The following is a 53489-nucleotide window of genomic DNA, read 5'->3' on the forward strand; positions in this document are numbered from 1 at the left end:
ATCAGCTTTTACAGCCCTACTCAACTGTGCGGAGGTGGGACGACGAAATCGAATTCTAACGAATTACCGATTTCTGTTTCACTCTCTTATCTTCTGTACATTTAATCTTTGGTCAAACTTCCATCTTTTGTTTGAGTCCGTGCATAAGCAATCAAGAGAAGAGAACCTGCAACAGCTACTGTTAATGCATTAAATGAACCCGCAACAACACCTTGTAGGAAGACTTTATTGGCACTTTCCTTGTAGATCAAGACATCTCCAACCGGAGCAATCAAGCCCCAGATCACAAGGTTGGATACGATTTGAACAACGTTAAAGACAATTAATTCTTTCTTTGTCACTTCCCCTTTGAATTCACCGATTTGTTTGCGGAAGAAACCAACAAAGAGTCCAAACAAACCACTTGAAATGATCCAAGTCCACCAAAGACCACCTGACATAGCGTCCTTAATGGCATGACCAATCAAGCCGATTAAGAAGCCGACAATTGGGCCAAAGACTACACTAAAGAGAGCTTGAAGGGCATATTGCAACTGAATGCTCGTATTCGGTGCAGGTGCAGGGATTTGCAACATAGCAATCACGACAAAGAGGGCTGCTCCAACCCCAATAGCTACAACATCTTTAATTGAAAATAATGATTTCTGTTTCATTATGATATCTCCTATTAATTTTCCATTTTTCTAATCTCGATATGCCAAGAAGCCCCAACTCCTACATTATAGGCCTTGGCAAAGGATCCCTGGTTGATGGCAAGACCAACACGGTAAAGGGAATTGATATAAAGGATTGGCTGTCCAATCCGCACGTCGGCGAAAGACTTGCCGTAGGTTACTTGGTTTTGATAAACCAGCATGTCATTGTTATAGATGGTTACTTCAAAACGTTCCCCAAATTCAGGTGACAAATGATTGAACTCTTCCCGAGTAATGGAAGTCCAAAGAGAACCAAAGCGCACATCTAAAATGTCAACCGCACCTTTAACAAGATTGTCCTCAAGAACTGTCTCAACCACTGGGATTTCCACAATATGTTCGACACTGAGTTCTGGTCCGACGTCTTCAAAACTAATATGGCCACTGGCCAACTTAGCCCCAGTATAGGCGTATACATCACGCCCATGGAAGGTATAAGAAAACTCTGTATTGGCCCTGCGGTTCTTCACCTCTGAAATCTCACGGATAGCAACAATCCCTACATGTTTCTTGATAAAAGAGAGAGTGCCATTATCCGGAGTGACAATGTATTGATTTTTCACCGTTTTAGCTACCACACTCTTTCGTTTGGAACCGACCCCCGGATCGACCACCGAAACAAAGGTCGTCCCTTCTGGCCAGTAATCTACTGTCTGAAAGAGACGGTAACTCCCTTCAAAGATATTGTAGGGGGTAATATCATGAGTTAAGTGGTGAATTTTAAGGGTTGGTGATTCTTCTAAAGCAACCCCAATCATAGCGGATACTGCTCCATCCACCAAACCAAAGTCTGACTGAAGAACTAGTAAATTATTGTGCATCTTTATCTCCTTTTTTGACCAATAATGGAAGAAGGAAGTTCGATAGTCCCCATCCTAATCCAGCACCCAGTATGACCGTGAGGACAAACCAAGTGATGGTCGCTAGATCTGGTGATACCATCACCCGATTGACATAGTCTATCGATTTACCACGATCCAGTAACGACATGCGGTAACTGGCTGGATAGAACCACATCATAAGAATGGGCCCTGTTGTCGCAAAGGCAAAAATGACAAAAGACAAGGCATTTCGTAAATTCGAGCGAAAACGACCACTTGAGGCGACCATCTCCGCAAAACTTCCGGCGATCAAGGCTGGAATAAAGGCACCTGCGCTGTGACGTGAAAAGAGAAAGAAGGATCCGATCACGCAGCCAACTATAAAGATAGATCCAACTCCTTTTATTTTTTCTAGATAATAGCGGTAGATCGTCCCGCCAAACAAGGCTGAAAAGGCAGGAGCATAAAACATATTTCCTTGATGATCGACCAGATTTCCAACTAAGACCCCCAGTCCAATCGCAAGAAAATAGAGGAAAGTGAAGGCTCCAACTTGTTTTATTTGATTCACATTTATTCTATTCATTGGATACTGATCCTAACGGTGGCTAATTTTCTTCGAAAGGAAGTCCCCGATAAATTGGACCAGAACGATCAGAATCAGGATCAATAAGGTCGCCACAAAGATGACATCATTGTTAAACATGTTTTTCCCGTAGTTGATGGCCAAGGTTCCTAATCCTCCAGCACCAACGGCACCCGCCATGGCGGTTTCTCCAATCAAGGAAATGATGGTCACTGTTGTTACACGGATCAAATCAGGAAGCCCTTCACGCAGGTAGACTCCGACAATATCCCAGAAGGTTGCCCCACTGGCTTGTGCTGCTTCAATCACCCCTCCATCCAACTCGGACAAGACCACTTGGACTTGGCGGGCAAAGAATGGAAAGACAGCCAAAGATAGCGGAACAAGGGCCGCTGTAGGACCGATGGTATTTTTCAAGAGCAAGTAGGTCAAGGGATTAATAAAGGCCAACAAGATAATAAAAGGAATAGCGCGGAACAAGGAAGTAATCTTATCCAAAATTTGGAAAACGATTCTATTTTCGATGACACCACCTGGACGGGTCAAGACTAACAAAAGCCCTGTCACCAAACCTAGAAATCCACCAATAATGAAGGAAATAACGGTCATGTAAAGAGTCAAGTAAATAGCGGTGCCCCATCCATACTGGCCAGACCACCCTAATTTATAGACATTTGGTAAATATGTTTGAATTAACTGGATCATGCTTTTCTCTCATCTTTCACAATAGTCACGGAAACTCCTGCATTTTCTAACTCAGCTTTGGCCGTTTCCAGATTTTGATTTTCACCTGATAAGATGACCACCAATTCTCCAACAGGCGTGTTATCAAGGATCTCGATGTTCCCAAATAAAATGTTGGCAGATACTTGGTACTGCTTGTAAATATCATTGATGATGGCTGTATCTGTCACAGAACCTGCATACTTGAGATGCGCCAAAATCGAATCATCAGGCAAGTTCTTCACAATCGCTTGTTGATTGATTTTCACCATGGCTTCATCAATTCCTGTTGCAACGGTAATGAAGTCTTGCGTCAAAGCATTTTTCGGATTCGAGAAGATATCTAACACAGACCCTTCTTCAATCAGTTCGCCATTTTGCATGACAGCTACCCGGTTGGCAATATCTTTGACAATTTGCATCTCATGGGTGATCAAGACAATGGTTAAGCCAAGTTTTTTGTTTAACTCTTGCAACAAAGCTAGAATTTGTTTGGTCGTCTTTGGATCCAAGGCTGAAGTTGACTCATCTGAGATCAAAATTTTTGGATCGTTGGCAAGGGCACGCGCAATCGCTACCCGCTGCTTTTGACCACCAGACAATTGTGCTGGGTAATTCTCTGCACGGTCAGCTAGACCGACTAGTTCCAACAATTTCGCCACTTTCTCATTCTTTTGTTCTTTGTTTAATTTAGAATGTTTAAGAGCAAAGGCTACATTTTCTGCGACAGTCATTTGAGCCATCAAGTTGAAGTGTTGGAAAATCATTCCGATATCCCGACGTTTCTCCCGAAGGGCAGCCGGTTTTAGGGTCACCTGATCTTGATAAATCACATCTCCATCCACAGTGATGGTTCCGGCGCTAGGCACTTGCAAGAGATTGATCACCCGAACCAAGGTCGATTTCCCGGCTCCAGAATACCCTACAATCCCATAGATATCGCCTTCATTAATATGAATGGTCACATCTTTGACGGCTTGTATCTGACGTTTCTTTTGCTGGAAGGTCACATCAATGTGGTCCAGCTGAATCATTGCTTTACTCATAACTTGCTATTAACTCCTTTATCAATTCAATATGGGTGTAATAATCGGCGATTTTCACATTTTCGTCGCCCCCATGATCACGGCTATTGGCATTGCCAATTCCAAAGGCTGCCATCGGCACCTGCAAAGCCTCAAATACCGTATGCATTGGCCCTGTCCCCGCTGTTGTTGGAAGAACAGAAACTCCTTCTCTATAGAAGTCTTTGGCCAGCCGAATGACATTTAAAATCGATGGGGCACTCATATCACTTCGGTAACTCATTTCACCGAGAGTATAGACCAATTCGACCTGATCATAGCCATTTTTCTTCAATTGCTGCTTGATCTTTTCTAAGAAATCCTTGGGATCCAGTCCAGGAACCAAGCGCACTTCCATCTTGGCACGTGCCTCTGCCGGAAGAATCGTTTTAACACCTTGGCCTTGGTAACCAGAGCCAAAACCTTCAATATTCAGGGCTGGTTCAAAATAGAAACGGCGCAGGAATTCTTTTCGGTCTTCCTTCAAGATTGGAAGGGTTAGACCATAGGTTTCTGCTACATCTTCTGGTCCTTTGTTGGCATATTGGTCGATCAAAGCTAGCTCGCGTTCATTGGGTTCTTGGATCTGATCGTAAATCCCATCCACCAAGATTCGGCCTTCTTTGTCACGAAGACTGGCGATGGCATTTAACAAATACCAAGAAGCAGAGTCCACCACGCCACCATAGCTGGAATGGATATCCACTTCTGCACTCTCCACCACCATATCAAAGGTGACGATCCCTTTGCTACCACCGGAAATTTCCAACTGACCCTGATTATTTCGGGTACCTTGTTCCCAAACTAAGAGGTCTGCCCCACGCAAGTGTTTCTTGTGTTTGGCCAAGTATTTATCCAAGTCCGTCGATGCAGACTCCTCTGCCCCTTCGATGATAAAGGTGATATTGACTGGCAAATCACCACTTTCACGAATGTATTTTCGAAGAGCTGTAAGACGAGCTGTGATATGCCCCTTGTCATCATCAACCCCTCGACCATACATGGTCCCATAATGAACTGATAAGGTAAAAGGGTCTCCCGTCCAAGGTTGGTCTCCATCAGCTGGTACCGTATCATAGTGGTTATAAAAAATGATGGTTTTGGCTTCAGGATTTGGCGAGAAAAATTTGGCAATCACAAAAGGGGCTGTATAGCTATCATCCACTTCGACTTTGGCTCCTGCAGCTGTAAAAATTTCCCCCAAATAGTTGGCTACTTCCTTGAGACCAACTTGTTGGGCAAAGATAGATTTTTTTGAAATCAAGGTTCGCAACACTTCAAAATAATGTTGTGCGACCTCATCATTTTCAAATTTACGGATTTGTTCCGCTTCTGTTGCAAAAGGCATGCATTCCTCCTAATACACGATAAGAGGTAGAGAATTGCTTCTCCACCTCCTTCATACACTTGAGATCAAATCTTAGAAGACTGGTTGGTCCATTCCTTCTGAAGATTCTTCGATCACTTTCTTCACATTGTCTTTGTGATAGGCTTTGATGATTTCTTTGATTGCTTTTGCTTTATCAGATTTTTCCCAATCTTTCTTAGCAGCGATCACGTTGTACCATTGTTTTGAGTTGTTGTCTTTCTTTTCAACATAGATAGCTTTTTTGAAATCAACGCCTGCTTCACGAACGAAGGTATTGTTGATGACTGCAGCATCTACTGATGGAAGAGCAGATGGTGTTTGTGAAGCATCCAATTCAGAAATCTTCAAATCTTTTGAATTTTCTTTGATGTTTGACACGTTTGCCAATTGTCCATCCTTAGTATCCAATTTAATCAAACCTGCTGATTGCAAGACATACAAGGCACGGCTTTCATTTGTTGGGTCATTTGGTACAGCGATTGTTCCACCTTTAGGAATTTCTTTAATTGAAGTGTATTTGTTTTTACCGTTTTCTGTACCAGAGTAAAGACGGATTGGAGCGATGTACGTATCTGCTACTGCAACAAGGGCCTTGTCGTTTTTAGAGTTCCAGTTATCAAGGAAGTTGTAGTGTTGGAAAGCATTGATATCCACGCTACCATCTTTTACAGCCACGTTTGGTTGTGAGTAGTCTGTAAATTGAGTGAATTCCAATTTGATCCCTGTTTTAGCGTCATCCAAGTTCTTTTGAACTTGATCCCAACGAGCTTTTTCAGTGTCGCTCAAAGTCATAACACCCACTTTTACAGTTGTTTCACCATCTTTGCTAGATGATTTTGAAGAACCACATGCTGCAAGAGCAAATGTTGCAATAGCTGCAAGAGCTGTTAAACCAAGAATTTTTTTCAATTTCATTTTGAAGTCTCCTTTAATTATATATTATTCTTTAATATCTTTTGCTTCTGGTAGATAAACTCCACCAAAGTATTTTTTAGACAGTTTTTCAAGGGTTCCATTGTCATAGAGTTCCTTGATACGTTTGTTGACAAATTTTTGAAGGTCTTTATCTTCTTTTGCAATAATTGGATACACATAAGGTTGTTGGTCGCTTGGAAGCTCGATAACCTTCAAGTTGTCATAGCCTTGATCACGAATGATAGTATCTACTGAGATCCGTTCGAAGATCTTGTAATCTGTACGACCATCCGCTAAATTAGCCATGATGGTTTGAATGGTTCCATCTGTGTATTGCAAGTTAGTTGGATTATCTGAATGTTTTTTATTGTAATCTTCTAATTGTTTAGCAGTAGATGTTCCTTGAACAACTTCTGTTTTCTTGCCACCAATGTCATCCAACGATTTAATAGAAGAATCTTTTGGTACGACCAACACTAATGGATTACGAGCATATGGATTTGGATAGAGGTATTTTTCTTCCCGCTCTTTTGAGTAACTAATGTTGTTGGCACCGATTTGGAAACGGTCACTATCTAAGCCAGCAAAGACTGAAGACCACTCTGTTTTGTTAAAGTTTACTTCATATTTGTCTGAACCTTTGAAGATTTCACGCAAAACTTCGATTTCATAACCGGTTAGCTTGCCGTCTTTTTCTTCGTAAGAGAATGGTTTGGTTGTTCCAACAGTCCCAACTTCAATGGTTTTCTTACCACTGGCTGATTTACCAGATGAACATGCTACTAAAGCACTGGTTGCAAGGACTGCAACTAATCCTAAAGCAGAATACTTAATCACTTTTTTTAGATTCATAGGATCTCCTTATTCGTTTCAGGCACATAAAACGCCATTTTAAAAGTATTTTTTAATTTTATCAAAAAAGCATTTACTTGCCTAATATATATTTTTTATGGAGGTGATAGTTTTTCTTTATCACACTTCTTTGGCCTTAAAATATCGCAATAAAGCTTGCGCATTTTCAACATAATAGGGAACCGATACCTCAAAGGCTGCATCATCGATGGTCATGTGATCATGATGGAGGTCTGGCGCATCCGGCTCTCCATTCGAACCGATAAAGGCAAAGACTCCAGGAATTCGCTCTTGGTAAAAGGCGAAGTCTTCTCCAGCAGTAGAAGGATTTGCTGGAATCACTTCAGCCAAACCTTGTGAAGCTTCCCAAACCACCTGCGTCAATTCCTCATCATTAAAGGTAACGGGCGGGGTCACACCCCACTCAAAAGCCACATCTACTTCCAGACTTTCTGCAATGTGTCGAATGATAGAAATAAAATGTGCCTTCAAGTCTCTTTGCACACTCGGATTAAAGGAACGAATGGTTCCTTCAAAATAGCCTGATTTTGGGAGCACATTCCAGGTTGAGCCCACATCCAGGTGCGTAATGGACAAAACAGCTGTTTCAAAAGGAGAAACGGTCCGTGAAATTAATAATTGTAAGTTCTGAACCATGGTTGTGACAGCCGTTACAGTGTCAACTCCCAAATCCGGTCTCGCAGCATGGCTACTAACCCCTGTCACGGTAACCTTGAATTTCTCAACCCCTGCCATCATAGCTCCAGCATTCAAGGCAAGTTGCCCTGCTTTTAGCTGGGGAATGTTGTGAAAACCAATAATTCCTTGAACATCCTCCAACAGTCCTGTTGCCAAAACATCAGAAGCACCTTCTGAGATTTCTTCTGCTGGTTGAAAGATCAAGCGTATGGTTCCTTCAAGCTGATCTTCTTTTTCCTTGAGAAGAGCTGCTGCTCCTAGAAGACTGGTTTGATGAAAATCATGACCACAGGCATGCATGACGCCTGGATTCTGACTTTGGTAGGGCAGATTCGTTTGTTCCAAAATTGGAAGGGCATCGATATCTGCTCGAAGTGCCACTACCGGTTGGCCGGAGCCAATTTCTGCAATCAGACCAGTTTTTAATCCACTCTCTAAAATACGAATCCCCAACTCTTCTAAACGCTCTTTTAGAAAGGCGGTTGTCTGGTATTCTTGACCAGACAATTCTGGGTGTTGGTGGATATAGTGGCGAATCTCTGCTAACTCTTCATAAGAAAAAGACACAAGCCTTCATCTCCTTTCAAACTTAAAATTATTTTATCACTAATAGGTGTTTCCGTCTAATTCTTGTTTCTTGGGTTTTGATATAGTTTCAAACTATAGACAAAAACACTCCTAGATTCCTATCCTAGGAGTGCCAACTTCAGCATTAAGAAAGATTTCCCTCGAATTTTTCCATAAAGCTATCACTATTGTAGGCTTTTTCTACTTCCCATTTGCCATCTTTCTTAACAAAGGTCAACTGGTAGTCGTACCGATCCGGCGTCGTCAAGGGACGATCTGCAAGAGAAGCCATCATTTCCTCTCTATAGGCTTTATTTTGAGCCTGATTCGCCTCGATGATACCTGGATAGTCTTTTCGATGTTCTTGATAGAAGGTCTGCATGTGGTTTAAAATCGTCTTTTCCATGCTGACTGTCTCAGGATTCAAGCTAATAACTACCTTGTCTGGGAAGTATTGTTTGACCTTATAGGTTAATTTCGCGCGCTTAGCATTTTCCTTTTCATAAGCATCGATAAACTGGTTCACTTCTTCTTCAGAGAATTGGTAATCATGTAGTTTACGAGTAAAGTCAGCCGCAAATTTCGCACGAAAATCACTGGCTTCCTTTTTCAAATCAGTTCCCAAAACAAAAGCGTCATCCTTTTTGACCTTTCGTTGGCCACTGAAGTAAACTTGATTGATGTATTCATCTGCTAGAATAGTGGAAGCTTCCACCTTGTCCTCATACTGAGAAGAATCCACCGCAAATTTTAAAGGCTTGGATTTTTTATCAGAGCTATAGGTTTTTCGTTCATACTGCACTTCGTACTTCTTGCCTTTTTCGACTGGGAAGACAATATAGCCGGTTAATTTTTTATCCTGGGCCAACTGATCACTCTTGAGCAATTGGAAGGCTTCCGTTTGGTCATAAATTCCTGACTGCAATTTGACCTTGTTATTCTCCGCATCGTAAATGGTGATATCTGAATCTGACACGTTAATAGATTCTTTAGCAACATTCTTAAATTCTAATTGAAGGGCCAAATAAGTGCCGTTTTCTGAGTCATTGAGGACAGGCGGTTTGATGTATTGCCCTCCTTTTAGGCTCAGCTCTACTTGACCGTCAGATGCAGAGCTTTTCGCTGCTTTTTCTGTCTTTGCTTGCTGCGAATTTGTCTTTTGAGCACTGATTCCACAAGCCGCTAAACTCAAGGTCGCTACAGCAAATAGGGTCCATTTAAAAATCTTTTTCATCCTCATCTCCTTAAAAAAGTTTTGTTCTATTTTAACATCTTTTTCTAGCGATGTATACGCTATATAGTGATAACTCTCCCTCAGAGGGCGAGGATTACAAAAAGGCCAAGACCTTCGTCTCAACCTTTTAACTAAAATATGATTGGTTTTGGTTTTACAAGATTCCTTTTTCTTTTTGAATCATGAGATCCTTGAGGGAAATCAAGAGGACCGCAAGGAGGATCATAGCCATTCCGATAAAATCAATGGCAAAGAAATGTTCATTCATAATGATAAAAGAAAAGAAAACTGCTGAAATAGGTTCCATAGCTGCAAGAAGACTTCCTTTAACTGCACCGATCAGACTCGTTCCTTTCAAAAAGACAGTATAGGCAAATATGGTCCCAATCACCACCAAGCCAACTAAGCCCATCAGATTGTCCATGCTATATTGGCCATGAAAGAGTCTTCTTCCTGTGAAGGGAATCATCACAAGTCCTGGAATGAGCATACCGATACCAATCACCAACATACTTCCCCATTTTTGAATTAATTGAATCGGCAGAATAATGTAGAGGGCATAGGCAAAGGCAGAAACCAGTCCCCAAACTAGTCCTTTAGGAGTGATGGCTAATTGATTTAGTTGACCATGGGTTGCAATGAGAAAGGTCCCTGCGATCGCTAAGACCATGGAAATGACCTCAGATACTGTCGGAGCTACTCGGTCCTTAACACAAGAATAGGCCAAAACTACAATGGGACAGAGATATTGAAAAACAGTTGCCGTACCTGCATTAGTCGCATCAATCGCTTCTAGATAAGTCAATTGGGTCATTAACAACCCTAAAAAAGCAAATAAGAGCAAGGGAAGGTAGGACGAGCGGTCTCTTAGAAAGGCCTTTACTTTTTCCTGGTCTGCTAGATAAGCAAGAAGCAGCAGCACAGCCCCTGAAAACACTAAACGAATCGTTGTCAAACCAATTGCTGTAAATCCATGAGCCAGTAGGTACTGGCCACAGGCTCCTGACAAGCCCCAAGCGATCCCAGCGATCAAGGTCATGAGTGTTCCTTTCATCGTCTTTGACATAGTCCCCTCCTAAATCTGTTCCTTACTTTTATTGTATCATAAAAGGCCGAAACGAAACGTTTCAGCCTCATATTTCATATAAATTTATTCGCTTATTCAGGTTGAACCAAAATCTTGATTTGAGATTTATCTTGTGTTAATTCAATAAATCCTTCTTCAACGATATTTTCCAATTTAATTTTCTTGGTAACCAATTTTTCAGCAGAGAAGTAGCCTTGTTCCATCAATTCCAACACTTTAGGGAAGATATGACGGTAGGCAATAATTCCTTTGAGAGATTTTTCTTGGATAGCGAATTCATTTGGATTGATGCTAGCTTCACGTTCCCAGATAGATACGACCATACATTCCCCAGCTTTATGAACAGCTGCCAAGGCTTGACCTAAAACAACTGGAACCCCAGTCACTTCATAAGAAACATCTGCTCCACCACCTGTTAAACGATGGATGGCTTCGACGATTGTTTCTCCTTCTTCTGGGCGAACAACGATTGCTCCCAATTCTTCCGCTTTCGCTTGGCGTTCAGGAGATAATTCAACCGCATAGATTTTTGATGCTCCTGCTGCACGAAGGGCTTCAACAATCAAAAGACCGATTGGACCCAAGCCAAAGATAACGGCTGTATCCCCAGTTTTCAATGCAGATTGACGAACGGCATAAACAGCCACAGCTGCAGGTTCTGTAAGCGCAGCTTGTTCATAGCTCAAGCTATCTGGAATCACGTGAACCAAATCCCCATCCAGTACACAGTATTTAGCAAATCCACCATCTGCTGCTAAACCAACAAAGTTCAAGTTTGGATCGAGGTTGTAGTCACCGATTAAGTTATGTTTTGCCAAAATTGGTTCAATCGTCACACGATCCCCAACTTTGACACGAGTCACATCACTTCCGACTTCTACAATTTCACCAGAGAATTCATGTCCCAAAGTAACCGGTGCTTTTTGACCAGAATACACATGTTCTTCAGTTGGGATGAAGATCGGTCCATCCAAATATTCATGCAAGTCCGTCCCACAGATCCCTGTGAACTTAACTGCCACTTTTACTTGATGTGGTTGTACTTCAGGTACTTCCACTTCTTCGATACGAACGTCTTTTGCTGCATGCCAGCGAGCTGCTTTCATAGTAGCCATATGATGATCTCCTTGTTTTCACCTTTTTTGTTTTCTTTTCAGGAAACTTTATATTTAAAATTGTAAACGTTTTCCTTTTGTTTGTCAAGGAAAAACTGAAGATGAAAAAGAGCAGCCCTTTGACTGCTCCTTCTTATTTCTTCTTGATCCGAGAAGATTCCAATCTCCACCCAACAATCCAACCAAGGACTAGGAGATAATTTTCAAGCGCACCGATCCCATTGACCGGCAGATGATAGTGAAAATAACTGAAGAGATGATTAGTACCGATCCCAAGCCCACCTAGGATCAAAGCCAATAGAACCGTTCGAAGATAAAACCAATCGTATTTGAGATTGACAGCAATCAGGATCACAAGGACCGCCACATTCCAAATCCCAATCTCCCGTTGCCAACCGACAGAAACACCATATCCCGAATGACTTCCCATATAGGATGGAAAGAATAGCTGGAAGATAATCGCTCCAGTCATGGCGATGATAAGTAAAATAAATAAGAATCTCAATAGCCGATTCATCATCTTCCTCCTTTAAGAAAAAACTGATTAATCTCTTGATACTTGTTTTCTGTTAAAACAGGAACACCGCTACTATTTAAATAAAATGCAATATAGTCTAATTTTTGTGAGAATGAGATCATTTCTTCACCTGATATAGTTGGATCAAGCCACACATCAATTAATAGAGATAGTGTTGTAGCTGTCTCTAAAGGATATTTACAAGAAAACTCGCCCTTCTCATTTCCTTGATGAATGATTATTCCTACATATTTGGAAAGAACATTTACCGTATTTTTTAAAGAAAACAACAAGCCGAACGGTATCTTTTGTGCCCAGTCAATGCCCGTAAGTTGTTTCATATTCTCATTGCCTATTAAATAATCAACTAATTGTAATAGGCGGTCTGTTGATGAAACTCCTTCGTTCTTTGACAATTCTTCTAGAAAAGTTGAGAGGGAAATCGTTTCTTTTTCCATTAAGAGTTGTAGAATCTCTTCTTTACTTTTGAAGTGATGGTAAACAGCCCCTTTTGACAATCCTGTCACTGTTACTAAATCAGCCATCGTTGTTTCTTTATAGCCTTTATTTGAAAACAAGGACAAGGCTGCTTGAATAATTTGATCTTTACTTCTTTTTGATTTTATTTCTTGTTTCAAGTAACTCCCCCTTCTTTAAAAACAGACCGTCGGTCTGTTTTTAATTTTATTAAATTAAGAAGACTTTGTCAATTAAATTCCATTTTTCATTCCCTCTCAAAAAGTAAAAACAGACACTAAAAGGTGCCTGTTAGAATGTAAATATATACTGAAACTTTCCGCTGTGAGAAAAGTACCTGAAACGTAATTGTTTCAGGTACTCGGAATTATTGAGACCCTAGGCTCAATAATTAGTCATGGAACTTCTTCGAAGTTCGCTGACGTCCGCACTCACTTAAGGAAAGTTTCCAAGATGTCTTTGCCCTTAATCTGACAGACACCATTCGGTACCTGTTCCTTTTATTTATCTTCTTTCAACTTCGCCAATTCTTGGGCAAGTAACTTGAGGGCTACTTGTGGGTTGGCTTGACCTTTGGTTGCTTTCATGAGGAAGCCTGTAAAGGCCTTGTCCGCATTCCGTTTCCCTGACTTGAAGTCAGCTACGGCTGCTTCATTGTCTGCAAAGACTTGGTGGATGATTGGTATCAAGACTTCAGGATCTGAAATCTGTACCAGACCAGCTTTTTCGACGTATTCACGCGCGCCGCCACCGTTTTTCGCCAAGTGAACGAAGACTTTCTTGGCAATCTTAGATGAAATGGTTCCATCTTCGATAATGGCAATCATTTCAACCAAGTTTTCTGGTGTCAATTGGATTTCTTCCAGCGTTTTGCCTTCTGCGTTCAAGAATTGTGCGACTTCCCCTTGGAGCCAGTTAGACACTTGTTTGGCATCGCCACCAAGGGCTACAGCTGCTTCAAAGAAGTCAGAAGTAACTTTCGTCGCTGTCAATTGGTTGGCATCATAGTCAGACAAGCCAAGCTCTGCCACGTAGCGAGCACGACGGTCTTTTGGAAACTCTGGCAACTCCGTACGCATTTCCTCAATCCACTCATCTGAGATTTCAAAGAGTGGTAGGTCTGGTTCTGGGAAGTAACGATAGTCCGCTGCCCCTTCTTTAACACGCATAAGAATGGTACTCTTATTAGCTTCATCATAACGGCGTGTTTCTTGACGAATGACCCCACCTGAACGCAAGATTTTCGCTTGGCGCTCCACTTCGTATTCAAGACCTTTACGGACGTTTGAGAAGGAGTTCAAGTTTTTCAACTCCGTCTTGGTACCAAATTCCTCTTGGCCGTATGGGCGAAGGGAAATGTTGGCATCCACCCGCATCGATCCTTCTTCCATCTTGACGTCTGAAATACCAGTGTATTGGATAACTTCTTTGAGGGCTGTCAAATAGGCGTAGGCTTCTTCAGGAGAACGCATATCTGCTTCAGAAACGATTTCGATCAACGGCACTCCCTGACGGTTGAGGTCTACATAAGAGAAACCGTCTGTTCCGTGGGTGTTCTTACCAGCATCTTCTTCCAAGTGGGCCCGTTCAATCCCAATTTTCTTAGTTGAGCCGTCTTCCAATTGCACTTCAATCCAACCGTTGTAACCGATTGGCTCGTCAAATTGCGAAATTTGGTAGGCCTTTGGATTATCAGGGTAGAAATAGTTCTTCCGGTCAAAGTGCATGTGCTGATGGATATCCATATTCAGCGCCAAAGCAGCCTTGATACCAGCATCCACAACACCCTTGTTCAAGACAGGAAGCACCCCTGGGAAAGACCAGTCAATCACATTGGTATTGGCATTTTGCTCGTTCCCAAAGTGAGCAGAGGTTGGTGAGAAAATTTTTGAGTTTGTATTCAATTCAACGTGGACTTCAAGTCCGATGACTGTTTCAAAGTTCATTAATTGTCACCTCCGAAAATAAGGGGTTGTTGCTTGTGGTAATCCGTCGTAGCTTCAAAGGCAGCTGCAGCTTGGTAGATGGTTTCTTCAGAATACTTAGGACCAATCAACTGCAAACCAACTGGAAGACCTTGCGCAAAACCTGCAGGAATCGAAATCCCTGGAAGGCCTGCCAAGTTGACTGGAATGGTCAAGAGGTCAGCCAAGTACATGGCTACCGGATCATGGTTGAGCGAATCCAAATCAAAGGCTACGCTAGGAGCTGTTGGACCAAGGATAAGGTCGTAATCCGCAAAGACTTTTTCGAAGTCTTGGATAATAAGGGTACGGACTTGACCAGCTTTCTTGTAGTAAGCATCGTAGTAACCAGATGACAAACTAAAGGTACCAAGCATGATACGGCGTTTGACCTCATCACCAAAGCCTTGGCTACGAGTGTTCACGTAGATATCATCCAAGTTTTTAGCATCTTCTGCACGGAAACCATAGCGAATCCCATCGAAACGTTGCAAGTTTGAAGAAGCTTCAGATGAAGCGATGATGTAGTATACGGCAACTCCGTATTTAGAATGAGGCAAGCTGACTTCTTCGACAGTTGCTCCCAATTTTTCAAAGTGTTTGGCCGCTTTAAGGATAGTTTCTTTGACTTCTGGGTCAATCCCTTCCCCAAGGTATTCCTTCGGAAGGGCAATCTTCATGCCTTTAATGTCTTGACCAATCTTAGAAGTATAGTCTGCTACGCGCACTGGCGCTGAAGTTGAATCTTTATCATCTTCACTGGCAATAACATTAAGCAAGAGCGCATTTTCCTTAACCGTTGGTGCAAACGGCCCAATTTGGTCGAGTGAGCTACCAAAAGCAATGAGACCAAAACGGGAAACTGTTCCATAAGTTGGTTTGAGACCAACAATCCCATTAAAAGCAGCCGGTTGACGGATAGAACCACCTGTATCTGAACCAAGGGACAAACGGACTTGACCTGAAGCGACAGAAGCTGCTGAACCACTAGAAGATCCACCAGGCACCTTGCTGTGGTCCCATGCATTCTTGGTTGGTCCATAGTAAGAAGTTTCACCAGATCCACCCATGGCAAATTCATCCATGTTGGTCTTTCCGATGACAATCATATCTTTGGCTTTGGCATTGGCAACCGCTGTCGCATCAAAGATTGGCTCGTAGTTATAGAGCATTTTTGAAGCCGCAGTTGTCAAGATACCATCTGTTGAGATATTGTCTTTGACAGCGAGTGGAATCCCTGACAGGAGGTTGTCTGCATCGATTCCTTTTTCATCAATGGCCTTGGCTTGTGCAAGAGCTGCTTCTTCGGCCACCGTTACAAAGGCATTAACCGCTTCTTCACGCGCCTTGATATCTTCAAGCGTAGCTTGTGTCAATTCGGTTGCCGAAATTTCCTTAGAGACAAGGAGGTCGTGCAACTCTTCAATGGTTTTATGGTTGAATGACATTAGGCATCTCCTCCATCTTCTAGGATAGCTGGTACCTTGATGTAGTAGTTATCTTTTTCAGGTACATTTTTAAACAAGCGGTCTCGGTCAGTCCCTTTTTCAGCAACATCCGGACGCAATACAGTCTTACGATCCGCCATGGTCGTTGTTGGAGCAACGCCTGTTGTGTCCACTTCTTCCAACAATTCCACCATGTCGACAATTTTAGACAAGGTTGTCGCAAACTCAGCTGTCTCTTCTGGAGAGAATTTCAATTTTGAAAGATTGGCAACGTGGGTTACCTCTTCTTGCGTTATTTTCATCTTGCTTCCTTTCGTGAAATGATGATTTTTCAATACCCTCTATTTTACCATAATTTAGCCCAATTTGCTTGCCTTAGAAAAAATCTGTAGGACTTTTTTGTCGCTACAGATTCTTCATTTTATATTTCTTTTCCGCCTAATTGCCCCATCTCCATTAGAGTCTCTTTCCAGACTTCCTGGACCTTAGAAGCGAGGTAAGAAGAGGCCAACTCATAAGAAGCCTGATGAAATGGGGCGAGGTCGCTTTCAAAGAGCTGGACCAGCTTGTCCGCCAACTCTTTCACCAGCTCTTCTTCTGGCACTGTCTCGCTATAAGGTACCAAAAAGCCATTTTCACCCTCTTTTATAAAAGTCGGATTGCCATAACGGGCATCAAAGCCCAGCAAGGCCAAACCTGCTCCAGCCGCCTCCATCAAAGTCAAACCAAAGGTCTCCCACTGAGAAGTGGTGAGGTAGGCTTGGTAGCAAGGATAGATCTGCTGAAGATCCGCATGACCGCGTAGGTGAATATAATCTTGTGCTGCAAGCTCCTGAATCAGGTGGCGCAAGTTGTCCGCTTCTCCACCCTTCCCATAAATATCAAACTGAAGGGCTGGGAGTTGTTCATGAGCTTTGGCCACTACTCGAATGGCCAAATCGATGCGTTTTCTTGGATCCAAACGGGAAGCTGTGAGCACACTAAAGTGAGGCCGATCTCCTTGTGGTTCCGTCAATGTTTCCAAATGCCCTACTGGAATGCTATAGATTGGAATTCCTTGGCATCCTTGTTTAGCAAGTGTCTGCTCCAAGACTTCTTTTTGAAGATCCGTTGCCGTGATAAAATAATCGAAGCGTTTGGCATACTTGAACACATAATAATATTCATAATTGAGATGGCCATTTTCAAATTCATGCTCCGAATGAAACACCATAGCGAGCTTTGAAGGAGCAGCTTTCTCCAACAAAGGACGGGCAAAATCCATGCGCGAAGCCCGATCAAGCAAAATCAGATCTTCTTCTTTTAACGACAGCTGCGACAAAAAACGTCTCATCACTTCTGTATGGTTGGTTAAAATCTCAGGCCCCAGTTTATAGAGCCAGCTTCCACCGAACCTCGATTCTTCAAAAGCGATAGTCCCATCTTGATGGTGATAGGTCCGTCTGACAACACTACCATACTGAAAATACTCTGTGACAAGTTTACAAGCTCCATAATACTCTCGCTTGATCCTATTTCCAGCCAAAAGATAGTCTACATAGCGGACACAGTTTGGATGATAGGGATCCAGATGAAAGGTCAGGGCGTTTCCATCCGCAAATTGGTAGCGAATGACTCTTTCCGTTTTTTCAACAACATCCAGACGCGTCAGTTGAAACTCCATTTGCAAGGCCCCTACCGACTTTTGAGGGACCGTAGTCTGTTGATCCGTAAAAGCTAAATGGGCAAAAAGCAGTTCCTCATCCCGGTGCCCCAATGAGAGGTAATAGGCCAATTTTTCTGGAGTGGGCCAAGTGGTAAAGACAAACTTCGCTGCCACTCCCAGACCCCGGAGCATCTTTGCCCGAGAGGCCTGTGCAACATCGACCCCATTGGGTTCAAATCCCACTAATAGATTAAAGGTATAAATGGTCATGCGGTCCCTCCCTCTAATCGCTTAAACAGCTCTTCCAAAGCTTCTTTTTCAGGTAATTTCAAGATTCGTGCTTGCTCTCTTACCAATTCTTTATAGGTTTCTGGCTGCTGGAGCAAGGTATCTAGTTGCTGTTCCATTTCTTCGACTGTATCTGTGATCGTGCTCAAGTCTTTATAGGCTTCCTGATGCACCGTGCTCTTCAAACCAAATAAGACTTGCCCATTTTCAAGAGCATGAAGACTACTACTCCACACTTCTTCTCCTTGATTACAATCTAGATAAATAGAGCATCTAGCTAATAAACTCTCATAATTTCCCAGCGAAATACCTGGATAGAGGCGTACATTTGGTCGAGCCGCTAAGTCTGTTAATTTCGGACCCATGGCTGTCAAAGCAGCAATGTGAAAGGTCACTTGTGGGAATTGGTGGACCAGGCTAGATAAGCCTTCAACTTCCTGAGAAGCCGTCATGACCAGGGCTTCTGGTTGAAAACTTTCCTGCTCCACATCTACCAGCCCTGACAAGACTGTGATTCCGTCTATTTTCTCACTCAACAGACCATCTTCTACCAACAAAATCTGACTGACTTGTTCTTTGATCTCGTCTAGATCATGCGCGTCACTGGCACAGTAGGCGAGTCTTTCCTTTGGTTTCTCTTTCACAACATCTAGCAATGCCTTGTCCATCAAAAGAACGGCTTCATCTTCTGGCAAGACTTGTTCTAGGACAGCTCTTTGCAGCTCTTTCTTATTGGCATACAGGCGATCCCGTCCCTTAGGAGTTTGATGCAAAAAGACTCCTTGTGAGACAAAGTGAAGCAAGACTTCTTCTTGCTGAGGGTTCAAATAAATGTCTAAATATGGTTGACCGGTTTCCGTCAGGAGACTCTGTTTGCTTCTCCAGCCATAGCGGTTGTAGACATCAATGGATACGATCTCTTCTCCCTGACCAAACCACTCCACTCTGTCAACCGTTCGGGACAAGATGTCCCCTCGCAAAACCACATTTGCACGACGTTCCTCCCCATCAAAAAGATAGGTCGTGATCCCCAAGGTCCAACATTCCCATAATTCTGGAACTTCCAGATCATTGAAAAATAAAGGTTTTCCAATTTTTGATACTGGGTCTTTTTGGGTAAAAAAGGTCGCAAGACTCTCTGTCTGTTGGTCCAAATCTGTTTCCAAATTGGTCACAAATACTCGGTAGGGCTGGCCAAGTTTGTCCAAGTATTTTTGCAAACGATCCAGCTCTCTTGTCTGCTCTGGTGCAATAATGAACATGCTGATCCTTTCTCATCAATAAGGGGTTAGTCCATCGTTTCAATAAAACGGAGGTTGGTCACCACGCGCTCATAGGTTTCTGACCCTTGCAGGCCTGCTTCCTCTAATTTTTCAAGGGTTCGTTTCAAGCGCGTTTTGTAGATATAGCGATGCCAGGTCAAATCATAGCCCAACATCCCCAGTAGAGCCAACTTCTCGTGCTTAGCTTCCATCTCATCGACGACTCTCTTTTCTGTCCAAACCTGGGACAGAGTATCTGCACGCCCCACGCGATACCAATAAATACATTTCTCCGTATGAACTACCCGATGGGCTTTTAAGAATAACTTGTACATCAGGAAGTTGTCTTCGACATTTTTTCCGACTGGAAAACGAAGCCCTTCAAATAAGTTACGCTTATAGAGCTTCATCATGGCACAAGCCCAGGCCATATCTCTGGTCTCCTGGATGGCATCGTGGTCCATGATCTCTCTCCCCTCATAAAGGGTCTCTGAATAATCGTCGTCCGTTACCTTGATCAAGTATTTGCTACTACTGTCATCATAGAGGTTATAGTTGGCTACGGAAACATCCGCATCATACTTTTGAAGTTGGCGATAGAGCACTTCTACATAGTCCTCCGTCACCCAGTCATCTGGATCAATAAAGGTAATGTAATCACCAGTCGCTAGCTCAATCCCTGTATTCCGAGCAGCAGATAAGCCCCCATTTTCTTGGCGAACGTAGCGGATGCGCGCATCCTTCCTAAAAAATTCTTTACAGATCTCTTCTGATTGGTCTGGCGAACCATCATTGACCAGGATAATTTCCAAATGAGGATAAGTCTGATGGACAACCGTTTCCAAACATTGTCTCAAATAAGCTTCTACATTATAGATGGGAATGATGATACTCACTACTTCATTTGTTTCCATGCTTCTTCTCATTTCTCTTTAAATAATCGCGAATCGCTGCCAGCATCGCCTGCACCTGATCATCCGCAAACACTTGATTCTCTCCATTCTCTACATGATTGGTTCCTTCAAAAGAGAAAATCGGAAGGCCTTGTTGACTGAGTGTTTGCGTGATTTGATCGACCTCATCATAGGGATTGATATCCAGATAGAAATCCAATTTTTCTAGGACCTTTCGACTGGTCAAGGGATCAAAAGAGGGATAAAGAAAGAGGTTGGGGTAGCGTTCCAATTGCACCAAGTTAAAACCAAAATGACTATGGGCAAGAACATGAATCGCGACATCTGGCAACTCTTTTAACAACGTCTCCAACTCGTGGATATCTGCTGTATGAGTATAAATAGCCGCATGATAAGGAAAAGTTCCCACTAGATCTTGATAAGTTTGCTTCAAAATCGGTTTTCGAAGCAAAATTTCCTCCCAAGATAGGGCATAATAAAACCACCATAATTCACGAAAACGATTGAAGCGTTTGGAGGTCCATGGTTTATTATGAGAGGTGTAATGAATGACCGCAGGAATCCCTTGGAAGGCCTCATACCAATCCAAGTCCCCATAGAGGTACTGATCCTTATCAGACCCCACTTGTAAATTATAGGTCCAAGGTAATGGAAACCACGCATTTTTGAAATACAGATTCAAAATTCCCTGATCTCCATAGACCTGTTGATGATACTTACGAGTAAGATCAAAAAGTGCCTCTGTCACTTGGTGCTCTTGCCACCAAGTCTTATCAATCACCAAAAGTCCCGCATTAAAGCCATCTGTCGTCGTTGGCTTATCGACCACTGCACCCAGTCCATAATCTTTTAGATCAACCTCAAACAAAGGCGATAAATCCTGTGTAAAGATCATGTCACAATCCAGATAGAGGATCCGCTCTTCCTCCACCATCTCTGGAATAGCGTAACGGAAATAGGTCGCATAGTGAATATGGTCACTTGGAAGCGAGAAGGATTGGAATTGCTCGGGAGACATCCGACAATTAATCACTTCTGAATCCAACTGGCGCAAGCGCTGATTCATGATAGCAAACCACTCCGTTGGTAGATCTTCATTTAAGACATAAATTTTCAACTGGTCTTGATGGGCACACAGTGACTTCATAGCGGTTTCCAATTTTTCCATATAAGATAGATTGGCTGAAAACACGACAGCTTTTTTACTCATAACTCCCCCTTATTTTCTTCCATTAGAATACCATTTTCAAGAGAGGAAGACAATTTCTAGGCCCCAAAAAAGAGGCCTAAACAAATGTCTATGACCTCTTTTACAATGTTTTCTTATTTAGTTTCTAATACAGCTAGTGCGTCGTCTACCAAGCTTGCCCCTAAGACATGCTTAAAATGATTCAAGGCAAACTGGTGATTTTCAGGAGTGAGCGACGCCACTGCAGGTTCTACGACTTCGATCTGGTAGCCGAGATTGTAGGCATCAACCGCTGTATGAAGGACACAGATATCAGTCAAGACACCTGTCAAAATAACGGTATCTACATGGCGTTCCCGCAGGCGGATATCTAGGTCCGTTCCTGAAAAAGCAGAATAATGACGTTTATCCATCCAAAAGACGCGTGGATCCGCTTTATGCTCCTGATAAAAATCTGCCAAAGGGCCGTACAAATCACGTCCACTGGTCCCAATGATATTATGAGGTGGGAAGAGCTTGCTTTCAGGATGAAATGGATCCTCTACGTCATGCGCATCAATGGCAAAAAAGACATAGGCTCCTTGGTCAAAGGCCAATTGGGTCACCTGAGCAATGGTCTCAGAAATGGCTTGTGCAGGAGCACCTGCCGTAAGCTTACCATCATCTGCTACGAAATCGACAGTGTAGTCAATTGAAATCAAGGCTTTAGTCATTAGTAATCTCTTTTCTTAATTTCCTCAAAGATATCTGGAATCAACACCTTGAGATAGGTTCCCTTCATTCCAAGAGAACGGCTTTCAATAATACCAGCTGACTCCAATTTCCGGAGTGCATTGACAATCACAGAGCGAGTAATGCCAATCCGATCCGCGATGATAGAAGCAGTCAACTGTCCCTCATTTCCTTTCAATTCACTAAGGATGGCAGAAACAGCCCGCAACTCCGAGTAAGACAAGGTATTGACAGCCATATTCACCGCTGTCCGACGACGAATATTCTTCTCGTCTTCCTCGCGTTGGTAGTTCAACATTTGAATTCCTACCACGGTACTCGCAATCTCAACCAAGATCAAATCATCATCCGCAAACTGTTTATCATTGCGCCAAATGATCAAGGAACCCAACCGAATCCCAGAAACATGAATAGGCGCAATGGTGGTCAAGCCATCAGGAAATTCAGACTTGGTTTCGACCGGAAAGATACTCAAATCATGGTCCACATCTAAATTAGCTTCTGTATCGTAGACTAAACTAGCTGCCTTGGCATAATCTTCTGGTAATTTTTTATTTTGAAAGAAAGCTTCTACCCGGTCATTGTTGGTCTTGTAACGCATGAAATAACCAAGAAGGGTTCCCTTGCTATTAATGATACAGGCATTACAGTGGATAATATCCGCTAATTGCTGGGCAATATCATTATAAGGCATCTCGAACTGCAACTGTTCATCAGTCCGTTTCAAGATGGATGTAATTTTACGTGTCTTTTCTAATAAGTTTGCCATAATAAACCTCGCATATAGTCAGCTCAAGTATATCATATAAGTGTGGGAATTTCAAACAAATTATCTGAAAATTATTTATTTTTTCTACAATTATGCGCAATTCAGAAAAATGTCGTTTCGATGACATGGATTTTATAAAATGAATCAAAAAAAAGATTGAAGACTTTCCTCTTCAATCCTTTATCTAATTAACGTTTGTATTGCTTCAAGAAACGAGTCATTTTTTCTTGAATTTGAGCTAACTCATCGACACGTGGAAGGTAAACGATCCGGAAGTGATCTGGATCTTTCCAGTTAAAGCCACGGCCATGAACCAAGAGAATTTTTTCTTGCTTCAAGAACTCTAAAACAAATTGCTCGTCATCATCCACGCGGTACATGTCCCGATCAATCTTAGGGAAGATATAGAGACCAGCCTTTGGCTTAACAGCTGAGAGGCCTGGAATATCATTGATGGCTTTGTAGATAAAGTTCCGTTGTTCATAAATTCGACCACCTGGAAGTAAAAGTTCATCCACGGATTGGTAGCCTCCAAGAGAGGTTTGCACAACATGTTGAGACAAGACATTTGAACAAAGACGCATATTGGACAACATGTTCAAGCCTTCGATATAGCCCTTCACGTGATGCTTTGGTCCGGACAGAACCATCCAACCAACACGGAAACCGGCAATCCGGTGAGATTTTGACAAGCCATTCATACTCACACAGAAGAGATCAGGCGCTAAACTTGCGATAGCCGTGTGTTTTTCACCATCCATGACCAAGCGATCGTAAATTTCATCCGCAAAGATGATCAAGTTATTTTGACGAGCGATCTCTACAATCTCAAGCAGGATCTCATCTGGATAGAGGGCACCTGTTGGGTTATTCGGGTTGATGACAACGATAGCCTTAGTGTTTGAGGTGATTTTCGACTTGATATCTTCAATATCTGGATACCAGTTTGCTTCTTCATCACAAAGATAGTGAACCGCATTCCCACCAGCTAGGCTGACGGCTGCTGTCCAAAGAGGATAGTCCGGCATGGGAACCAAGACTTCATCCCCATTGTCGAGCAGTCCTTGCATGGACATGACGATCAGCTCACTCACTCCATTCCCAAGGTAAATATCATCAATATCCACATTTGGAATTTTTTTCAACTGGCAGTACTGCATGATAGCCTTGCGGGCTGAAAAGATTCCTTTTGAGTCTGAATAGCCTTCACTATCACGCGCATTCATGATCAAATCATGGATAACTTCATCTGGAGCTGTAAAGCCAAATTCAGCAGGATTCCCTGTATTCAAACGGAGAATTTTTTCTCCATTTGCTCGCATGCGCATGGCTTCTTCCAAGACTGGACCACGAATATCATAAGCGACATGTTCGAGTTTGCTTGATTTATTATATTCCTTCATATTCTGCCTCGATTCACGAAATTATCTCTATTATACCACTAGTTGAAATAGAGTACAAACCGAGGACTTTAAAAATTCAGCAAAAATATACTAGAAAAAGCGAGACTTTACCTTTACATTCTAGCCTAAAAGGGATAAAATATAAGTGTATAAGGAATAGAGTTACCTTCTATTCTATCCATGTTTTCAAGCTATAAGGAGGTAGGATTATGTCTCAAAAATATGAAAACATCATGGTCGCTGTCGACGGTTCCCATGAAGCAGAATTAGCCTTTGAAAAAGGGGTTAATGTATCTCTTCGCAACGGCTCTAAATTGACTATTGCCCACGTCATCGATACCCGTGCCCTTCAAAGCGTCTCAACTTTTGATGCTGAGGTCTACGAAGAATTGCAAGAAGAAGCCAACGAATTGCTCAAGGGCTACAAGGAACGTGCTGAAAAAGTCGGCGTTCAAAATGTTGTGACTGTTGTAGAAATGGGAAATCCAAAAGTCCTCTTAGCCAATGATATCCCAAGTAAGGAAGGGGTTGACCTTATTATGGTCGGGGCTACCGGACTCAATGCCTTCGAACGTTTAATGGTCGGATCCTCCTCAGAATATATCCTTCGCCACGCCAAAGTAGACTTACTAGTAGTACGTGATAAGGATAAAACCATGTAAGAAAGAAAAAGTTATATTGAAAACTTTCCTTAGGTGAGTACGGACGTCAGCGAACTTCTTCGAAGTTCCATGACTAAGTTTTGAGCCTAAGGTCTCAAAACTCCCGAGTGCTAGAAACAATAGTGTTTCTAGCACTTGTCTCACGGTGGAAAGTTTTTCAATATTTTTTATAAATTTTAAAAATAAGAACATATTTCGACTTCTTTGTAGAGCACTTTACTTATCTTAGTAAAAAATAGTTTGTCTACATTCTAAAAAAGGTTTGGAACCTTTGTTCCAAACCTTTTTTAGTTGTCTTTTTTTGCTTCTTTTTGTTTTGCATGTTTTTCGTAGGCCTTGAGCTGGCGATCGAGTTCTTTTTTGATGGCTGGTTCTGGGGCGTATTTTTCTTCCCAATCATCTGGCTTCAGAATTTTGTGGGTTACTGGATCAAAGTGCGCCTTTCCATCTGGGAAAATCTTGCCCATATTGGCCCGGTGAACAATCTCAAAGACCTCTTCAGGATCAACTCCCATTAGTACAAAGCTACCATAAGTCAGATAGAGGGTATCAATTAAGGCATCAACCTGCCCTACCATGGAGATCTCAGCTGGATGCTTGCTCCGAACCTTATCTGCAGCCTTATCCAAGGCTTCGTGAAGAGCTGCTACCGAGCGGTCAAATTCTTCCTCACTTGTGCTAGCTGCTCGGACAAATTCAACCAACTCCTCTTGCTTGAACATGGTTCGATAAAGGGCGTCTTGAGGCTGCCAAACAACTGGTTTCTCCTGGGTTTCCCCATCCATCACACCATGGAAGGTTTTGACCTTATTGAAGTGATCATCCTTAGAAAGAAAGAGTTCTTTCTCTGAGAGAATACCAAAGTGTTGCAGGGCCTTTTGAATGCCATCCTTGCCATTACTGGTCGTGGTATGCTTGGCAATTGCCTTGACACTGGTCGTCCCATTTCCCATCGCAATAGACAAGCCAACACCTGACAGCATCTCTAAGTCATTATCAGAATCTCCAAAAGCCATCACTTCATCGATGTCAAAGCCAAATTCCTGACCAACGATGCGGATCCCTTCTAACTTGGAAATGCCTGGGTTGAGGACATCTGCTGCAAATGGACTAGACCGTGTGAATTTCAGATCCGGAAACTCTTTTTCAATTTTTGCAGTCTCTTCTGGACTCGATAAGATCAACACTTGGTAGATCGGTTCTTGCGCTAGTGCATAGAGGGTGTCCTGATCTTGTGGGACGACCTTGCTGACCACTTTGTTAAATCCTCGACTGACTGTACGGGCCATTTTACGGGGCACAAAGCGACTGGACCAGGTTGAAATAGGACTCATCCCAAAACTCATGATCCGAGAACCAAATACCCCATCCTTGGTACCGAGAGCAATTTCCTTACGGTGTTCTCGAGCATAGTCAATTAGTTGGTGCAGACTCTTTTTATCGATTGGGCTAGTAAACAGCACGCGGTCCTTGGTCAAAATATACTGACCATTATAGGTCACTGCAAAATCAAAACCATAGCGTTCCATAAACGGTTTGACAAAGGCCGGTCCCCGACCTGTCGCAAGACCTACATAGATCCCTTCTTCCTTTAAAGACTGAATGGCTTTTTCTGTTGATTTTAGGACCGCTCGACTATCATTGACCAAGGTTCCATCGATATCAAAAAAGACTGCTTTTATTTCCATGTCTACTGTTTCTTTCTTTTTATGATAAAATAAATTATATCACATATTCCAAGGAGCTTCACATGTTTAAGAAAATTTTAGCACTACATACCGGAGGGACCATTTCGATGGCGGCAGATGACTCTGGGGCAGTGATTACCAATGAAGTCAATCCCATGACCCAAGTTACTTCACCAATTGAAGGGATTGCAGTCACCTCAGAGGACTTCTTCAACCTTCCCAGCCCTCAAATGACCCCCCGTCACATGTTAGCTCTATATCAAAAAATCAAAGAGGAAGCCCACAACTACGACGGCATCGTCATCACTCATGGGACAGATACGCTGGAAGAAACGGCTTATTTCTTGGATACCATGGAGTTACCAGAGATTGCTGTGGTCATTACAGGAGCTATGCGAAGCTCCAATGAGCTCGGAAGCGATGGTGTCTATAATTTTCTGACAGCCCTTCGAGTAGCTGCCGATCCAAAAGCACGCGATAAAGGGGTCTTAGTCGTCATGAACGATGAAATTCATGCGGCTAAGTACGTCACCAAAACTCATACCACCAATGTCAGTACCTTTCAGACACCAACCCACGGTCCACTAGGTTTGGTCATGAAAAAGGAAATCCTCTTCTTTAAAACAGCCGAGCCAAGGGTGCGCTTTGATCTCGATACCATCGATGGTTTCGTTCCGATCATTGCTACCTACGCAGGGATGAAATCCGATCTGCTGGACATGCTGGATCTTTCAAAGCTGGATGGTCTCATTATCGAAGCCTTTGGAGCTGGAAACATCCCTAAAGAAACGGCACATAAACTCCAAGAGCTTATAGATGCAGGCCTTCCAATCGCTTTAGTATCCCGTTGCTTCAATGGAATCGCTGAACCCGTCTACGCATATGAAGGAGGAGGCGTCCAACTCCATCAAGCAGGTGTCTTTTTCATCAAAGAATTAAATGCACCCAAAGCGCGCATCAAACTCCTCATCGCCCTCAATGCCGGCCTAAAAGGACAAGAACTCAAAGACTATATCGAAGGGTAAAATAAGATACAAAGGGCGTAGCGGATACAGTCAAAATAGGGAATACGACGAAGAATCCAAAAGATTCTAGGAGGATTCATCTTTTTGACACAATCCGCAGCCCGTGTTCAATTAATAAGATACAAAGCCCGTAAAATGCCATCTTAAAGGGAGTAGAGTGGAATCCAAAGAATTTCCACTCTACTCCCTTTTTATACTCTAGTCTAAATGTTCTTTCTTTTCTAAATAAAGCGAGAGCAGATGCCAATCTGGGTGTTCGCGCCAATCTGGCGTGGCTACAATCTGGCTGGCGACTTTCCGCGCTTCTTCCAGAATGGGATAATCTTCTACCAAATCAGCCACTTGAAATTCTGGAATCCCAGATTGACGGGTTCCAAAGATTTCACCTGAACCCCGCATTTTCAAATCTTCTTCCGCTAGAACAAACCCATTGGTCGTCTCTGTCATGATTTTCATGCGCTGCTTGCCACTATCTGTCTTAGGATTGGCTACTAGAATAGCATAGGATTGCTTGCTTCCCCGACCAACCCGGCCTCGAAGCTGGTGAAGTTGGCTAAGACCAAACCGATCTGCATCCATAATGACCATAACGGTCGCATTGGGCACGTTGACTCCTACTTCAATAACGGTCGTAGACACCAAAACATCGACTTGGTGCTCTTTAAAGGACTGCATGATAGCATCTTTTTCTTCACTTTTCATCTTCCCATGAAGAAGAGAAACGCGTGCTCGCTGTCCAAAGAAGGTCTCTAGCTCTTCTTTGAGGGCAAGGGCGTTTTTCAAATCTAGCGCCTCTGACTCCTCAATCAATGGAGAAATAAAGTAGGCTTGAGAACCTTTGCCAAGTTCTTTGACTAACCAGTCGAGGACCACTTCTAACTGCTCATGCTTGACCCAACGTGTGATGATTTCCTTGCGTCCCGCAGGCATCTGATCAATGATGGACACATCCATATCTCCAAAGGCTGTAATAGCCAAGGTCCGGGGAATAGGGGTAGCCGTCATCATCAGGACGTCTGGATTTTGTCCCTTTTCTCGAAGAATACGACGTTGGGAAACCCCAAAGCGATGCTGTTCATCAATAATGACCAAGCCTAGATCTTGGTAGTGAACTCCCTCTTGAATCAAGGCATGTGTCCCCACAATCAATTGGGCTTTTCCTGAGGCGATCTCTTCTAAGACTTCTCGTTTCTCAGCCGCCTTTAATCCTCCTGTTAGAAGGGCAATTGGCAAATCTGGAAAAAGATTTTGCAAGCTTTCCTTGTGTTGCTCTGCCAAAATCTCCGTTGGAACCATCAAGGCAGCTTGCTTCCCAGCGCTTAAGGCTGCATACATAGCAAGACCGACCACGACTGTCTTCCCGCTTCCCACATCCCCTTGTAAGAGGCGGTTCATATGATAAGGAGAGGCCATATCTGTCAAGATTTCATTCAGGCTGTTTTCTTGAGCTTGCGTTAGCTCAAAAGGAAGCTGTTTTTTTCGTTCTGCTAATTTTTCTGGATTCCAGGCCAAGGAAATCCCTTGGCTGGCATCGTGATTTTCTTCTTTTAGCACTTGGAGTTGCAGCTGGAAAAAGAGGAGCTCTTCAAATTTTACCCGGCGAAGAGCTTGCTTGTACTCTGCCAGATCCTTAGGAAAATGCATAGCTTGCACTGCTTGGGAACGAGACATGAGTTGATAACGCTCTCGTAAGATTTGGGGCACATTCTCTTCTAAAAGCTGGTCCAAGCCCTGGTCGAACGCTATTTTGATCAATTTCACCAGGCTGTTTTGGCTGACTCCTTGCGTCACTCGATAGACCGGCTGCAAATCATCTTCCACTTGAGCCAGGAGTTTCATCCCTGTCAAACTGCCTTTAGCCTTGTCCCATTTCCCAAAAATCGCCACTGTCTGCTGGACCTCAATTTTGTCTGCTAGATAGGGTTGGTTGAAAAAATTAACCGCAATGACCTGGTCTCCCTGTTTGATGGAAAAACGCAAGCGATTTCGTTTGTAGCCATAATATTGGACATTGGCTGGTGTTGCTACCAGCCCAGAGATGACAGCTTTTTCACCATCTTCCAACTCTAAAACATTGCGCGTTTTGAAGTCTTCATAGCGAAAGGGAAAATACAAGAGCAGATCTTCTAAGGTTTCAATCCCTAACTTTTTAAATTTTTCCGCCGATTTTGGACCGACTCCAGGCAGTACAGATAAGGGTTGGTGTAGATTCATTTCTCCTCCTTTCTTTTATAAAAAAGCAGGTCCATCCGGGAAAATCCCACCTGCTTCTTCTTATTCTTCACCTGTATAGTCACGAGGAATCCGATCACTCAAGAGACAGACCACTTCATAATTAATGGTACCACGGTAATCTGCAACCTCTGTTGCTGTGATTTCTTTCTCGCCCTCACGTCCAATCAGGGTAACCTTGGTCCCCAGAGGCAATTCTTCAGGAAGGCGAACCGTGATCTGGTCCATCGAAACGCGACCAACAATGGGACAAAACTCACCCTTGATCAGCACATGGAAATTTTGCATCTCTCGGATCCAACCATCCGCATAGCCGATAGGAATCGTCCCAATCCATTGGGATTCTTCTGTCGTATAAGTTGCTCCGTAGCCAATATCTTGACCAGCTTCTAACTGTTTCACATGAACTAACTCACTCACCAAACTCAAGGCTGGCTTGATTTCATAAGGCAAGGCTAACACAGAACCACTGGGATTCAAGCCATACATGACATCTCCCAAGCGCACAGCCGTGAAAATCGTATCCGCATGCCACAAAGAGGTGGCAGAATTACTAGCATGGACAATGGGAGGAAGGGTTTCAAGAGCAGCCAATACTTCTTTGAAAAACTGGTATTGCGCTTGGAATTTTCGATCATCTGCTTCATCTGCTGTCGCAAAATGAGTAAAGATTCCTTCAATTTCAGCTCCAGCTGCTAAGAGAAGTCGTTCAGCCACTTTGATGTCTTCGATCCTTCGGAATCCGATCCGCCCCATTCCTGAATCCACCTTGATATGGACCTTCAATCCTGAAAGATCTGCTTCTTGTCCAAGCAATTGGTCCAACCAAGCAAGACTAGCCACCGTTAAACGGATGCCATGCTCTTTGGCCAGATTCACTGTTTCACTTGGCACAACTCCCAAAATCAAAATAGGGTGTTGCAAGCCTTCTTCACGGATTTCGAGGGCTTCATCCATATTGGATACACAAAAGCCATCAACCTGAGGTGCCAATTTTTTGGTTACTGCAGCGACCCCATGACCATAGGCGTTGGCCTTGACGACTGCATATTTCAAGGCTTGACTCGGAATATGCTCACTGACTTGTTGCACATTAAAGGCAATGGCATCCAAATCGACTCTTGCAACAGTTGGTCTATGTTTACTTGCTTTCATTTTCTTCCTCCAAAATGACACTGGTCGACACTAGGTCTCCCTTGTGACTGATCGAAATCCATACCTTCCCAGAAAAAGGAGACTTGGAAAAATAGGGAGCTCCGTGGGCATCATTTAAAATTTCTAACTCTTGAAAACCAACTGGTCCAATCCCTGTTCCCATTGCCTTTGAAAAGGCTTCTTTGGCGGACCATCGGCCCGTTAAATATTCCATTTTCCGTTTTCCAGACAATTCCTCAAAGCGCTCTCGCTCAGCCCCGGTTAAGACTTTTTCAGCGAATCGAGTATTCTTCTGATAGGCTTTTTCAATCGCAGCGATCGATTCGATATCGATGCCATGTCCTTTGATCATCTTGTTTTATCCTTATTTATCGTTTCAGTATCGTTTTACTGACAAAAGAGAAGGGGCTAAAGAATCACTCCTTCCGCCCCTGCCTTTTACTTATTCATCGTTGCAATTTCTTTGACCAAGGCCTGTGTTTTTTCCCAACCTAGGCAAGGGTCTGTGATGGATTGACCATAAACCACTGGTTCATTTTGACGGCCATCTTCTAGATAGGATTCAATCATGAAACCACGAACTAAAGTTGCCAAATCCTTGTTCCAAGCACGGTTCATCATGGTTTCTCTCACGATGCGTACTTGCTCTTCGAATTGTTTGCCAGAGTTATCATGGTTGGTATCCACCAGGATGAAGGGATGTTGCAAGCCCATTTCGCTATAGCGTTTTGCTGCCGCTAGCAAATCTTCATAATGGTAGTTTGGAATATTCTTACCACTTGCATCCAAGCCTCCACGAAGGATCGCATGAGCTAAAGGATTTCCTGATGTTTCCACTGCTTGGGCATTGAACAAAAAGTTTTGGGGATGTTGGGCTGCATAAATCGCATTAAACATGACAGAAAGATTTCCAGAGGTTGGATTCTTCATGCCTGTCGGAGCAGAGATCCCACTAGATACAAAGCGGTGCTCCTGGTCTTCAACCGAACGCGCTCCAATGGCATGATAAGAAATCAAATCCTCAACATACGGAAGACTTGCTGGATAAAGCAACTCATCCGCAGTTGTCAAACCAGTTTCTGTAATCACACGGTAGTGGAGATGCCGGACCGCTTTCAAACCATCCACAAAGCTTGGTGCTGCATGTGTATCTGGTTGGTGCATCAAGCCTTTATAGCCATCCCCGTTGGTCCGAGGCTTAGCCGTATAGACCCGCATCACAATGAAAATCTGATCTTTCACTTGCTCTTGCAAGTCTGCCAAACGACGGGCATAGTCCATCACAGCTTCTTCATTATCAGAAGAGCAAGGCCCGATCACAAGAAGGATCCGTTGGTCTTCTCCTTTGATAATAGCTTCCAATTCTCGATCACGCGCTTCTTTGCGCTCCAAGGCTGGACCTTCCAAGCGGTAAAGCGAAGTGATCTCTTGCTCATCAATCTTATTGCTCTTCGTAATGAATACCATACAGCCTCCTTATGCTAGCTAGACCCATCCTCTTTCTATTTCAGAGGAACTCTTAAAATTTACGTCCGTGACAGTTTTTAAATTTCTTGCCTGAACCACAAGGGCACAAATCGTTGCGTTTCACTTGTGACAAGTCAATATCTGCTGGAATATCTTGTTGTTGCGCTGCAATGTTGCGAGTCGCAGTTGTTGAAATACTGTGTTCCGTACGTGGACGTTCTTGTTCGTGAATTTGGGCTTTCATCATGAGACGAGTCACATCAAATTCAATCGATCCGATCATATCGTTAAACATACGGAAACTTTCTGATTGGTATTCTACCACTGGGTTATTTTGCGCATACCCACGGAGTCCAACCGCATTTCGCAATTGATCCAAAGCATCGATATGGTCCGTCCACTTGCTGTCCACCACGCGAAGGATCAAGACTTTTTGGAATTCTTGCACAGACTCTTCGTCACGCAATTTCGCTACTTGGCTAGCATAGATTTCTTCTGCACGTGCATACAAGTAATCGATGACTTCCTTGTCAGATTTTCCTTCAATATCGCTTGCAGAAATCGTATCTTCCGGAACCAAATTGTATTTGGCAAAGTTCAGAATCGCTTCAACGCGTTCTTCCTTACTTGAGTGGCTGGCTCCTTCAACAATCCGTTTGATGGTCCGTTTGATCATGGCCTTTATTTCAGGCGCCAAATCACGGTTAGCTGTGATGACATCATAGCGTTCAGCGTAGATAATTTCCCGTTGTTCCCGCATCACGTCATCGTATTGAAGGACTTGTTTACGGGTATCGTAGTTGTTTCCTTCAACCCGTTTTTGTGCACCCTCTACTTGACGGGTGAACATGTTTGAACGGATCACTGATTCTTCTTCGCTCAACTTGAAGCGATCAAGCACTGCTTTGATCCGTTCAGAACCGAAACGGCGCATCAATTCATCTTCAAGAGACAAGTAGAATTGAGATTCACCTGGATCCCCTTGACGTCCTGAACGTCCACGAAGCTGGTTATCGATCCGACGACTTTCGTGACGTTCTGTCCCGATAACACATAGTCCACCGAGTTCGCGAACACCTTCACCAAGCTTGATATCGGTACCACGTCCGGCCATGTTAGTCGCGATAGTAACAGCACCACGTTGACCAGCGTTCATGATGATTTGCGCTTCTTTGTAGTGGTTTTTCGCATTCAAAACTTCGTGAGGGACACCTGCTTGAACCAACAATTGAGAAAGGTAATCACTGGTTTCAACGGCAACGGTACCAACTAGGACTGGTTGACCTTTTTCATGACGAGACTTGACATCTTCCACAACAGCCTTGAATTTTGATTTCAAGCTTGGGTAGAGAAGGTCTGGATGGTCAATACGGGCAATCGGACGGTTGGTTGGAATTGGAATCACGCGAATGTTATAAATTTCACGGAATTCTTCTTCTTCAGTTTTCCCTGTCCCTGTCATCCCTGACAACTTCTTGTACATACGGAAGAGGTTTTGGTAAGTAATCGACGCAGATGTTTTGGTTTCTTCTTGAACTGGAACACCTTCTTTGGCTTCGATCGCTTGGTGAAGACCATCCGAATAACGACGTCCTTCCATGGTCCGACCAGTAAATTGGTCGACGATCAAGATTTCTTGATCTTCGCTGACCACATAGTCGATATCCAAAATCATGATGTAGTTGGCACGAAGGGCGTTGTCGATAAAGTGAGTCAAAGCTACGTTTTCAATATCGTACAAGTTTTCAAGATTAAAGTAGCTTTCTGCTTTATCGATTCCTGAATCAGACAAACCGATGGTTTTAGATGGGACATCGATAATGTAATCGTCCTCTGTCAAAGTCTTCACATAAGCATCCGCCATGTGGTAGAGCTGGCTCGTATCAGAAGCTGTCTGACCTGAAACGATCAATGGAGTACGCGCTTCGTCAATCAAGATGGAGTCTACCTCATCGACCAAGGCATAGTTCAATGGACGTTGAACCATGTTTTCTGCACGCACAACCATGTTGTCACGCAAGTAGTCAAAACCAATCTCTGAGTTGGTTGAGTAAGTGATATCACAGAGGTAAGCTTCTTTTTTCTCAGCTGGAGATTTTGCTGCAAGGTTGATCCCTACTGAAAGGCCAAGCCATGAGTAAAGTTCTCCCATCTCTGTTGCATCCCGCTCTGTCAAGTATTCATTGACGGTAACAACGTGCACCCCTTTGCCAGACAAGGCATTCAAGTACACCGGCATGGTGGCTGTCAGGGTTTTTCCTTCCCCTGTACGCATCTCTGGAACGTCACCATGGTGAAGGACGATTCCCCCCATGACCTGAACCTTGTATGGGAACAAACCAAGAACCCGTTTTGCAGCTTCACGAACAACTGCAAAAGCCTCGTACAAGAGATCATCCAAAGACTCACCATCTTGGTAGCGTTGCTTAAACTCAACTGTTTTCGCTTTTAATTCGTCATCCGTCAAAGCTGCCATTTGGTCTTCATAAGAAAAGACCTTATCAGCCATTTTTTCAAGGCGTTTGATTTCGCCTCGATCATTTTCAATAATTGTTTTTAATAAATTTGCCATTTTTTTCCTTACTTTGAATTTTTCAAAATCTAAAATGTTCTTTTTATTCTAGCATTTTTTAAACATTTTTTCAAGATCAAGGCTGTATCTTACAAGACTTTCGAGTGGTTTTTTTCGTGTGAGAAAATCCAAAAAGATGCCTGCTCAAGCAGACATCTTTTCTATATACGGTGTTTATTCAGACAAATGGTAAGAATAGCTTGCCACAACTACTTCTTCATGCCAACGAAGTGCATACTTCAATTTCAAACTCATTTGGTTGTGGAGAATATTTTGCCAGTGTTTTTTAGGGATAAATTGAGGGACTAAGACTGTAACGGTGTTGCCTTTTTCCTTGGCCTCCTCAGCTACTTTTGAGACAAATTCAACTGTTGGCTGGATAATATCCCGGTAACTGGTCATGACATTTTCAAAGCGAATATGAGGGAAATAACGCTTAAATTCTTCTGCTACCTCAGCGTCCTTGACCTTGGTTTCTTCCGTTGAGACGTGCATCGCTATAACATCGTTTCCTAGGCTATTTGCATAACTCATAGCTCCCACACTTACCTGAGTGACATTCCCAACAAGGACAATCACGGTATTGCCCGCATAACTTGTCTTTTCGATCTGACCTCCCAAGCGCAATTGGGCCGCAACTTTATCATAGTGATTACGGATGCTCAAGAACATCCAAAGCAAGAGACCAATAATAGGGAAGAAGGGCCAGATCTCACCCAAACGGAATAATAAGAGGATCAAGACAATCCCATAACAGATGGCTGCCCCCAGGATATTGGCAAGGGAATACTTAAGAAATCCTTTTTGATATTGGCGTTTCCAGTGGATCACCATCCCTGTTTGAGAAAGGGCAAAAGGAATGAAGACCCCAATGGTATACAGCGGAATCAAGCTTTCTGTTTGCCCATCAAAGATCAAGAGCAAGACGATGGCACCAATCGCCAAGGTCAAAATCCCATTAGAATAGCCCAGACGATCCCCTTTTTCCATATACATGTGTGGCATGTATTTATTTTTAGCCATGTTAAAGGCCAACATTGGAAAGGCTGAGAAACCGGTATTAGCTGCAACTGCCAAGATCAAGGCTGTTGATAATTGGAAGACGTAAAAGAAGGCTTGACCGACTGGGGAATTCCCTAAGATGGCTTGGGCCATTTGGGCTAGAGTTGTTACCCCTTTAGCCGGAACGACACCCACCCAGTAATTGAGGAAGGTAATCCCTGCAAACATGATCCCCAAAATCAAAGCCATAATGGTCAAGGTAGAGGCTGCATTCTTTGCTTTTGGTTTCTTAAAGAAAGGAACCGAATTGGAGATGGCTTCAACCCCTGTTAGGGAAGCGGATCCACTCGTAAAGGCCCGCAATAAGAGAATGACACTAACCCCTGAAATGGTTTGACCCACATGAGCAGTTGCATTATAGGCCAAGTGACCCGTCAAAATTTGGATCACACCATAGCCGATCAAGGCAATGGTACTGACAATGAAAAGGTAGACCGGAATCATCAAGGATGTAGCTGATTCGCGTAGCCCCCGAAGGTTCATCAGCATCAAAATCAAGACCAATAAAATGGAAATGTGAAGATTATAAGGATGAAGAGATGGAATCGCTGACGTGATGGCATCTGCACCGGAAGACACAGATACTGCTACTGTCAGCATGTAGTCAACCAAGAGACTACCACCAGCGATCAAACCCGCTTTGGGAGACAAGTTCTCCGTAGTCACCATATAGGCCCCTCCCCCTTGAGGGTAGGCATGAATGACCTGGCGATAAGAAATCGTTAAACTGGCTAGGAGAACCAGGACCACAATCCCAATCGGAATGGACCACCAAATGGCTCCCGCTGAAACAGTCATCAAGACCAGGATAACTTGCTCTGGACCGTAGGCGATAGAAGAAAGCGCGTCACTAGAGAGCATGGCCAAGGCCTGCATTTTCCCAAGCAATCCGCCTTCACCTTCTGCACCAGATTTCAACGGACGGCCAATAAACCATTTTTTCAATGTTGAAAACATAAAAAACTCCTTGAAAAAAGATCATGAGGCCGGGAATTCCCTGCCTCTTTTTCATAAAACAGGGGTTATTCTACTCCTTTTTTTCAAGACTGTCAACTAAAATTGTGAAATTTTCGTAAAGCTTTCATTGTGTTCATTCATTCAAGCTCTCTTAGATCAGCCAGCTTCTTTTCAAATTGATCCAAGCAAAAAACGAGGCTGGGACAAAAATCCTAACCTCTCAATTATTTTTGGATTGTCGAACAAGACGCAGTGGTTGAGTGGGCTCTACTACGCTGATTTCATCAGCTTATACAGCTCTACTCAACTGTGCGGAGGTGGGACGACGAAATCGAATTCTAACGAATGACCGATTTCTGTCCCACTCTCACTTTTTTATTTTGCTTGATTTTCAACATAAAAGGCAATGACATCCGAAGTGTACTGGGCTGTGCCAGCTCCAAACTTGTCGATGTTTTCCTTGAATTCTGGATTATAGACATAGCCTTTGCCGATATGGCCAAAAACCTCTATAGAGCAGTCAAATCCATACGTTCGAATCGCGTCTAAAAGTTTGGCGGCTTCTTCTTGGTTTTCCGATGCTGTTACTGGCAAACCTGCTTGGAGGTTTTTCGCCAAGGCTTGAAAGACTTGATTAAAGGCTCTTGTCGCCTCCTCTTCTCGACCTTTTTGACGTTCAAGCGCTTGGTCCATGACTTCTTGACCGTACTTCTCTACCGCCTCTTGCTGGTATTTTTGAGTATCTTGGTAGCTAAATCCAGTAAATTTTTCCTCAATGGTCATTTTTCTTTCTCCTTTTTGTTCTTGAATGGTTTTTTGCAAGGTAGAAATCAAGGTATCCAAACGTTGTCTTTCTTGAGTCAAATAGTCCAACTGTTTGGTCAAATGGGGCAATAAGTTAGATTTTTCTTCGGCTAAGAGTTCTGCTATTTGGTCTAAGGAAAATCCTAGATACTTGTAGTAGAGAATCACCTGTAATCGTTCTAAATCTTCTTGACTGTATGTCCGATAGCCATTTTCAGATTTCACAGGGACGAGAAGTCCTATCTTGTCATAGTGGTGCAAGGTCTTGACAGAGACACCCGACAGCTCTGCAGCTTCTTTGATATGGTACATGATTTCCTCCTTACAAGGATAGTATAATCCCTCCCCTTAGGTCAGAGTCAAGGCTTAACATAAAAATAGTTTTCAGATAAAAAAGGCTTGAGTTGTTTCACAGCTTTTAACTCAAACCCTTTCTTTTTTATGGATGACTCACGATCAATTCTAAACCTTGCCCTTCCAAAATCCAAGATTCAACATCGCTCGGTAAGATAAAGTGACTTCCTTTTTGAATTGGATAATCCTTTCCATCGACCGTCAATTTTCCTTCTCCGGCTAAGACGCTCAACAAGCTGTAATCAGCGGTCTTTTCAAAATCAGCTTTTCCAGTCAGTTCCCACTTATAAACGGTGAAGAAATCACTGGCAACCAAGGTGGTCATACGAAGATCATCAATCACAACTGTATCTGGATGGCTATTGGCAGGCTCTCCAATGTTCAAGACATCAATTGATTTTTCAAGATGAAGCTCCCGCAAGTTTCCTTGAGCATCCTTGCGGTCAAAATCATAAACCCGGTAGGTGGTATCACTCGACTGTTGGGTTTCAAGAATCAAAATTCCAGAACCAATGGCGTGCATAGTTCCACTTGGCACATAGAAGAAATCTCCAGCCTTGACAGGAACCTTTGTCAGCAAGGCATCCCAGTTTTTATCTTCGATTTGCTGGCGGAGTTCTTCTTTTGACTTGGCATTGTGTCCATAGATAATCTCGGATCCTTCATCGGCCGCAATCACGTACCAACACTCGGTTTTTCCAAGTTCTCCTTCATGCTCCATCGCATAGGTATCATCTGGGTGCACCTGTACACTAAGCCAATCGTTGGCATCCAAAATCTTTGTTAATAAAGGAAAGACAGGCTCTTTACGATTACCGAATAATTCCCGGTGCTCTTGATAGAGCTGATCCAATCCCATTCCTTCGTATGGACCATTGGCTACTTTAGAAACTCCATGTGGATGGGCTGAAATCGCCCAAAATTCCCCGACATGGTCGCTCGGAATTTCGTAACCAAATTCTTCTTTCAGACGAGTTCCTCCCCAAATTTTTTCCTGCATGACTGAATGTAAAAATAATGGTTGTCCCATAATATCCTCCTCGCATTTCATGTTTCTATTATACAAAAAAAAGAAAGCTTTTGAAAGCCCTTTCCATTATTTTCCTCTCTCGCCAGAAACTTTATTTTTGTGTATAATGAAAGGGATGACACTAAAAGAAAACATTATCCAACTGGCGCATTCTATTGGGATATCAAAAATTGGATTTACAACTGCTGATGACTTCGCTTATTTGGAAAAATCGCTCCGCTTGGCCGTTGAGGAAGGACGGAATTCTGGATTCGAGCATAAGAATATTGAAGAGCGCATCCACCCCAAATTAAGTCTCTCCTCTGCCAAGACCATCATCTCAATCGCTGTCGCCTACCCCCACAAACTCAAGCAGCAACCTCAAAAAACAGCTTATAAAAGAGGAAAATTCACGCCCAACAGCTGGGGGTTAGACTACCATTATGTTCTTCAAGACAAGCTCAACCGCTTAGCTGCTGGGATTGAAGAAATGACGCAAGATTTTGAATACAAGGGCATGGTCGATACTGGAGCACTGGTTGATACAGCCGTCGCCCAACGAGCAGGGATTGGCTTTATCGGGAAAAATGGCTTGGTCATTTCAAAAGAATACGGTTCTTACATGTTTCTGGGGGAATTGATTACCAACCTCGAAATCGAACCAGATCAGCCAGTCGACTATGGTTGTGGAGACTGTCGACGTTGTTTAGATGCATGTCCAACCTCCTGTTTAATCGGGGATGGCTCTATGAATGCCAGACGCTGTCTGTCCTTCCAAACCCAAGACAAGGGCATGATGGACCTAGAATTTCGCAAGAAAATTAAAACGGTCATCTATGGATGTGATATCTGTCAGATTAGTTGTCCTTATAACAAAGGGCTAGATAATCCCTTGGCAACAGAAATCGATCCTGATCTGGCTCATCCAGAGTTGATTCCTTTTATCGAGCTGTCCAACGGACAATTTAAGGAAAAATTCGGACATGTTGCTGGAAGTTGGCGAGGCAAGAACATCCTCCAGCGCAATGCCATCATTGCATTAGCCAATGCCAATGACCGCTCGGCCATCCCTAAGCTCCTGAACATCATCGAAACTTCACAAAATCAGATTCATATTGCAACGGCTATCTGGTCCTTAGGGCAACTGCTTCGTGAAGTCACGCCGGACCTTGTTGAGCTCTTACGGAATATCAAACATCCGACCGATGCTATCATAGAAGAACGAACTGCTTTCTTTGAAAAATTCGGTGTTCAAGCAGATTCACAGCTACAATGAAAAAAACACTAAGGTTGTATCCTTAGTGTGAGGGTGTATACAAATTGCTATTTTATACAAATCTATTAACTTCTATAAAAATAAAAAAATTTATTCGTTAGAATTATTCAATCATCAACTGAAACTTTCCGACGTGAGAAAAGCTCTTGAAACTTAATAGTTTCAAGAGCTCGGGAGTTTTGAGAACTTAGGCTCAAAACTAAGTCATGGAACTTCTTCGAAGTTCGCTGACGTCCGTACTCACCTAAGGAAAGTTTCTAAAATGACTTTGTCATCAATCTGACACTAAGGTTGTAACCTTAGTGTTTTTTTAGTTCCTTCAAGAAATACCAACTACCCATCTCTACTTGGTTAAAGCTAATCTCACTTGAATAGACTTCCTTGTAGCCATTTTTGGTATAAAAATAGACATTTCCTTTGGTATTGGTATAAAAGGCTAGTTTTTCCCCTTTGATCCCTTCCAAGAAAGGCTCAATTCCTTCTGTCATAAAGCGACTGCCATAGCCCTGCCGTTGGTGTTTAGGGGCGACTGCGAGAAGCATCAAATACCAATCAAAGTCTACATTTTGCTCCAATTCCTTATCCGTGTCCTCCATAAATTTAAAGTAGGCCAACATATTCTTCAAGGAAATAAACTTGAGCAAACCGAATCCCCCATTTAAGAGATAGGCCCGAAAAGGAATCGGTCCCTTTTGCAACAAGGCAACTGCATAAATTTCATCATTTTTTTCTGCCACAAGGCAAATATGGTGCTTAAGAAAAACCTTTACCAGGATGCGCATCATTGCCTCAACAAAGGCTGGGTATTGCTTGGGATCCCGAACCAAATCCTTGATAACTTTTAAAAATAGATAGTCCTCAAAGGCTGTACTGGCTACTCGAACCACCTGATCCAGATCTGCTTTTTCTGCTTTTCTGTACTTCATCTTCTCTCCTATTCTAAGTCCACTTTCCAGTATACACTATGATACGCTGTTAGACAAAGGTCAATTTTCAGCAATTTGTTCATTCAAGCCAGCAAAAAGAGTCCTCCCCAGACGAGTCCCAGCCCCCAAGCGACGAGGACATCCTTGGGATAATGAACCCCTCCAAGAACTCGAACAAGGGCTAATAGAAGAGATAGGAGCATGGAGCACATTCCTAGCGGAAGAGACAACTGACAGACACACATGGAGATAATGGTCGCCGAAAAAACATGTCGGCTAGGAAAGGAATGACCGGATGAATTTTTTTCTAATAAGGGTTGAATCTCCCATTTTTCATAAGGTCTCGGAACATTGACCCAATGACGAAAGAGGCTAAACAAGACAAAGCCCGAAGCTGGAATCCAGATAAAAGGCCAGATGCCTCCCATTGAAGTTTTCTTTAAAAATAGCCAACAAAAGACCAGGCCGTAGATGCCTGGCATGGCGAACGTCAGGATTCGATTCGTCCTTTGAAGGACCTGCACACGATGTGGCTTTCTCGTAAAAGGCAGGGTTAGCCAACGATAAAATTTCGGATAATCTTGAAGATTGGGCTTCATGTTGGCACTCCTGTCTATCATCTCATTTTTGTACTACTAGTATACGCGATCCTAAGAAAGCCTGTCAAGCCAGGCTTCTTTTTTATCTTTTCTTCCTTCTTTTTCACATGATTTAGCACTAAAATCTGATGATTTATCATTTTCCTGTCTCCAAGAAACGTCTTTTCCATTACTATTATCGATAAAAAAATGAGGCTGGGACAAAAGTCCTAGCCTCTAAATTGTCTTTGGATTATCGAGCAAGACGCAGTGGTTGAGTGGGCTCTACTACGCTGATTTCATCAGCTTTTACAGCCCTACTCAACTGTGCGGAGGTGTGACGACGAAATCGAATTCTAACGAATTACCGATTTCTGTCCCACTCTCATTTTTTCACTTTGTATGTTACGCCCTTTGTATCTTGTTGGAATTGCGACAGGACGAAGGTGGATCGATACCATCCACCTGAGGAGTTAGTGAGTCGTGTCGGCAAGGCACCATTGTGCTTGCCATTACACGAATTGAACACGCCCTAAATGCTGGGTGAAAAACGCTAACTATACTAGCACTAACCTCCAGACACAGTAGCTGATTGGATTCTTCTCTCGCCCATCAGCTCGGAAGAATCCTAATCAGCCTTGTGGGGGTAGGACGACGAATCGTCCACAATCGCATAGCTTCTGTCCTACTCCCTATTTTGACTGTATCCGCTACGCCCTTTGTATCTTGTTGTTACGCTACTTCTTCTGTGAATTGGCTATTATAGAGATCAGCATAGAAGCCATTTTGGCTCATGAGTTCTTGGTGGTTGCCTTGCTCGATAATATTTCCATCTTTCATCACGAGAATCAGATCCGCATTACGGATAGTGGACAAGCGATGGGCAATGACAAAGGAAGTTCGGCCTTCCATGAGTTTGTCCATGGCTTTTTGAATCAACTCTTCTGTTCGGGTATCGACAGATGAGGTTGCTTCATCCAAGATAAGAAGCGGGGCATCCTTCAAGAGGGCACGCGCAATGGTCAAGAGTTGCTTTTGACCAACGGACAAGGTCACTGAATCATCTAATACAGTATCATAGCCATTCGGCAAGGTCCGAATAAAGTGATGGACCCCAACCGCTCGGGTTGCTGCTTCGACTGCTTCATCTGAAATATCGGTTTGATTAAAGACTAAGTTTTCCCGAATGGTCCCTTCAAAGAGCCAGGTATCTTGCAAGACCATCGAAAAAGCATCATGAACTTCTTCGCGACTCATGGCCTTAGTATCCACACCATCGATGGTAATTTTACCAGCTTGAATGTCGTAAAAACGCATCAAGAGATTGACCATGGTGGTCTTACCAGCACCTGTTGGACCAACAATAGCGACCTTTTGTCCTGGCTTCGCTTCAGCTGTAAAGTCATGGATAATAGTCTTATCTGGTGAATAGCCAAAACGAACATGCTCAAATTTGACATGACCTTTTGTTGTTTCCAATTGACGTGTTTTTTGGGATTCGTCTTCCATTTCTTCTTCGTCTAAGAATTCAAAGACACGCCTCATAGCAGCACTAGCTGATTGCAATTGGGTAATTCCTTGGGCCATTTGACCAATTGGTTGGGTAAAGATGCGGACATAGGTCATAAAGGCCACAATGGTCCCGATGGTAATATCCCCATTAATGGTGAGGGCAGCCCCTACGATACAGACCATGACATAACCAAAATTCCCTACAAACTGCATCAAGGGCATCATAATCCCAGAGAAGAATTGGGATTTCCACATGCTTTGATACAAATCTTGATTGATGGCATCAAAATGATCTTTGGCTTGATGACGGCCATTGTAGGAAATAACAACATTATGTCCACTATAGATTTCTTCAACATAGCCTGAAACTTTGGCAAGATTATCTTGTTGCTGTTTAAACAAAGGCTGACTCTTGACCATAATGATGCTGGAAAGAGCAAAGCCGGCAAAGACGGATACAATCGCTGTGACAGCTAAGTGCCAGTCCGTCTTAAACATCATAAAGATAGATCCAATCAACAAGACGATAGAGGAGACCATTTGAACCAAACTTTGGTTAAAGGATTGGGTCATCAAATCCACGTCATTGGTCACACGAGACAAGGTATCTCCTTGTTCATGGCTATCAAAATATTGGAGAGGTACACGATTGATCTTTTCAGCGATGGCATTTCGCAAGCGTTCTGCGAAGCGCTGAATCATTGTTGAGATAATGAAACTACTGCTGTAGGACACCAGTGCTCCAACTCCATAAAGGATGGCTAAGGTCAGGGCAATCGAAGTGATTTTGTCAATATCAATGGCGCCTCCCATCCCTTTTGTGATGGTATCCGTGATTTCTTTTAACTTATCCGGTCCAATAACCGTGATAATACTCGATACGATTGAAAAGAGGATAGCAACTAGGAAAAATAGGTGGAAGCCCTTCAAATAGGGAGAAAGTTGTCTCCAAAGGGACGAATCTTGTTTTGTTTTATGCATGTTCCAACTCCTCCTTAGACAATTGTGAATAGGCAATTTCTTGATAGACTTCATTGGTCGCAAGCAATTCTTTGTGGGTGCCTTGACCGACGACCTTCCCTTGATCCAAAACCAAAATCAAATCTGCATCCATAATGGTCGAAATGCGTTGGGCAACGATCAATTTGGTCGTATCTGCCAGCTCTTCTTTCAGAGCTTGGCGCAAGATACGATCCGTTTTGTAATCTAGGGCTGAGAAGGAATCATCAAAGATGAGGATCTCGGGCTTGCGTGCCAGGGCACGCGCAATGGCCAAACGTTGACGTTGACCTCCAGAGAAGTTGCTTCCTCCTTGCGCTACTTCTGTATCCAAGCCCTTCTCTTTTGTGGCAACAAACTCTTTGGCTTGGGCCAATTCAAGAGCTTTCCAGATGGCTTCATCCTCTAATTTTCCTTGGCTACTTTCTCCAAATTCCATATTGGAGCGAATCGTGCCACTAAAGAGCACTGCTTTTTGGGGAATGTAGCCGACTTTATTGTTCAATTCTTGGTGGCTATAGTCCTTGACATTGACGCCATCCACTAAGATCTTTCCTTCTGTCGCATCGTAAAAACGTGGAATTAAGTTGACCAAAGTGGATTTACCAGAACCAGTCGACCCGATGAAGGCAACGGTTTGTCCCTTTTGGGCTGAGAAGGTCACGTGCTCAATCACAGCACGAGAAGTCCGTCCATATCTAAAGGAAACATCTTGAAATTCTACTGTACCTGCTTGGTCTGATTTTTCTTTTGACTCACTTGGGAAGGCTACAGACGGTTCTAGAGCCAAGACCTGATTAATCCGTTTTGCGGATACCAAGGCACGAGGAAGAATAATCAAGATGGCCACCATCATCATAAAGCCAACGACAACCTGCATAGCGTAAGAAGAGAAGGTGATCATATCTGAGAAGACCTTGGTCCGATCCGCTAAGGCAGAACTCACCGCAAGCTTTGTAGGATTTGTTGGCATGGTGATATCATTGATCAAGTGCGCCCCAATCCAGTAGATAGCAAGGGTCAACCCACTTGATACCACTGTCATGACAGGGTTCATCAGAGACATCAAACGATAAACAAAGAGATTTAGACGGGTTAGGCCCTTGTTTTCAGCCTGGAATTTTTCATTTTGATACGCTTCCGCATTGTAGGCGCGAACGACCCGCACCCCAGTCAAACTCTCCCGTGTCGTCGCATTCAAGGCGTCGGTCAAACCTTGAACCTTTTGCTGGCGCGGAAAGGCAATCAGAACCAGAACAGAGAGCAGAATCAAGACCATCAAGACCGCAATCCCAACAGACGTTGTCCAGGCACTGCTCTTGCCCCAAATCTTAGTCAAAGCCCAAATCGCCATAATAGGCCCACGCGTCACGACCTGCATGCCCATGACAATCATGATTTGTAACTGGGTCAAATCATTGGTTGTACGAGTTAAGAGAGAGGGAACGGAGAATTTCTTGATCTCTGCATCAGAGTAATCCATCACCTGGTGGAAAATCTCTCCTCGAAGCCGCGTCGTAAAGCTGGCAGCGACTCGTGAAGCCAAAAAGCCCACAAGAACTGCCATCAAAAAGCTTCCAAAAGAGAAGAGCAACATCTTACTCCCTGGCTCCATGATATCAGAAACCTTGGTCCCCTCCTTAGCCAAGAGGGTCGTGATATCGGATAAGTATTCAGGAGTCTTTAAATCCATCCAAACTGCCAGACAGATAAAGACCGTACTAAGGGCAATCATGCCCCATTCTTTGGCGGTTAAGCGCCGAAATATATTGATCATTCCTCGCTCCTTTTTTTCATATTCTCATAAAATTGCTGCATAACCTTGAAAAAGATAGCCAATTCATCTTCTGATACACCCGCTACTAGACTCCGTTCTACCTCTTCAAAGAATTGCTTCATGTCATTCAAATTGGCTTTCACACTGTCTGTTAGGTAGACATACTTGGCCCGTTTATCGGTCGGACTAGGCTCTAAATAAATAAAGCCATTTTTCTCCATTCGCTTGATCAGATTACTGGTCACGGATTTTGTGATATGAAGTTCCTGTTCAACATCCCGAATCAAGGTCACTTTTCCTTCTTTTTCACGATGGGATAAAAAGATCAATACCTGACCTTGTGGTCCTGCGCTAAATTCAAAACCACGCTTTTTGGCCTCTCTTTCTACCATGAGATGAATGAGATGACCGATTTTTTTAAATTCTTGTAAAGGCTTTTCCATCATTCCTCCAAATAGTTCTCTTAGGAACTTTAAAGTTATTATGAGAACTATTTTAGCACAAAAAAGATCCCTGTCAAGAAAAAAGTTTCTATAGGAACTAAAAAATGGAGTCGAATAGACTCCATTCATGACTTTTAGATAATAATGCCTTCCAGATGATCCATTTCATGCTGACAGATCTGGGCTGGAAAACCTGACAAACGAATCGTTTTTGCTTTCCAATTCACATCTCGATAGGCCACTGTCATCTCCTCATAACGAGTTGTTGGGCGACTCCCTACCAAGGACAAGCATCCTTCCTCTGTTTGGTAAGGCTTTTTCTTTTCAAGGAGAACAGGATTAAACAGGACCAAATTTTCACTTCCCATTCGAATGATAATCGCCCGTTTTTTCACCCCGATCATATTAGCCGCTAAACCGACACACTCAAGGAGATGAGCATTTAAGGTGTCCTGCAAATCCAAAGCCAAGGTGCGATCCTCAGGTGTCGCTTCTTCTGACTTTTGACCCAAGAATAAGACATCTTTTACAATATTCTTTTTCATTCCTTCCTCACTTCTTGATAGATAGACGAAAGAAGAGAGTGGGACAGAAATCGATAATTCGTTAGAACTCGATTCCGTCGTCCCACCTCCGCACAGTTGAGTAGGGCTGTATAAGCTGATGAAATCAGCGTAGTAGAGCCCACTCAACCACTGCGTCTTGCTCGACAATCCAAAAACAATTGAGAGGCTAGGACTTTTGTCCCAGCCTCCTCGCTCTTGTTTCTAACCTCTAAGAGACAATTACTTCTTATTTTTTAAGCTTCTCGCTCACTTCTTTTGCAAGGACAAAGTTCCCCAAGGTCGCTGAACCATTGCCAGCAACTGCAGGTGTCACAATATAATCTCTCACATCAGGTACAGGGAGGTAACCGTTCAAGAGGGCAGTAAATTTCGTGCGAACACGATCTAACATATGTTGTTGAGCCATGACTCCACCTCCAAAGACAATGACGTCTGGGCGGAAGGTAACTGTCGCATTCACTGCTGCTTGTGCGATGTAGTAGGCTTGAATATCCCATACATTGCTGTTGAGTTCAATGTTTTCCCCACGAATACCTGTACGAGCTTCAAGACTTGGACCAGCCGCAAAACCTTCCAAACAGCCATTGTGGAAAGGACAAACGCCCTTGAATTCTTTTTCCACATCCATTGGGTGTTGAGCCACATAGTAGTGTCCCATTTCTGGGTGTCCAGCTCCCCCGATAAACTCGCCACGTTGGATGACACCAGCTCCGATTCCTGTTCCGATTGTATAGTAAACCAAGTTTTCGATATGACCACCCGCGTTATTGCGTGCGACCACTTCTCCATAGGCAGAGCTATTCACATCTGTCGTGAAATAGATAGGTACATTCAAGGCACGACGGAAAGCCCCAACGATATCTACATTAGCCCAATTTGGTTTTGGAGTCGTTGTGATAAAACCATAAGTGTTTGAATTTGGATCGATATCAATTGGTCCAAATGAACCAATCGCAAGCCCAACTAGATCCTCAAATTTTGAGAAAAATTCAATACACTTATCAATCGTCTCAATTGGCTTGGTTGTTGGAAATTGTACTTTTTCCACAACATTATAGTTTTCATCACCAACCGCACAAACAAATTTTGTACCGCCAGCTTCCAAACTTCCGTATAATTTTGTCATGTTGGCTCCTTTTTTATTATGAAAAATATCCTGTATTTATTATAGCATATTTTGTAGTCAATCTTTTTCTCTTCTCTAAAGAAAAAACACACTTTTTTGAGAAATAAAATTCAAGGACTGGAGATAATAGACCAGTCCTTGAGAACTTATTGTTTCGATTAAGCTTTGACTTCGATGATTGCATCACCCTTCGCAACAGATCCAGTTGCAACAGGTGTGACAGAAGCAAAGTCAGCTGTGTTAGTGACAATCACCATGGTTGTGTCTTCAAGACCAGCTGCGGCAATTTTCGCTGCATCAAATGTACCAAGGACATCACCAGCTTTCACTTTATCGCCTTGAGCTACTTTTTGATCAAATCCTTCACCGTTCATTGATACTGTATCAATCCCAACGTGGATCAAGATTTCAGCACCATTAGCTGTTTTCAAACCGTAAGCGTGACCCGTTGCGAAAGCAATGGTTACTTCAGCATCAGCTGGTGCATAGACAACGCCTTCAGTTGGTTTGATGGCAATTCCTTGTCCCATCGCTCCACTTGAGAAGACAGGATCATTCACATCAGCAAGTGCTACTGTACTACCAACGATAGGAGTTACAATCACTTCATCCGCAAGTGTTGCTTCAACTTCTTCAGAAGCAGCTGCTACTTCTTTGGCTTCTGCTTTTTCAGAAGTTTCTGCTGCTGCTACATTTCCTTCAGCCGCAAATACAGCTGCTGCTTTTGTCTTACCATAGAAGTAAGTCAATGCAAAGGCTACCGCAAAGGCAATCACTTCACACAAGAGGTAGAATGGGATAGATGTTGCATTGATTGAAAGGAATCCAAGGAAACCTGCTGATCCAAGTGAAACAGCAACTACTTGGAGAAGACCCGCAAAGAGGGCACCCACAGCTGAACCGATAAGGGCACAGAAGAATGGGAATTTGTATTTCAAGTTAACCCCGAAGAGGGCTGGTTCTGTAATACCAAGAAGGGCTGACACACCTGCAGAAGATGCAAGACCTTTGGTTTTTTCGCTCTTCGTCAAGAACAAGATGGCAAAAGTTGCAGCACCTTGCGCTACGTTGGCCATTGATGCAACAACGAAGATGAAATCTCCATGTCCCGCACCTTTTTGCCAAGCTGAAAGTAATTGTGTTTCAATGGCTGGGAATGATTGGTGAAGACCTGTCATAACGATCAATGAGTAAGTTCCACCAAAGACTGTCATACCGATAAAGCTTGTTGTGTTATACAACCATACAATAGCGTCTGTGATTCCGTTTGACACCAAAAGCATCACTGGACCAACCACTGTAAAGGTAAGGAATCCAGTAATCATCACAGAAAGCAATGGAGTAAAAGTAAAGTCAACAGCTGATGGCAATTTCTTGTGGAAGAATTTTTCCAAATGTGCCAAGATCCAGATCGCTGCTAAGACAGGAATAACTTGGTAGGCATAGTTTGTTTGTGCTACATTGTAGCCAAAGATATCCCAGAATTTAGTAGCCCCACCAAGATCTGGTGTGGTCATGATCATACCGATCGCAGCACCCAAGAAGATGTTTGCTCCAAAGCGTTTGGCTGCAGAAATACCAACCAAAATTGGCAAGAACATAAATGGTGCAGCTGACATCAATTGGATCATGGCTGAAAGACCCTTGATAGCTGGGTACATTTCTTCCAATGATTTAGGTCCAAACAAACCAGCTGAAGTCAAGAAGTTCCGAAGGGCCATCAAGAGACCACCTGCAACCAAGGCAGGAATGATTGGAACGAAGATATCAGACAAGAGTTTAATCAAGGCCATCAATGGGTTGAATTTCTTATCTTTTGCAGCGATTTGTTTCAAATCATCTGTTGATACTTCTTTCAATCCAGTCGCTTTAATCAGCTCTTCATAAACAAAGTTTACATCTCCAGGTCCGATGATCACTTGGTATTGACCATCTGATTTGAAGGTTCCTTTGACATCAGCATTGTTATCAAGTGCAGCTTGATCAACTTTGCTATCGTCTTTCAATACCAAACGTAGACGTGTCGCACAGTGTGCTGCCGCAACAAGGTTATCTTTACCGACTGCTTCGATAACCTCTTTGGCTACTTTATTGTAATCCATAAAGTAAATCTCCTTATTTTTTGTAATGTAAACGGTTAAATCGTTTCTACGTTTTTAATTGTACCACGTATTGAAAATATGTCAAGCGTTTTACAGGATTTTTTTGAAACTTTTTTGGACTTTTTGACACCTTTTGACAGCATGAAATTATTTTCATTTTAAAACAGACCTATAATACGCTTTTTAGCGCTTTGATTCAGTCTTTTGTTTTCATTTTCTTTCATTTTTTCATGGATTTTCAACTTCTCCTCTTTTCTCCAAGGCACAAAATAGATGTCAAGCGTTTGACATTTTTTGCCATTTTTTTCATTTATCGCTTGCATTTTTAATAGGAAATCGTTACTATGGAAGTAAGAAAAAATTCGGAGGAATAAAATGGAATGGACAACTGAACGTCGTTACAGACGTTACGAAGACTGGACAAAAGAGGAAAAGCAAGCCATCCAAGATCATATGGCCAAATCTCCTTGGCATACACACTATCATGTTGAGCCAAAAGCTGGTCTCTTAAATGATCCTAACGGTTTTTCCTACTTTGATGGAAAATGGATCTTGTTTTACCAAAATTTCCCATTTGGTGCAGCCCATGGGTTAAAATCATGGGTACAAACAGAAAGTGAAGACTTGGTTCATTTCAAAGAAACTGGTGTAACGCTTCTTCCAGACACAGATCTGGATAGCCATGGAGCTTATTCCGGATCAGCCATGCAGTTTGGTGACAAACTATTCTTATTCTACACCGGAAATGTTCGTGATGCAGAATGGGTTCGTCATCCTTACCAAGTCGGTGCTTTGATGGATAAAGACGGCAAGATTGAAAAAATTGACAAAATCTTGATTGATCAACCGGCTGACTCTACGGATCACTTTCGTGACCCACAGATTTTTAATTTCAAAGGTCAATTCTACGCTATCGTTGGTGGTCAAGACCTTGAGAAGAAAGGATTCATCCGTCTCTATAAGGCTGTAGATAATGACTATTCCAACTGGGTTACAGTCGGTGACTTGGATTTTGCAAACGATCGGACAGCTTATATGATGGAATGTCCCAACCTAGTCTTTGTTGGAGATCAACCCGTTCTCCTCTACTGTCCTCAAGGCTTAGATAAATCGGTCCTCGATTATGACAATATCTATCCAAATATGTACAAGATCGGGGCAAGCTTTGACCCAGAAAAGGCCAAAATGGTTGATGTATCCGAATTGCATAATCTCGACTATGGTTTTGAAGCCTATGCGACTCAAGGATTTAATGCACCCGATGGACGCGCCTATGCTGTTAGCTGGCTAGGTCTTCCTGATGTTTCTTATCCAACAGATTCCTATGACTACCAAGGAGCTCTCTCACTGGTCAAAGAATTAACCATCAAAGACGGCAAGCTCTACCAATACCCAGTTGAAGCGATCAAAGACTTGCGCGCTGAGTGTGAGGCATTTGCCAACAAGGCACAAACCAAGAACTGCTATGAATTGGAATTGCAGTTTGAAAAAGATAGCCAAAACGAAATCGTCCTCTTTGCAGATGCAGAAGGAAAGGGCTTAGCTCTCTCATTCGATCTCTCTAAGGGATTAGTCACAGTCGATCGTAGCCAGGCAGGTGAGCAATATGCCCAAGAATTCGGTACGAGCCGTAGCTGCCCAATCGCTAACCAAGCCACAACCGCTAATATTTTCATTGACAATTCAATTTTTGAAATCTTTATCAATAAAGGAGAAAAAGTATTTTCTGGTCGGGTCTACCCACATGCGGATCAAAATGGAATCTTGATCAAGTCTGGAACCCCTACTGGAACATACTACGAACTTGATTATGGTCGCAAAGCTAACTGATGTCGCTAAACTCGCCGGTGTCAGCCCTACTACTGTCTCACGGGTTATCAATAAAAAGGGATACCTGTCTGAAAAAACGATCCAAAAAGTCCAAGAAGCCATGCGAGAATTGGGCTATAAACCTAACAATGTTGCTCGTAGCCTCCAAGGAAAATCAGCCAAGTTAGTCGGCTTGATCTTTCCCAACATCAGCAATGTTTTCTATGCTGAATTAATCGACAAACTAGAGCACCAACTCTTCAAACACGGCTATAAAACCATCATCTGCAATAGTGAACACGACTCCGAAAAAGAGCGCGAATATATTGAGATGTTGGAGGCTAACCAGGTAGATGGCATCATTTCAGGAAGTCATAATTTGGGCATTGAAGATTACAACCGGGTAACTGCTCCTATCATTGCTTTTGACCGCAACCTCTCCCCAGAAATTCCGGTTGTCTCTTCAGACAACTACGCTGGCGGGGTGCTTGCAGCAGAAACTTTAGTAAAAACCGGAGCCCGAAAGATTATCATGATCACAGGGAATGACAACTCCAACTCCCCAACAGGCTTGCGTCATGCGGGGTTTGCATCGGTTCTACCTGAGTCCATGATCATTAATGTTTCCAGTGATTTCTCCCCTATTCGCAAAGAAATGGAAATCAAACAGATTTTAACCCACCACAAACCAGATGCCATTTTCGCCTCCGATGATTTGACGGCGATCTTGATCATGAAAGTCGCTAGAGAATTAGATATTCAGATTCCCCAGGATTTGAAAGTGATTGGTTATGATGGAACCCAGTTCATTGAGACCTATACACCTGAACTGACAACCATCCAACAACCCCTCGAAGACATTGCTATCCTCATGGTAGATCTTTTACTCCAAAAGATCGAAGGAAAAAAAGTAGCGACTACCGGTTATTTCTTGCCCGTTAGTCTCCACTCTGGAAAAAGTGTCTAAAACAACGATGCTGGGACAAAAGTCCTAGCCTCTCAATTATTTTTGGATTGTCGAGCAAGACGCAGTGGTTGAGTGGGCTCTACTAC

The 53489-nt window shown here is 43.0% G+C and carries 46 protein-coding genes; 5 read left to right on the forward strand and 41 right to left on the reverse strand.

The window, feature by feature from the left end:
* Nucleotides 1-101: 101 nt before the first annotated feature.
* The 24 genes from H7T97_RS06715 to H7T97_RS06830 form a co-directional block, all read right to left on the reverse strand.
* On the reverse strand, nt 102-653 hold the full coding sequence (locus H7T97_RS06715) for an ECF-type riboflavin transporter substrate-binding protein (RefSeq protein WP_003008479.1): 552 nt from the start codon (nt 651-653) through the stop codon (nt 102-104).
* A 14-nt stretch (nt 654-667) separates the two neighbouring features.
* Entirely contained in the window at nt 668-1516 is an 849-nt protein-coding gene (locus tag H7T97_RS06720; protein WP_201089848.1) for an SAM hydrolase/SAM-dependent halogenase family protein, read from the reverse strand.
* Entirely contained in the window at nt 1506-2102 is a 597-nt protein-coding gene (locus H7T97_RS06725; RefSeq protein WP_201089850.1) for an MptD family putative ECF transporter S component, read from the reverse strand. Before H7T97_RS06725 ends, H7T97_RS06720 begins: the two co-directional genes overlap by 11 nt.
* A gap of 12 nt (nt 2103-2114) precedes the next feature.
* Entirely contained in the window at nt 2115-2807 is a 693-nt protein-coding gene (locus H7T97_RS06730; protein ID WP_003008487.1) for a methionine ABC transporter permease, read from the reverse strand.
* Nucleotides 2804-3871, reverse strand: a complete 1068-nt coding sequence (locus H7T97_RS06735) for a methionine ABC transporter ATP-binding protein (protein ID WP_201089852.1) — start codon at nt 3869-3871, stop codon at nt 2804-2806. The genes H7T97_RS06730 and H7T97_RS06735 overlap by 4 nt, the downstream gene beginning before the upstream one ends.
* On the reverse strand, nt 3864-5237 hold the full coding sequence (locus H7T97_RS06740) for a M20/M25/M40 family metallo-hydrolase (protein ID WP_201089854.1): 1374 nt from the start codon (nt 5235-5237) through the stop codon (nt 3864-3866). Before H7T97_RS06740 ends, H7T97_RS06735 begins: the two co-directional genes overlap by 8 nt.
* A 72-nt stretch (nt 5238-5309) precedes the next feature.
* Nucleotides 5310-6173: a MetQ/NlpA family ABC transporter substrate-binding protein gene (locus tag H7T97_RS06745; RefSeq protein WP_024056431.1), complete on the reverse strand. Its 864-nt coding sequence runs from the start codon at nt 6171-6173 to the stop codon at nt 5310-5312.
* Between the two features lie 24 nt (nt 6174-6197).
* Nucleotides 6198-7025: an amino acid ABC transporter substrate-binding protein gene (locus H7T97_RS06750; RefSeq protein WP_021153751.1), complete on the reverse strand. Its 828-nt coding sequence runs from the start codon at nt 7023-7025 to the stop codon at nt 6198-6200.
* A 120-nt stretch (nt 7026-7145) separates the two neighbouring features.
* Nucleotides 7146-8291, reverse strand: coding sequence for an amidohydrolase (locus tag H7T97_RS06755; RefSeq protein WP_201089856.1), 1146 nt, complete (start codon nt 8289-8291; stop codon nt 7146-7148).
* A 145-nt stretch (nt 8292-8436) separates the two neighbouring features.
* Nucleotides 8437-9525 (reverse strand): DUF4352 domain-containing protein, encoded by a 1089-nt coding sequence (locus tag H7T97_RS06760; protein WP_223325533.1) that lies wholly within the window; start codon nt 9523-9525, stop codon nt 8437-8439.
* Between the two features lie 154 nt (nt 9526-9679).
* Nucleotides 9680-10591: a DMT family transporter gene (locus H7T97_RS06765; protein WP_201089859.1), complete on the reverse strand. Its 912-nt coding sequence runs from the start codon at nt 10589-10591 to the stop codon at nt 9680-9682.
* Between the two features lie 92 nt (nt 10592-10683).
* Entirely contained in the window at nt 10684-11727 is a 1044-nt protein-coding gene (locus H7T97_RS06770; RefSeq protein WP_049515879.1) for a 2,3-butanediol dehydrogenase, read from the reverse strand.
* 133 nt (nt 11728-11860) lie between these two features.
* Nucleotides 11861-12244: a hypothetical protein gene (locus H7T97_RS06775; RefSeq protein ID WP_195529435.1), complete on the reverse strand. Its 384-nt coding sequence runs from the start codon at nt 12242-12244 to the stop codon at nt 11861-11863.
* The gene (locus tag H7T97_RS06780; RefSeq protein WP_070466463.1) at nt 12244-12882 is read right to left on the reverse strand and encodes a TetR/AcrR family transcriptional regulator; all 639 of its coding nucleotides are present in this window, start codon (nt 12880-12882) and stop codon (nt 12244-12246) included. Before H7T97_RS06780 ends, H7T97_RS06775 begins: the two co-directional genes overlap by 1 nt.
* A 339-nt stretch (nt 12883-13221) precedes the next feature.
* The gene (gatB, locus tag H7T97_RS06785) at nt 13222-14667 is read right to left on the reverse strand and encodes an Asp-tRNA(Asn)/Glu-tRNA(Gln) amidotransferase subunit GatB (RefSeq protein ID WP_070466465.1); all 1446 of its coding nucleotides are present in this window, start codon (nt 14665-14667) and stop codon (nt 13222-13224) included.
* Nucleotides 14667-16133, reverse strand: a complete 1467-nt coding sequence (gene gatA / locus H7T97_RS06790) for an Asp-tRNA(Asn)/Glu-tRNA(Gln) amidotransferase subunit GatA (RefSeq protein ID WP_021153759.1) — start codon at nt 16131-16133, stop codon at nt 14667-14669. Before gatA ends, gatB begins: the two co-directional genes overlap by 1 nt.
* Nucleotides 16133-16435 (reverse strand): Asp-tRNA(Asn)/Glu-tRNA(Gln) amidotransferase subunit GatC, encoded by a 303-nt coding sequence (gene gatC, locus H7T97_RS06795; protein ID WP_002884769.1) that lies wholly within the window; start codon nt 16433-16435, stop codon nt 16133-16135. Before gatC ends, gatA begins: the two co-directional genes overlap by 1 nt.
* A 119-nt stretch (nt 16436-16554) precedes the next feature.
* Entirely contained in the window at nt 16555-18048 is a 1494-nt protein-coding gene (locus H7T97_RS06800) for a glycosyltransferase (RefSeq protein WP_201089861.1), read from the reverse strand.
* Nucleotides 18045-19328 (reverse strand): glycosyltransferase family protein, encoded by a 1284-nt coding sequence (locus H7T97_RS06805; RefSeq protein ID WP_049473133.1) that lies wholly within the window; start codon nt 19326-19328, stop codon nt 18045-18047. The genes H7T97_RS06800 and H7T97_RS06805 overlap by 4 nt, the downstream gene beginning before the upstream one ends.
* 26 nt (nt 19329-19354) lie before the next feature.
* Nucleotides 19355-20242, reverse strand: a complete 888-nt coding sequence (locus H7T97_RS06810; protein WP_201089863.1) for a glycosyltransferase family 2 protein — start codon at nt 20240-20242, stop codon at nt 19355-19357.
* Nucleotides 20229-21452, reverse strand: coding sequence for a glycosyltransferase (locus tag H7T97_RS06815; RefSeq protein ID WP_201089866.1), 1224 nt, complete (start codon nt 21450-21452; stop codon nt 20229-20231). The genes H7T97_RS06810 and H7T97_RS06815 overlap by 14 nt, the downstream gene beginning before the upstream one ends.
* A gap of 113 nt (nt 21453-21565) precedes the next feature.
* Nucleotides 21566-22144, reverse strand: coding sequence for a cysteine hydrolase family protein (locus tag H7T97_RS06820; protein WP_049484006.1), 579 nt, complete (start codon nt 22142-22144; stop codon nt 21566-21568).
* Nucleotides 22144-22932, reverse strand: coding sequence for a GTP-sensing pleiotropic transcriptional regulator CodY (gene codY, locus H7T97_RS06825; protein ID WP_024054997.1), 789 nt, complete (start codon nt 22930-22932; stop codon nt 22144-22146). Before codY ends, H7T97_RS06820 begins: the two co-directional genes overlap by 1 nt.
* Before the next feature lie 188 nt (nt 22933-23120).
* The gene (locus H7T97_RS06830; RefSeq protein ID WP_021153766.1) at nt 23121-24335 is read right to left on the reverse strand and encodes a pyridoxal phosphate-dependent aminotransferase; all 1215 of its coding nucleotides are present in this window, start codon (nt 24333-24335) and stop codon (nt 23121-23123) included.
* 209 nt (nt 24336-24544) lie between these two features.
* Between H7T97_RS06830 and H7T97_RS06835 the strand changes: the two genes are divergently transcribed.
* Entirely contained in the window at nt 24545-24997 is a 453-nt protein-coding gene (locus H7T97_RS06835; RefSeq protein WP_003008541.1) for a universal stress protein, read from the forward strand.
* A 287-nt stretch (nt 24998-25284) separates the two neighbouring features.
* Here the strand turns inward: H7T97_RS06835 and H7T97_RS06840 are convergent, their stop codons facing one another.
* The gene (locus tag H7T97_RS06840; protein WP_049473128.1) at nt 25285-26685 is read right to left on the reverse strand and encodes a Cof-type HAD-IIB family hydrolase; all 1401 of its coding nucleotides are present in this window, start codon (nt 26683-26685) and stop codon (nt 25285-25287) included.
* Nucleotides 26686-26747: 62 nt separating this feature from the next.
* On the opposite strand from H7T97_RS06840, the gene H7T97_RS06845 reads away from it, so the two are divergent.
* Nucleotides 26748-27710, forward strand: a complete 963-nt coding sequence (locus tag H7T97_RS06845; RefSeq protein WP_150906471.1) for an asparaginase — start codon at nt 26748-26750, stop codon at nt 27708-27710.
* Nucleotides 27711-27908: 198 nt separating this feature from the next.
* Here the strand turns inward: H7T97_RS06845 and recG are convergent, their stop codons facing one another.
* The 8 genes from recG to manA all read right to left on the reverse strand — a co-directional run bounded on the left by recG (nt 27909) and on the right by manA (nt 39343).
* Entirely contained in the window at nt 27909-29924 is a 2016-nt protein-coding gene (gene recG / locus H7T97_RS06850) for an ATP-dependent DNA helicase RecG (RefSeq protein WP_201089868.1), read from the reverse strand.
* Nucleotides 29925-29984: 60 nt separating this feature from the next.
* The gene (gene alr, locus H7T97_RS06855; protein WP_021153771.1) at nt 29985-31097 is read right to left on the reverse strand and encodes an alanine racemase; all 1113 of its coding nucleotides are present in this window, start codon (nt 31095-31097) and stop codon (nt 29985-29987) included.
* Nucleotides 31084-31449, reverse strand: a complete 366-nt coding sequence (gene acpS, locus H7T97_RS06860) for a holo-ACP synthase (RefSeq protein ID WP_049471826.1) — start codon at nt 31447-31449, stop codon at nt 31084-31086. Before acpS ends, alr begins: the two co-directional genes overlap by 14 nt.
* 86 nt (nt 31450-31535) lie before the next feature.
* The gene (locus H7T97_RS06865) at nt 31536-32564 is read right to left on the reverse strand and encodes a 3-deoxy-7-phosphoheptulonate synthase (RefSeq protein WP_003014498.1); all 1029 of its coding nucleotides are present in this window, start codon (nt 32562-32564) and stop codon (nt 31536-31538) included.
* Between the two features lie 52 nt (nt 32565-32616).
* Nucleotides 32617-35136 carry a preprotein translocase subunit SecA gene (gene secA / locus H7T97_RS06870; protein ID WP_021153773.1) on the reverse strand — a complete coding sequence of 840 codons (2520 nt, stop codon included), beginning with the start codon at nt 35134-35136 and terminating at the stop codon, nt 32617-32619.
* Nucleotides 35137-35310: 174 nt separating this feature from the next.
* Nucleotides 35311-37155 (reverse strand): APC family permease, encoded by a 1845-nt coding sequence (locus tag H7T97_RS06875; RefSeq protein ID WP_118095503.1) that lies wholly within the window; start codon nt 37153-37155, stop codon nt 35311-35313.
* A 375-nt stretch (nt 37156-37530) separates the two neighbouring features.
* Nucleotides 37531-38271: a MerR family transcriptional regulator gene (locus tag H7T97_RS06880; protein ID WP_049515163.1), complete on the reverse strand. Its 741-nt coding sequence runs from the start codon at nt 38269-38271 to the stop codon at nt 37531-37533.
* Between the two features lie 127 nt (nt 38272-38398).
* Nucleotides 38399-39343: a mannose-6-phosphate isomerase, class I gene (manA, locus tag H7T97_RS06885; protein ID WP_201089870.1), complete on the reverse strand. Its 945-nt coding sequence runs from the start codon at nt 39341-39343 to the stop codon at nt 38399-38401.
* Between the two features lie 115 nt (nt 39344-39458).
* Between manA and queG the strand changes: the two genes are divergently transcribed.
* The gene (queG, locus tag H7T97_RS06890; protein WP_201089872.1) at nt 39459-40598 is read left to right on the forward strand and encodes a tRNA epoxyqueuosine(34) reductase QueG; all 1140 of its coding nucleotides are present in this window, start codon (nt 39459-39461) and stop codon (nt 40596-40598) included.
* A gap of 299 nt (nt 40599-40897) precedes the next feature.
* On the opposite strand, the gene H7T97_RS06895 is transcribed toward queG, so the two are convergent.
* From H7T97_RS06895 to H7T97_RS06930, 8 genes are all read right to left on the reverse strand, one after another.
* The gene (locus H7T97_RS06895) at nt 40898-41524 is read right to left on the reverse strand and encodes a GNAT family N-acetyltransferase (protein WP_201089874.1); all 627 of its coding nucleotides are present in this window, start codon (nt 41522-41524) and stop codon (nt 40898-40900) included.
* A gap of 83 nt (nt 41525-41607) precedes the next feature.
* Entirely contained in the window at nt 41608-42123 is a 516-nt protein-coding gene (locus H7T97_RS06900) for a phosphatase PAP2 family protein (RefSeq protein ID WP_049506491.1), read from the reverse strand.
* Nucleotides 42124-42834: 711 nt separating this feature from the next.
* On the reverse strand, nt 42835-44595 hold the full coding sequence (locus tag H7T97_RS06905; RefSeq protein WP_070662686.1) for an ABC transporter ATP-binding protein: 1761 nt from the start codon (nt 44593-44595) through the stop codon (nt 42835-42837).
* On the reverse strand, nt 44588-46390 hold the full coding sequence (locus tag H7T97_RS06910) for an ABC transporter ATP-binding protein (protein WP_201089875.1): 1803 nt from the start codon (nt 46388-46390) through the stop codon (nt 44588-44590). Before H7T97_RS06910 ends, H7T97_RS06905 begins: the two co-directional genes overlap by 8 nt.
* Nucleotides 46387-46833, reverse strand: a complete 447-nt coding sequence (locus H7T97_RS06915) for a MarR family winged helix-turn-helix transcriptional regulator (RefSeq protein WP_201089877.1) — start codon at nt 46831-46833, stop codon at nt 46387-46389. Before H7T97_RS06915 ends, H7T97_RS06910 begins: the two co-directional genes overlap by 4 nt.
* 134 nt (nt 46834-46967) lie before the next feature.
* Nucleotides 46968-47378, reverse strand: coding sequence for a peptide deformylase (locus H7T97_RS06920; protein ID WP_201089879.1), 411 nt, complete (start codon nt 47376-47378; stop codon nt 46968-46970).
* Between the two features lie 247 nt (nt 47379-47625).
* Entirely contained in the window at nt 47626-48525 is a 900-nt protein-coding gene (scrK, locus tag H7T97_RS06925) for a fructokinase ScrK (protein ID WP_003016958.1), read from the reverse strand.
* Nucleotides 48526-48683: 158 nt separating this feature from the next.
* Nucleotides 48684-50627 carry a sucrose-specific PTS transporter subunit IIBC gene (locus tag H7T97_RS06930; RefSeq protein WP_201089881.1) on the reverse strand — a complete coding sequence of 648 codons (1944 nt, stop codon included), beginning with the start codon at nt 50625-50627 and terminating at the stop codon, nt 48684-48686.
* 375 nt (nt 50628-51002) lie between these two features.
* Here H7T97_RS06930 and H7T97_RS06935 point away from each other — a divergent pair, with 375 nt between their 5' ends.
* Both H7T97_RS06935 and H7T97_RS06940 read left to right on the forward strand, forming a co-directional pair.
* Complete coding sequence (locus tag H7T97_RS06935) at nt 51003-52457, forward strand: sucrose-6-phosphate hydrolase (protein ID WP_201089883.1); 1455 nt, start codon at nt 51003-51005, stop codon at nt 52455-52457.
* Nucleotides 52438-53403, forward strand: a complete 966-nt coding sequence (locus tag H7T97_RS06940) for a LacI family DNA-binding transcriptional regulator (protein ID WP_024055083.1) — start codon at nt 52438-52440, stop codon at nt 53401-53403. Before H7T97_RS06935 ends, H7T97_RS06940 begins: the two co-directional genes overlap by 20 nt.
* The last annotated feature ends 86 nt before the right edge of the window (nt 53404-53489 follow it).

The sequence above is a fragment of the Streptococcus parasanguinis genome (assembly GCF_016648925.1).
GTDB lineage: Bacteria > Bacillota > Bacilli > Lactobacillales > Streptococcaceae > Streptococcus.

What these genes read in the sequence shown, in the direction of transcription:
- H7T97_RS06800 (WP_201089861.1), bottom strand. Translation starts at nt 18,048, where the DNA reads ATGACCATTTATACCTTTAATCTATTAGTGGGATTTGAACCCAATGGG.
- gatA (WP_021153759.1), bottom strand. Translation starts at nt 16,133, where the DNA reads ATGTCATTCAACCATAAAACCATTGAAGAGTTGCACGACCTCCTTGTC.
- H7T97_RS06810 (WP_201089863.1), bottom strand. Translation starts at nt 20,242, where the DNA reads ATGGAAACAAATGAAGTAGTGAGTATCATCATTCCCATCTATAATGTA.
- H7T97_RS06720 (WP_201089848.1), bottom strand. Translation starts at nt 1,516, where the DNA reads ATGCACAATAATTTACTAGTTCTTCAGTCAGACTTTGGTTTGGTGGAT.
- secA (WP_021153773.1), bottom strand. Translation starts at nt 35,136, where the DNA reads ATGGCAAATTTATTAAAAACAATTATTGAAAATGATCGAGGCGAAATC.
- H7T97_RS06830 (WP_021153766.1), bottom strand. Translation starts at nt 24,335, where the DNA reads ATGAAGGAATATAATAAATCAAGCAAACTCGAACATGTCGCTTATGAT.
- H7T97_RS06880 (WP_049515163.1), bottom strand. Translation starts at nt 38,271, where the DNA reads ATGTACCATATCAAAGAAGCTGCAGAGCTGTCGGGTGTCTCTGTCAAG.
- scrK (WP_003016958.1), bottom strand. Translation starts at nt 48,525, where the DNA reads ATGACAAAATTATACGGAAGTTTGGAAGCTGGCGGTACAAAATTTGTT.
- H7T97_RS06740 (WP_201089854.1), bottom strand. Translation starts at nt 5,237, where the DNA reads ATGCCTTTTGCAACAGAAGCGGAACAAATCCGTAAATTTGAAAATGAT.
- H7T97_RS06845 (WP_150906471.1), top strand. Translation starts at nt 26,748, where the DNA reads ATGTTTAAGAAAATTTTAGCACTACATACCGGAGGGACCATTTCGATG.
- H7T97_RS06900 (WP_049506491.1), bottom strand. Translation starts at nt 42,123, where the DNA reads ATGAAGCCCAATCTTCAAGATTATCCGAAATTTTATCGTTGGCTAACC.
- H7T97_RS06910 (WP_201089875.1), bottom strand. Translation starts at nt 46,390, where the DNA reads ATGATCAATATATTTCGGCGCTTAACCGCCAAAGAATGGGGCATGATT.
- H7T97_RS06750 (WP_021153751.1), bottom strand. Translation starts at nt 7,025, where the DNA reads ATGAATCTAAAAAAAGTGATTAAGTATTCTGCTTTAGGATTAGTTGCA.
- H7T97_RS06805 (WP_049473133.1), bottom strand. Translation starts at nt 19,328, where the DNA reads ATGTTCATTATTGCACCAGAGCAGACAAGAGAGCTGGATCGTTTGCAA.
- H7T97_RS06725 (WP_201089850.1), bottom strand. Translation starts at nt 2,102, where the DNA reads ATGAATAGAATAAATGTGAATCAAATAAAACAAGTTGGAGCCTTCACT.
- codY (WP_024054997.1), bottom strand. Translation starts at nt 22,932, where the DNA reads ATGGCAAACTTATTAGAAAAGACACGTAAAATTACATCCATCTTGAAA.
- H7T97_RS06905 (WP_070662686.1), bottom strand. Translation starts at nt 44,595, where the DNA reads ATGCATAAAACAAAACAAGATTCGTCCCTTTGGAGACAACTTTCTCCC.
- H7T97_RS06820 (WP_049484006.1), bottom strand. Translation starts at nt 22,144, where the DNA reads ATGACTAAAGCCTTGATTTCAATTGACTACACTGTCGATTTCGTAGCA.
- H7T97_RS06770 (WP_049515879.1), bottom strand. Translation starts at nt 11,727, where the DNA reads ATGGCTACTATGAAAGCAGCTCGCTGGCATGCAGCAAAAGACGTTCGT.
- gatB (WP_070466465.1), bottom strand. Translation starts at nt 14,667, where the DNA reads ATGAACTTTGAAACAGTCATCGGACTTGAAGTCCACGTTGAATTGAAT.
- H7T97_RS06760 (WP_223325533.1), bottom strand. Translation starts at nt 9,525, where the DNA reads ATGAAAAAGATTTTTAAATGGACCCTATTTGCTGTAGCGACCTTGAGT.
- H7T97_RS06730 (WP_003008487.1), bottom strand. Translation starts at nt 2,807, where the DNA reads ATGATCCAGTTAATTCAAACATATTTACCAAATGTCTATAAATTAGGG.
- acpS (WP_049471826.1), bottom strand. Translation starts at nt 31,449, where the DNA reads ATGATCAAAGGACATGGCATCGATATCGAATCGATCGCTGCGATTGAA.
- H7T97_RS06715 (WP_003008479.1), bottom strand. Translation starts at nt 653, where the DNA reads ATGAAACAGAAATCATTATTTTCAATTAAAGATGTTGTAGCTATTGGG.
- H7T97_RS06930 (WP_201089881.1), bottom strand. Translation starts at nt 50,627, where the DNA reads ATGGATTACAATAAAGTAGCCAAAGAGGTTATCGAAGCAGTCGGTAAA.
- H7T97_RS06840 (WP_049473128.1), bottom strand. Translation starts at nt 26,685, where the DNA reads ATGGAAATAAAAGCAGTCTTTTTTGATATCGATGGAACCTTGGTCAAT.
- manA (WP_201089870.1), bottom strand. Translation starts at nt 39,343, where the DNA reads ATGGGACAACCATTATTTTTACATTCAGTCATGCAGGAAAAAATTTGG.
- H7T97_RS06735 (WP_201089852.1), bottom strand. Translation starts at nt 3,871, where the DNA reads ATGAGTAAAGCAATGATTCAGCTGGACCACATTGATGTGACCTTCCAG.
- alr (WP_021153771.1), bottom strand. Translation starts at nt 31,097, where the DNA reads ATGAAAGCAAGTAAACATAGACCAACTGTTGCAAGAGTCGATTTGGAT.
- H7T97_RS06940 (WP_024055083.1), top strand. Translation starts at nt 52,438, where the DNA reads ATGGTCGCAAAGCTAACTGATGTCGCTAAACTCGCCGGTGTCAGCCCT.
- H7T97_RS06815 (WP_201089866.1), bottom strand. Translation starts at nt 21,452, where the DNA reads ATGAGTAAAAAAGCTGTCGTGTTTTCAGCCAATCTATCTTATATGGAA.
- H7T97_RS06895 (WP_201089874.1), bottom strand. Translation starts at nt 41,524, where the DNA reads ATGAAGTACAGAAAAGCAGAAAAAGCAGATCTGGATCAGGTGGTTCGA.
- H7T97_RS06865 (WP_003014498.1), bottom strand. Translation starts at nt 32,564, where the DNA reads ATGGTATTCATTACGAAGAGCAATAAGATTGATGAGCAAGAGATCACT.
- H7T97_RS06920 (WP_201089879.1), bottom strand. Translation starts at nt 47,378, where the DNA reads ATGAAAAAGAATATTGTAAAAGATGTCTTATTCTTGGGTCAAAAGTCA.
- queG (WP_201089872.1), top strand. Translation starts at nt 39,459, where the DNA reads ATGACACTAAAAGAAAACATTATCCAACTGGCGCATTCTATTGGGATA.
- H7T97_RS06915 (WP_201089877.1), bottom strand. Translation starts at nt 46,833, where the DNA reads ATGGAAAAGCCTTTACAAGAATTTAAAAAAATCGGTCATCTCATTCAT.
- H7T97_RS06765 (WP_201089859.1), bottom strand. Translation starts at nt 10,591, where the DNA reads ATGTCAAAGACGATGAAAGGAACACTCATGACCTTGATCGCTGGGATC.
- gatC (WP_002884769.1), bottom strand. Translation starts at nt 16,435, where the DNA reads ATGAAAATAACGCAAGAAGAGGTAACCCACGTTGCCAATCTTTCAAAA.
- H7T97_RS06745 (WP_024056431.1), bottom strand. Translation starts at nt 6,173, where the DNA reads ATGAAATTGAAAAAAATTCTTGGTTTAACAGCTCTTGCAGCTATTGCA.
- recG (WP_201089868.1), bottom strand. Translation starts at nt 29,924, where the DNA reads ATGAATCTACACCAACCCTTATCTGTACTGCCTGGAGTCGGTCCAAAA.
- H7T97_RS06875 (WP_118095503.1), bottom strand. Translation starts at nt 37,155, where the DNA reads ATGTTTTCAACATTGAAAAAATGGTTTATTGGCCGTCCGTTGAAATCT.
- H7T97_RS06775 (WP_195529435.1), bottom strand. Translation starts at nt 12,244, where the DNA reads ATGAATCGGCTATTGAGATTCTTATTTATTTTACTTATCATCGCCATG.
- H7T97_RS06935 (WP_201089883.1), top strand. Translation starts at nt 51,003, where the DNA reads ATGGAATGGACAACTGAACGTCGTTACAGACGTTACGAAGACTGGACA.
- H7T97_RS06835 (WP_003008541.1), top strand. Translation starts at nt 24,545, where the DNA reads ATGTCTCAAAAATATGAAAACATCATGGTCGCTGTCGACGGTTCCCAT.